Source organism: Candidatus Viridilinea mediisalina (genome assembly GCF_002532535.1).
Lineage (GTDB): Bacteria > Chloroflexota > Chloroflexia > Chloroflexales > Chloroflexaceae > Viridilinea > Viridilinea mediisalina.
On record NZ_NQWI01000032.1, the window covers coordinates 1 to 47,499 of the forward strand.

The following is a 47,499-nucleotide window of genomic DNA, read 5'->3' on the forward strand; positions in this document are numbered from 1 at the left end:
GTTTTCGGGGAGGGCTTCGCCCTCCCCGAACCCCCCCCTTTTACGATTCTTTATCTGAAGGACTATAGCATACCAGTTGCCCCGGCAATTGCCCTCAGTCTGCCGGATGATGCGCTATGGTTCGGACGGCTTAGGATGTTCTTGAAGCGTATGCAACCGCCACAAGGGCCAAGCCCCAGACCAACGTGATCACCTGAATGCCTGCTGGGGTGCCCCAGAGTACGATTTGTAGACCAATCCATAAGACCAGCACGATCCCCTGGGTTAGGGCAGCACGCCACGCCCAGGCTCTATGTTGCCAAGTAGCATAAGCAATACCAAGTGGAATCACCCCCATCACGACGACCAGGAAGAGGCCCGGGAGGACAAAGGTACGCAATGGCAGATACTCCAACATGGCTAAGGAGAGACCCATAGCCGCGCCGCTGGGGTCGGCGAGCAGCATGGCACCACCAGCGAGGCCGTTCAGTCCAAGCAGGATGAGCAAGACGCGCAGCACAGAACGCCAGATTGTTGGGTTCATGTCACACCTTATACCAGTTACGATTGTAGATTGTAGATTGCAGATTGCCGAACACGGCGTTCCAATGGGCGTTAGCGTTCTTGAACATGCCGCATGCCTAATGACATTCAAGCGCATTGAGACGCCATGTCCGGCTTTCAGCTATCGGCTATCGGATTTGATATTACAACCCAGTGCCCGCTTCAACCAACTGCTTCCAATGCTCAACAAAACGGGTCGCTGGGGCACCATCAACAATGTCGTGATCAAAGCTCACGGTGACGCTGAGGTATTCACGGATGGCGATCTGCCCGGCAACGACGCCCGGCTTGGTGGCGATGCCGCCCAGGGTGAATTGGAGGGTGTGGTTTGGTACGGGTAAGCCCCAGAAGCCGCCGTTGCCAAACATGCCCAGGCTCGAAAGTGCTACGGTGCCGAAGTAGTGTTTGATCAAGTGGGGGTTGCTGAAGAGTACAGCGTAGAAGATCCGGCGCACCACGCCGGGTAAGCGCACAAACCGGCGCAAAAATTGAGCCTCGTGGCTCTGCTCGGCGGATCCCTGGAAGTTGCGTAGCTCGTGGTGGAGCATAGCGACACTTTTGGTATTGACTGCCCGCAGAATGGCGGGGCGGATGCTGCGTCGCCCCGCTACCTCGACTTCGACGAGGGTGTTGACGTCTACTTCGTCAAAGATGATCAACTGGTTGCGCCAGTTGCGGTAGGCATGCATAGCCCGATGTGCGTTGAGCGCCTGGCCGAGGCAGGCCAAGATAAAGGCGGTAAACGAGAGCGCCGCCCCGGTCTGGGCCTGGTGGTTGCGTAACCGCTGACGTGCCTCGGTCACATCCACTTCGAGCAGGCCGTGAACAGTGTGTTTACGACGGCCCATGCGCCCACCATCAACCATAGGTAGGCGCATGCGCGGGTACGGAATTTGTTGGTGAGGGGCGGATTTGAAGGCAATCATCGTATTGAGACCTCTCTAAAATAGCTCAGAATTCGCGCCACCGCCCGGCCCACGCCATCGTCGCTACGCACACGCGCCCCCAGGGCTGCCGCACGTTCGCGCAAGCCCTGATCACCCACAGCCTGGTTGAGCGCGGCGGTGAGCGTGGTCGCATTTAGGCGCGCTTGGGGAATGGGCTTCGGCCCCACCCCCAGCGCTCTGATGCGCTCGCCCCAGAAGGGCTGATCAAAGTTGAAGGGGATGATCACGCTGGGCACCCCGGCGCGTACCCCCTCGGCGGTTGTGCCCGCACCCCCATGGTGTACCACCGCCGCCATGCGTGGAAAGAGCCAACTGTGCGGTACATCAGCAACCACACAGACGCTTGCGGGTACATGTGTGGGGCGTAATCCACCCCAGCCGGTGAGCATGACGCCGCGTTGGCCGCTGCGGGTCAATGCTTCCAGCGCCAGGGCGGCCAGGGCGGCGGGCCGTTGGCCCCCCATACTGCCGAAGCCAATGTAGATGGGCGGCGGGCCGTTGGCAAGGAAGGCCGCTAGTTCAGGGGGCGGTTGCCAAGTTGCTGGGGGCTGGGGCAGCCAAGCGCCCGTCACATGAATACCCGCAGGCCAATCAGCGGGGCGCGGGATGACATGGGGACTATAGGCACCCAGTAGCGGACGCGCACTCAGGCTGCGATAGAAGCCCGCCGCGTTGCTCGGCGGCAAGCCATGCTGCTGACGAAACGCGTTGATGAAGGGGCGATACCACTGCCAGAGCACCTGAAGCATCAGTACGCCGGTGAGCCGGTTGGCAACCGTGCCGAAGCTGCGTTGCAACGGCCAACCGGGGGCCGGGAACGCCCCCGTGGGCAAGAGAGGCGTCGGCTCAACCAGGATCAAGGGAATCTGACGCAGGCTTGCGAGCGTCTCCGCCAAGGGCGCAAAGACCGCAAGGCTGATCAGGAGATCAGTCTCGCCGCAGGCCGCCAGTGCATCAGCAGCCATCTGCTGCGCCACCGGCGCAAGCAACGCACGCATCGCCGCAATCGTCTGGAGCGGATGGCTAGCGCCACGCTCCATCAACGCCCGTCCGGTTGGACTCGCCATAATCTGTTGGACATCGCCCCGCAGCGGGTAGGCTTCCAACCCATGGGCTTGCACAAACGCCACAAAATCACGCGGTACAGCCAAACGCACGGCAACCCCCGCCGTGTGCAGGCCAAGCCCCAACTGGACACAAGGCTGAATATCGCCACGTGAGCCTGCCGCAAAGATGGTTGTACGCATGCTGGCAACTTCCTAGCACTATCCTGTGCAGCAGGTATGGTAACACTTTTTGTTAGGGATGGTTCATGAGTAGGAATGGCGCACTCGCTTGTTATAATGGTCAGCAATGAGGTACGATGCCCCCATCCCTTGAGTGCTTCCAGAACATGCACCCCTAGTTTCTCTCTTCCTAATTTTCTCTCTTCTGCAAGGTAACGCCTATGCGCTGGTTCAATGTAGCTGGCCCTTGTCGGCCTGAGATTCACTATATGCTGCCGCCACTGGCTCGCTTGCCCGAGCTGGATCGCTTAATTGCCCAACAGTCCTACTTTGTGCTGCACGCCCCGCGCCAGACCGGCAAGACAACTGCGATGCTGGCGTTGGCTCAGGCGTTGACGGCGAGCGGCCACTGGACGGCGATTATGCTCTCGGTTGAGGTGGGTGCCCCGTTTTCCGCCAGCCTAGAGCAGGCTGAAGCAGCGATTCTGGATGCTTGGCGTAGTACTATTCAACACCGCTTGCCGCCAGAGTTGCAACCACCACCCTGGCCCTCATCCTCCGCAGGTCATCAGATCAGGGCCGCCCTGCGAACCTGGGCGCAACATTCCCCACGCCCGCTGGTGATCTTGATTGATGAGATTGACTCGTTGCAGGATGCGACGCTGATCACCGTCTTACGCCAACTGCGCACAGGCTACCCCGACCGGCCCACCGGCTTTCCCCACGCCCTAGCCCTGATCGGCATGCGCGATGTGCGCGACTACAAGGTGGCATCGGGCGGCAGCACCCGCCTGGGCACCGCCAGCCCCTTTAACATCAAGACCCGTTCGTTGACGCTGGGCAATTTCACTGCCGAGGATGTTGCCCAACTCTACGAGCAGCATACCAGCGCGACGGGCCAGGTCTTTGAACCCGCAGCAAGCGCCCTAGCCTTCACGCTCACCCAAGGCCAGCCCTGGTTGGTCAATGCGCTGGCGAAAGTTGCGGTGGAAGAGCTCGCCCCCGACCCCGCAACACCCATCACGCCAGCCTTGATCACTGCGGCCAAAGATGTCCTAATCGAGCGCCAAGATACCCATTTGGACAGCCTAGCCGAGCGCTTGCGCGAGCCACGGGTGCGGGCGGTGGTGGAGCCGATACTGGCTGGTTCAATCTTGGGCAATCTGCCCCCCGATGATCTACGCTTTGTGCAAGACCTTGGGCTGATCAGGGTTGATCGGCAGCACGGCTTGCTGATTGCCAATCCGATCTACCACGAAGTCATCCCACGCGTCTTGGCAGGCACGACATTTGCCTCACTGCCCTACAGCGCCCCGACCTGGCTCACTGAAACGGGGGAACTCGATCCCCAGCGGCTGCTGGAGGCCTTCTTGTCCTTTTGGCGGCAGCATGGTGAACTGCTGTTGGGCAGCGCACCCTATGCCGAAATTGCCCCCCACCTCGTCCTCATGGCCTTCCTGCACCGGGTTGCCAATGGCGGCGGCAGTATCGAACGGGAATACGCGATCGGGCGTAGACGCATGGCTCTCTGCCTGCGCTACGGGAAGCTGTGCTTAGGCATGGAACTCAAGGTCTGGCGCGAAGGCCGCCCCGACCCGCTGGCCGAGGGTCTGGCCCAACTGGATGGCTACCTGGCCGGGTTGGGGCTCGCCACCGGCTGGCTCGTGATCTTCGACCAGCGCCCGGGGCTGCCGCCAATCGCCGAGCGCACCAGCGCCACCAGCGCCACCACGCCGGGCGGGCGGACGGTGACACTGGTGCGGGGGTGACGCGAGGACGCGAGAGGCGAGAACGAGAGGACGAGAGGACGCGAGAGGCGAGAACGAGAGGACGAGAGGACGAGAGAGGCGAGGACGAGAGGACGAGAGAGGCGAGGACGCGAGAGGCGAGGACGAGAGGACGCGAGAGGCGAGAACGAGAGGACGAGAAGCTCTCGCGTCCTCGCAACAGGCTCAACCACCGAGCCAGCGTCGCGGTGGCGCGGCAGTGCGGTGGCTGAGCCTGTCGAAGCCACCGCGAGGTCGCCTGCCAACCCAAGGCTCCTTCGCGCTAAGAAATGGTTTCAGAAACGGCCTTTCAGCTTTACCGTCGTAGTGCCGACGTTAGTCGGCATCCAATGGCAACCTACGACCTCAGCCGACTAATGTCGGCACTACCTACGGCACAAACAGGAACGTTTCACCGCCGCACGAGTGGCAGGTAGACCCGCTGCTCTGTTGAGTCGTGTGTAGCAGTTGGGGACGGCCCAGGGGTACTCGATGGCCCAGGGGTACTCGATGGCCCAGGGGTACTCGATGGCCCAGGGGTACTCGATGGCCCTGGCGTACTCGATGGCCCTGGCGTACTCGACGGCCCTGGCGTACTCGACGGCCCTGGCGTACTCGACGGCCCTGGCGTACTCGATGGCCCTGGCGTACTCGATGGGCGAGGGGTAACTGTTGCTGTGTGGGTTGCCGAGGGACTCGCTGTAGGTGTGGGGGTTGGCGGTGGGGCCAAGGGGTCGCTGGCAATCCGTTCGACGGCCCCAATGTCGCAGGCCGCACCCACGGGCCGCGCTTGGCCGCGCTGGTCGGTGGCCGGGCAGGTGTTGCCCGCTGCATTGAGCGCCGGGCTATCCTCGTAGGGCGGATGGGTCAACGTTGCTCCACCATAGTCACCAAGTGGGGCGAGGCGCGGATCCAGGGGCGCTTGGCGCGTGCCGCCTTGATCGCCGGTGGCGTCAAAGCCACATGTCTCGTCACCAATCACGTTGTAGCCGCCAGAACTGAGGTTGCCCGGTCGGGTGGCGACATCACTAGGGAACGCACATTCACGGTTACCGTTAGCAGCAATAATGTTGCCCGTTGCGGTAACACTGGCGCCAGACCAGTAGATGCCCCCGCCAAAGCGGGCGTTGTTGTTGGTCAGGGTATTGAAGGCGAAGCGCAATGCATGTGGCGTGGTACTCGAGATTTGAACTGCTGCACCAAAGTCGGCCTGATTGCCACTAAAGGTGACCTGCTCGATGACGCTCTGGGAGGTTGCATTATTCGTGAGGAAAGAGAGACCACCACCACCACCACCACTCGTATTATTGACCAGCGCACTACGCTCAATCCGCAGGTACGCCAATGGATTGGATGAGAAGGTGGAGAAGTAGACCCCACCGCCACGCTCCTCAGCCGTATTGTCGCGCATAACGCTGTCTACAAGCTCCAATGAACCAAGGGGATCATAATCAAAGAAGCGAAATGAGAGACGACTGCCCACGCCGCCGCCATTGACGCCCGCACGGTTGTTGTGGATCAGGCTCCGTTCGATCCGCATCTGTCCATCGTTGTGAAGACCGCCCCCGGTTCCTTCGGCGCGATTGTTTTCCACCACCACATCAATCAGGGTCACATTGCCAAACTGGTTTGAGAGCGCACCACCATTCTCTGGCGTGGCCCCATTCCGCAGCGTCAGATTGCGGAGCGTCACACTTGTTTCACGGGTGACGCGGATGATCTGATCGATCGCCCCACCATCAATGATCGTCTGCCCTGGCCCGGCCCCTTCAATCGTGAGGGTGTCGTTAATCACCAGTGGCCCGGCCCCGCTCAGGCTGAGTTGGTAGACCCCGGCGTCCAGTTCGAGGATGTTGGCTCCTGGCAGTTCATTGGTCAAGGCGACCGCCTCGCGCAGGGCACAATCTTCAACCGTGCAGGTACTGTTATCATCGCTGGTCTTGGTGACAATTGAACCTGCCGTGCTAAAAGTGGGCGACAGGTCGAGGAAGATGTTGTTGGTACACTTGACGCGCAAGTTGGCGGCGAGCAGAGCGCGGTTGGGCAAGGTCACGTTGGCACTGCCGCTATTGGGCGTGCTGGCGAGCAGGGTGGTGTAGCTGGCCCCCGCATCCTCGGTCAGATCGATCTGGACATTGGCGCAACTAATCGGTGCCAGGTCGGTGTTAGCAACATCCCACTGCAGCGGGATCTGGGCGCCTTGGGCGAAGCGTTCGCCACCGGCAATACTCGTGATCTGGAACGGGCCAGCAGCGGCCACGACCGCCAGGGTCGTCGTATCGAAGGCGAAGGCCCCCGCACCGGGGCGGTTATCGCGGGCGGTGAAGCGAAAGGTGAGCGTGCGATTCGTCGTTGGCAGCACCTCACCCACCGAATCCTCACGGGTCACAATATTGAGATAGCGCGGGAAGAGCCGGTTCGGGCTGGCGCTCGGCGGAGAGGAACGAAACAACGGACGTGCCCCGTCATCGCTCAGCGGCGGCGAGGCTGGCCCTAGGTCGTACTGTTCCCAGGTGAAAGTAAGCGGGTCGCCATCAGGATCACTGGCCGTGCCAAGCAGCTCGAAGGGCGTGCGCGCCGGGATCGTATAGCTGGGGCCAGCATTGACCACGGGCGGGCTGTTGCCGGTGGGTATGCTGGTGCCGCCACAAGGTAACACCGAAGGCTGCACCAAGAAGCTCTGCATTTGCAACAAACTATACAGATGAAAATAGAGATCAGCTTGATCCTGCACGTTCTCAGGTGCACAAACACCAGGATAGGCCATAATGGTGGAGCCGCTCCCAGGTTCATAGGCTGAATCGTCGGCTCGATTCGGCCCAAAAACACCAAACTCTTGACCACAAATCCCGCTTGAACTGTTGAATGTATGGCTTGCACCAAACTGATGCCCGATCTCATGAGCAAATATTTTCAATAGATTGGCTGTTGTTGGTTGGCTCAAACCGCTGTTGGCGATAGCCTTTTGATGCTGTGGGCCACTGCAATGAAGGCCGAAGCCAACTCCGCCGCTCTCGGTGGTAAGCAGATGACCAATGTCGAAATTGGCTGGCCCAATCCGATTCAGCGTCTCTGTATTGTTGAGTGTGCCTAATAGAAGCCGATCATCGCCATCAGGATCATTGGGGTAGGGATCGGTCTCCGGATCAAGAAAGAAGAGTTGGTCGGTATTGGCGACGAGCGTAAAGCGCACCGCCATGTCACGCTCGAAGATCGCATTGGTCGCATTGACGAGCGCGACCACTTCGGCCATGACACTCGCGGTCGTTCCGCCGTGGAACTGGGCATACTCGCCGGTGGTAGCAATCGCCAAGCGAAAGTCGCGGCGCATGCTGCCATTACTGCCACTCTGGGCGCTGGTCATGGCTGGTGCGTGATCGTGATCGAGATCAGGTTTAGGGAGAAATTCGATCTGCGGTAGATCACTGGACGCAAAGGCGATATGCAGAGTGCGATCCGACACCCCATACGGCGTAACATAGCTGCTCGTCGTCGGCCCAATGATAATGGCGTGGTAGCCTTGCTGCGTACGGGCGAGGCGGGCGATCACGCTGGGCGCATCCTGTTGCTGCCCGAGGTAGGTGCGGATCTGGGGGTAGCGCGCCGCGAGGCCCGGTTCCATAATTGGACTATGCACGAAGGCAAAGGCGGCCATACTGCCATCGGGCAGAGGCAGATCGAGCAGCACCGCCTGCTGCCATGCCTGCGGACTCTGCTCATCGGGCGCGGCAGCCAAGGCCGCATCAAGCTCTGCCTCCACCGCCTGGATCGTTAGGTAGTGGCGGGGCTGCTCACGCGGTGCCTCCAGCGCCGGGTGGAGCATATCGCTGTTGGGCCACTGCCAGAACGATGAGTCAATCGGCGCGGGCGCCGCAGTAAGCGGCGTGGGCGGTGCGTGCCGCGACAAACCAAGCGCGAGCATGGTGAACGTGGCCACAACAAGGCCATAGAGCAGCAGACGAGGAAGCATGTGGGTTCCTTTACTATACAAGCACACCCGAAAGAAATCCGCCTATTAGTAAGTAGCCAAAAGCCCCCTTTTGCGCTTGTGCAAAAGGGGCTTTTTGGATGACAATGTTGTCATCTAGGGCGCGGCGGGTGCATGTGGGGGCCAAGTGCCCTTTGGTGCATGTCAATTGGTATAATGATTGGGCTTAGTAGGGTAACGTGGCTACAAACCCTCCATGGGGAGTTCATATGGCCTATAGCAATTTTACCTTCGCCGATCTGACCCAACGCTTCCAACTTAGCATTGAAGAGCAGCATGATCTCTTCTCAGATACGCCGAGTGTTCCGATCAGTGCCTGGCTGCACGAAACGCTCCAAGAAACGCTGGCGCTGGCGCTGGCGATTAACACCGAGAAGGTGCGTTCCGAGTTGCTGATTGCGCCGATTCTGGTTGAATTACGCAAACAGACCGGGCGAACAACTAGTCTTTTCTCAGGGGTTGATTTTTCGGTTGATCAGAGCCAAGGTCTCAATGGAATTTGTGACTATATTATTGCTCAATCACCGCAGCAATTTTTTATTAGCGCACCGATCCTTATGATCTTTGAAGCTAAGAATGAGAATATCAAAGGCGGGTTTCCTCAGTGTATTGCCGCAATGGTTGCTGCACAACGTTTTAATGAACGTGAACAATATCAAATCCCAATGATATATGGCGTTGTCACCACAGGGACAAACTGGCGTTTTTTGCAGCTCGAAACGCATATCGTGCGCATTGATAATCGTGAATACTATATTGATAATATCGAAAAGATTATGGGTATTTTGACCTCTATCACCGGGGTACCAAAGTAATACCAAAGCCGATAGCCGATAGCCGATAGCCGGACATGGCGTCTCAATGCGCTTGAATGTTATTAGGCATGCGGACTGTTCAATGGTAATTGGTATAATTGGTATAAACACTCATGAACCAAAACATCCTCTGCCCGGCCTGCCACCAACTCAATGCGCCGCAGACGCGCTATTGTCGGATGTGCAGCCATGATCTGATCCTCAACAACTTGGGGCCGCGCTACTTCCTCACCCGTCTGATCAAGCTCAGGGGGCAGGGTGCAATCTTCGAGGGGCGCGATGAGGCTGGGCGGGTCTATCTGATCAAGGAGTTGCTTGATCGCTTTCATAATGCCAATGAACGCGCTGAGGCGTTGGCACGCTTTCAGGCCGAGGCGGACATGCTGCGCCGCTTGAATCATCCCCAGATTCCGCGCTTCCATGCTGCGTTTGATGATCAGGGCCGTTACTATCTGGTGATGGATTTCATCAAGGGTGAGGCTCTCGCCGAGCTTGTGGCGCGCGAGGGGCCACTGCCTGAGGCGCAGGTGCTCGCGTGGGCCACACAGTTGTGCGCTGTCCTCGCGTATCTGCACGACCAAGGGCTGATCTATGGCGCTATGCGGCCTGCGAATGTGCTGCTTGAAGCGGCGAGTGATCGGCTGAACTTGATTGATTTTAGCCTTGCGACGGTGTTGCAGCCCAATGTGCGTAGTTCGCAGCGTGGCACGCCGGGCTATGCAGCGCCGGAACAGCATCAGGGCTTGGCGACGCAGCAGTCCGATATCTACGCCCTGGGCGCAACGCTGCACCACCTGCTCAGCGGACGCCCACCTGAGACGGCGTCCTTTTCCTTTGCGCCGTTACGCACCCTTGTGCCGACAGTTTCCCCACAGACCGAGGCGCTAGTGGCGCGGGCGCTGGAGCTACAGCAGGCTCAGCGCTTCCAGAGTAGCGCCGAGTTGCGGGCCGCCTTGGTAGCCGCGCAAGCCACACGAGCACAAACTGATCCAGTGCCCGCGCCCGTCGCAGCCTCTCAACCCATACCAACACCCGCGCCCGTCGCACCACCGCAACTCCCACCCGCGCCCACCCCCATGCCCAAGGGGGTGGTGTGGACGCTGACGATTAGCTTGTTCTTACTCTTCGCGCTCTTCCTTCATGTCCTATCCGATGCTCTTCTAGACCCCATTCCCCGACCGCCTGCCCGACCGACGGCTACGCCAGCGCCGACCTTCACCCCTGATGCGCGCCCCAGTGAGCTGCGAACCATCGTGTACACCTTGGAAATCTCATTCGATGCTGATCACGAACTCAGTTGGCCCCAAATTCGTGGGCGTTTTGTGGCTCTGTTTTGGACTACGGTACGCTCAGACTATGCCTGCTGTGCTCCGAGTATCCCCGAGACCCCCACGTTTTTGCAAGAGCCAGAACTGATTGACGGGCCTGAGGCTCAGCGCGTCTACCGTGCAACTGTTAGTACGCTCGTACTGCTACGCGGCGAAGACATCCCCAACCCAGACGAAATGCCGGTGAGTGCGCCACTAGGTGCAAACATCATGGGTGACTGGCTGCCTGAACTGGTGCATGTGCCTGCTGGCCCCTTCCTGATGGGCGGAAGCACTGATGATAGTGTCTCATTGGGCATTATTAACCTTAACGAGCCCCAACATACCCTGATCCTGCCCGACTATTGGATTGGCAAGACTTCCGTCACCAACGCGCAATTTCGCCTCTTTGTTGAAGGTGATGGCTACCAGAACCAGAGCTACTGGACAGCAGAGGGGTGGGCTTGGCGCGAGCAAGCAATGATCCACGAGCCAGCCTCTTGGCATGACGAGCGCCTCAACCGCGACGAGCAGCCGGTGGTTGGGGTGAGTTGGTATGAGGCGGTGGCCTATGTGCGCTGGCTGAGTGCAACAACTGGCCACACCTTTCGCCTACCCACAGAGCCCGAATGGGAAAAGGCGGCGCGCGGCCCCGATGGCCAGATCTACCCGTGGGGCAATCATTGGGATGCCAACCGCCTGAATCATGCGAACAATAATCACAACCACATCGGAACAACGTCGGTGTGGCACTTTCCTGGTGGTGCCAGCCCCTATGGCGCACTTGACATGCTTGGGAATGCGATCGAATGGTGTACGAGCAAATGGCACCAGCCTTACCCTTATGTACTTGTGCCTGAATGGACAGAGGAATATCTTGCGGGTGAGCAGCATCGGGTTGTACGCGGCGGCTCTTGGGGCCATCCCCAAGTGGTGATCTACGCAGCGAGCCGTTTTTCGGACAAGCCGAGCGAGCGAAGCAGAATCAATGGCTTGCGGGTTGTGAGTGATAGCAATTATCCTTGAGGGTACGCGAGGAAACGAGATAACCACCTATGAATCAAAACATCCTCTGCCCGGCCTGCCACCAACTCAATGCGCCGCAGACGCGCTTCTGTCGCTTGTGCAGCCATGATCTGATTCTCAACAACTTGGGGCCGCGCTACTTTCTCACCCGTCTGATCAAGCTCAGGGAGCAGGGCGCAATCTTCGAGGGGCGCGATGAGGCTGGGCGGGTCTATCTGATCAAGGAGTTGCTTGATCGCTTTCGTAATGCCAATGAACGCGCTGCGGCCTTGGCGCGCTTTCAGGCCGAAGTGGACATGCTGCGCCGCTTGAACCATCCCCAGATTCCGCGCTTCCATGCTTCGTTTGATGATCAGGGCCGCTACTATCTGGTGCTGGATTTCATCAAGGGTGAGGCTCTCGCCGAGCTTGTGGCGCGCGAGGGGCCACTGCCTGAGGCCCAAGTACTCGCGTGGGCTACACAGTTGTGCGCTGTCCTCGCGTATCTGCACGACCAAGAGCTGATCTACGGCGCTATGCAGCCTACGAATGTACTGCTGGAAGCGGCTACCGGCAACCTCAAGCTGATTGATTTTAGTCATGCTACCGTTTTTCAGCCGAATGTGCGGGTTTCGCAGCGCGGGACGCGGGGCTATATGCCGCCTGAACAGTATCGCGGCTTGACGACCAAGCAGTCCGATATCTACGCCCTGGGCGCAACCCTGCACCACCTGCTCAGCGGACGCCCGCCCGATCCGGCGTCCTTTGCTTTTGCCCCATTACGCACGCTTGTGCCGACAATCGCCCCGCAGAGCGAGGCGCTGGTGGCGCGGGCGCTGGAGCTGCAACAGGCTCAGCGCTTCCAGAGTATTGGGGAGCTGCGGGCTGCCTTGGTAGCTGCACAAGCCGCACGGGCGCAACCGGCACCGCCGCCCGCGCCCGTCGCATCAGCGCAACCGACACCAGCGCCTGCGCCCGTCGCACCACTGCCTGCGCCCATCTCACGACCGCCACCCGCACCACCGCCCCTGCATACCCCACCCTCCACAAAGACCTTCTATGTTACCGTTCGGGTAGTGTCGTTGCTTGCTGTCTGCATGTTCGCCTTCTTGATCGCCTTCCCTGAACGGTTCTTTACCTACAACCCCCCGTCGCCCCCGCTGCCACGAACCGCCACCCCGCTGCCGGGACCTGATACGCGCCCAATCGTCATGCACACCATCTCGTATGATCTCATACTCTCGGTTGATCCAACGTTACTCCCCTATGAAACCCTTCACGAGCGTTTTGAACTGGCTTTTGCGGCAAGAGTACGCGTAGACTATGCTTGTTGTGATCCACCTATGTTTGTTCAGCCCGTTTTTACGCAAGGCCCAATCGTGTTCAGTGCCGCTGATGAGATCACCCTCTACATCGCTACCCTCGAAGCCACAGTGCCGTTGCGCGGCGAGAACATTCCAACACCTCCGTAGTTTCGCCTTTCTTTGTAGGAACGTTCCTCCAATCTGCAATCTGCAATCTACAATCTGCAATCTACAATCTGCAATCTACAATCTGCAATCTACAATCTACAATCTGCAATCTACAATCTGAAATGGTATGAACCAAGCCATCCTTTGCCCAGCGTGCTACCAGTCCAATCCGCCCCAGACGCGCTTCTGTCGCTTGTGCAGCCATGATCTGATTCTCAATAACTTGGGGCCGCGCTACTTCCTCACCCGTCTGATCAAAGTCGGGAGCCTGGGTGCGATCTTCGAGGGGCGCGATGAGGCTGGGCAGGTCTATCTGATCAAGGAGTTGCTTGATCGCTTTAACAATCCCAATGAACGCGCTGAGGCGTTGGCACGCTTCCAGGCCGAGGCGGACATGGTGCGCCGCTTGAACCATCCCCAGATTCCGCGCTTCTATGCTGCGTTCGTTGACCAGGGCCGCCACTATGCGGTGATGGAATTCATCAATGGGGCGACGCTCGCCGAGCTTGTGGCGCGCGAGGGGCCACTGCCCGAGGCGCAGGTGCTCGCGTGGGCTACACAGTTGTGTACTGTACTCGAGTATCTGCACGACCAAGAGTTGATCTACGGTAATATGCAGCCTGCGAATGTGCTGCTTGAAGCGGTTAGCAGTAGACTCAAGCTGATTGATTTTAGCCTTGCGACGGTGTTTCAGCCGAATGTGCGTAGTTCGCAGCGTGGCACGCCGGGCTATGCAGCGCCGGAACAGCATCAGGGCTTGGCGACGCAGCAGTCCGATATCTACGCCCTGGGCGCAACGCTGCACTACCTGCTTAGCGGACGCACGCCCGATCCGGAGTCCTTTGCTTTTGCGCCGTTACGCACGCTCGTGCCGACGATCGCCCCGCAGACCGATGCGCTGGTGGCGCGGGCGCTGGAGGTGCAACAGGCCGATCGCTTCCAAAGTATTACCGAGCTGCGGACTGCCTTGGTAGCCGCACAAGCCGCACGAGTGCAAGCCGATTCAGCGCCCGCGCCCGTCGCAGCCCCTCAACCCATACCAACACCCGCGCCCGTCGCACCACCGCAACCCGCACCAGCGCCCACATCCCTCCCCAAGGGGGTGGAGCACATGCTGATGGCTGGCTTGATCTTTTTCATCGTATTCTTCTTTCATGCACTCTCCGAAGCGCTTCCATTCTCCCCGCCCTCACACTTTTTTCAACGGACGGCTACCCCGCCAGCGCCAACCTCCACCCCTGATCCGCGCCCCAGCGAGCTGCGAACCATCGTTTACACCTTGGAAATCTCGTTGGATGCTGATCACGAACTCAGTTGGTTCCAAATTCGTGGTCGTTTTGTGGCTCTGTTTTGGACTACGGTACGCTCAGACTATGCCTGCTGTGCTCCGAGTATGCCCGGAACCCCCACGTTTTTGCAAGAGCCAGAACAAATTGATGGGCCTGAGGATCAGAGTGTCTACCGTGCGACCCTTGGTACGCTCGTGCTGCTGCGCGGCGAAGATATCCCCAACCCAGACGAAGTGCCTGTGAATACGCCAAGTGCAAACATCATGGATGACTGACTACTTTACCGTCTTGAGGCATCCAGGGCATGCTGAAGCCTCAGTCCTATTTCCTATTTCCTATTTCCTATTTCCTATTTCCTATTTCCTATTTCCTATTTCCTGTATCCTATCTCCTTCCCTTAGGTTGCATGTGTTGCATTGGAAAGGCTGTTCTCATGGCGCTCCATCGTTCGTCCCGTTCGCGCCCATTGGTGGTGGTATTACGTCTTTTCTTGATCGTTACCCTGCTGGCGCCGCACCTGTTGCTCACCTTGAGTATAGCCAATGCAGCAACCCATCCCGCCTCGGTACAGGCCGAATTGGCGGGTTTGCGCCAGGCATCTGACGAAGATACCGAAACATACTTGCAACGGGTCGCAATGGCCCAGCCGGAGCTGTTCCAACAAGCGGCGATGGCAGCCTTGCAAGATGCCCTCAATGGGGCGTTGCCGCAGCAACCGGGCGAGCAGGCCATCGAGTACCAGATCGCGTTTTACATTGACCAGGCCATCCAAGCGGCGATGCAGCCTAGCACAACATGGGCGCCGCCCGCGCATTCGCCCTTTTCCAGCGATAGTACGCTTGGAGCAGACGGCAGCGCACAACGAGCCGTGGGCCACCGAGGAGCAACCTGATGCCCTGATGGACGAGCCGTGGATCACCGAGGAGCAACCTGATGCCCTGATGGACGAGCCGTGGATCACCGAGGAGCAGCTTGATGCCCTGATAAACGAGGCGTGGATCACCGAGGAGCAGATCGCCCAAGGGGCATTTGAGGGGCAAACGGCAGCGCACGACGAGGAGCAGATCCTCGTGCCCAATGCCGTGGCTATACCTCAAAGCTCGTGGCAGGCCGATTTGCCACTGAGTGCGACTGCACCGGCTACAGCCGTGTTTGCTAACGTCATCAACTACACGGTGCTCATTACCAATGCCGGGCCAGCCAACGCCAACAATGTGCGCGTGGTGCAGAACCTGCCCGCCAACGGGCTATTTGAAGGTTCGATAGCAGGTTGCTCGGTAGAACATAAGACCTTGACCTGCAACATAGGCACGCTCAATGCCAATGCGACACGCACCCTGAACCTCCCTGTGCGGATGAAGGGCCATGATGTTGTCACCAGTACGCTCACGGTGGAAGATACTGGCTTGACGGATGATACCAACAAGCAGAACAACACGGCCCGTGTGGCGACAACGGTCTCGTCTCCGAACCGAGCAACATACACCTTTCACAATGTTGTCATTGCTGCGAACAGCTTTATCACGGAGACCAACCGGGTCACGGCTGAGGGCGCAGTCTTTTTAGCCATGAAGGGCGATTCTGACCCGCCCGATTTTTTCATCAAGCTTGGGCCAAACGACGCGATTTTTTGGGACTGGGTTATAGGTGCTACGACCACTATCACGGCTGAGGGCTCCACTGTGGGGCATATCACGGCTGATACTGATTTGTTTAAGGGTAACTTTACGATCGCGAGCGATGACGATGCACCGGTCATCACTCCAGTTATCAGCCCTTCTGTTGAAATTCTTTATGAAACGTTTGGCGCATTTAATGTCGTTAATGACACCCGGGAACTGACCAACGTCGAGTTGGAGAACGGAACCGCAACCGTCTCGGCTACGGTCAAGCTGAACCAGCCGGGTATTACGAACACCAACCAACTGGTACAAGGCACGATCAAACCTGGCCCGATTGCCGAAGGTATCATTAAGAAATTCCGCATCGCTATTGGGCCAGTAGAGATAACCGCGAATAATAGCAGGATCAAAAACGATAGCATTGTCGTTGAAAGTGCGGAAATACGCCTTCCCAACAGCTTAGGTGGGTTAACAGGTATCATCTCCAAGATCATAATCACGAAGGATAGCATTAACTTTGGAGGTGCCGGGGTTAAAATACCCTTCCCTGATATTACTATCTACAGTAGTGTTACGCCTGCCGCTGACTCTGCCGCTGGCTCTGCTGCGTCCCAACGCAGAATTAACATCCAAAGCATCATTGTCAAGGATGTTTCTATCTCCAGAGACGGGCTGCGCATCGGTGGCGTTGGCGGTAAATTGCGTATCCGCGACATTAAGTTTGGAAATGCCCTGACCCTGTCCAATTTGGCTGCTACCCTCAAGGTATCGGGGCGTGGCGGTGTCTCGTTCCATGAGTTTGGTTTGGAAGGGGATTTGCGGATCAATTTGGATGCCGTGAGCAAACCGATCACCTTTACGGCCACAATAGACCGATCAGGTAATCTCACAGGCACCATCGAAAAGATCGAATTGACCATCGCGCAGACCAAATTGGAGCTGAACGATGTCACGCTGAGCAGCAATGGGCTTGAGTCGGACAGGGCTAAACTGACCTTGCCCCCCATTCTGGGGAAGGTTGAGGTTAACGTCTCCAAGGTGGTCATCAACAGCCAGGGCATCTCCTTTGGCGATGCGAACGTCAAACTTCCCGTCAAGTTCACGCTTGGTGACCCTGATGGTAGAACCAATCTAACGGTTGATGGGCATCTGGGATTGGGCGTGACCGAAGATAAAAAGCTGATCTTCCGTGCCGAAGGCAAAGTCACGCTGAAAGTTGCCAACCAAACCATAGAGACCAAGGGCAAGCTTGCTTGGGATCGCAGTGATGGCGTGCGAGGGGAGCTGGAAGAGTTTGCCTTAACCATTGCCGGTCTGAAATTGGCGGTGAAGCAGGCCCGCATTGAAAACTCGGTGTGGAAGGCTCAATCGGCCACATTAGAAATTCCCAAAGCGTGGGGCGGTCTTTCGGCCACCATTTACCATGTGGAAGCAGGTAATGGGCGGTTTAGTATCGGCGGAGGCGAGTTTCAGTTACCCGAAATTAGCGTGGGTGATGTGAAGCTGAGCTTGAAAGGTAAGCTGAAACAGGAAGGCAGAGGGTATGTCATTGCTGCCGGCGGCTCGTTGAAGCTGCCCAACCTTGGTGGTGCGGGCTGTAGTGGGCTGGGCGTTGACGTGGAGATCTATGCTGGGCCAAGTGGTCAGATCGTGATGCAGATTGAGCCACGCGATGAGACCATGACCACCTCGGCGGTGCAACTGCGCGAAATCGCGGTTAGCGCCCGTTGTACCATCCCCGTGGGCAAAAGCGGTTTCAACCTGACCGAAGTGAGCGGTCGGATTAGCCTGCAGAACAATACGACGAAGATTGAACTGCGGGCCAAAATGGAGAGCATCGTAACCGTAGGATCGCTGAATGCGCTTACGGCTGACGGCAATCTGGGCATCGAATTTGCGCGTAACCCCAGTAAGTTCGAGATCAACATTGGCGCAGCCATGAAGGTGTTCTCTATGTTCCAGGCGGCTGAGGCGCGAGCCACGATGCGCTTTACCTCAGGCGCGGATGTGCCCTTCATCTTCAGGGCGGAGATGAACATCAATGCGCTGATTATGCGAGGCAATGCACACCTGACCGCGTGGACAGATAAGGGCGATTTTAATCTGGTTGGCCGTATCCATGGCCAGATTGGGGCGGATCGCGGTGCCTTGCTCTCACATTGTGTTCGTATGCCCCATGTTGTGGGTTGGAGCCGGAGAGATCCGCGGATCGAGATGCGCCAAACCTGCCTCAATATCCCGCCTGACAGGTGGTATATCGCAGCCAATATGGAGTTTGGTAAATTCAGGAGCGGCGATAATACCAATGAATGGGGGCTAAAAGCCGAAATTGAGGTCGCGGGCAAACGCTTTGGCGTCTATGTGAACCCAGAGGGCTCGCTCTCGGTGACCAATGTCAATCGGTTCCAGCTCATCGATGCACCTACCCTGCGTCGCGCCGATCTGTTGCACCAACAACTCAACAACGGCGTGCTCATGCGGGCTGCCCTCAGCGAAGAAGAGCTGCTGTTGGCCGATACGCTCCACTTTGCCTCTACTGGTGAGGTCTACATTGATATTGTGGACTTGCAAGAAGCGAGCGATTTGACCCTCTTGCTCTTGCGTAGTCCCTTGGATGCTGATGTCCAAGTGACCCTCGTCCGCCCCGATGGGTACGAAATCACCCCAGCCAACTTGCCGAGCAATGCTACATGGACGGAGAGCAGACTGTTCCCCAACGATACGGGCGAGGTTGTGATCGATCCGGCTACCCAGATTGACCTCTCCATCAAAGATGCGGAGCACGGGCCTTGGCGTGCTAAGCTCAGCCGACAGCCTAATTTCGAGTTTTTGGTGGATATCATCGGTCTGAGCCGTGGCCCTGCCGTCAGTGATTTGTTCATCGCTGAGCATGACTTTGACGCAGAGACCATGACCCTAGAGTGGGTGCAAACGGAGGGGTTGACCAGCACGGTGACGATTTACGCCACCCAAAACCCGATTACGACGACGGCCAGCTTTACCAGAACCGATCAGGTTCAGGGTGCGAATGGCCTGATGAGCACTGAAGTCATCACCGAAGACTTGGGCGTTGTGACCAACTTTGACGGGATTCCAATAGCGGTCTTTGAGAATGTGGCCTGTCTGAACGATCCCAAGTGCAGCCCTCCGCCAGCTTCCCGTCAATTGCAGCCAGCAGCCACAACTGATGCGGTGCATGTTCGCCAGGAAGTGAATGTGCGTAGCCTGCGCTCAGGCGTGTATCGGCTCTGGATAGAGGTGGATGATGGCACAGGCCATCCTTCGCGCACCTATTTCCCCGGTACCGCTACGGTTGGTCGCTTCGCTGATCCCGATGCGCCCGACACATGGACCTCGAATGTCAAAGCTGAGCCCACCTTTGGTACGTTGAACCTCAGTTGGGACGCCCATCCCAACCCTGATGTGTATTGGTATGAGGTGGAACTGAATAGCAGGAGCATGGGTAGTGAAGATATCTACCGCATCGCGGTAGGTGATGCGCTGGCGGAAACGATAGAGGGCTTGCCCGCTAACCAGAAATATAGCGTCAAGATCTGGACGTATGACACCGCTTCCAGCATCCACCAGGTCTCGGAAGTGATCACGGTGACCATCCCACCTGCACCCTATACGTTCACCGCCGCCCCTGAAGCGATTTCGGTCATCGCTGGAGAAGCGGTCACGACCTCGCTGACCCTTACCTCAGATGTGCATCCCTACCCCGAAAAGGTTGTCCTGTTCATTGATGAGGAGCCGTTCAATATTGACATTGATCTGGCTACGAATGTCGTTAGCCCCACGCTGAATGGGACTCCGATAGCTGTGACGATTGAGGTAGACCGCGCTGTGCCCAGTGGAACCTACACAGCCACCTTAGCGGCTGTCTCCTCTAGTGGTGAAGAGATGCTGCACCTGCCTATCCACGTTCAACAGGGGCAAGTCCAACTCAGCAGTAGCCAACCCAGCCTTACGCTCAACGCCAACGGATCGGTCAGTGTTCAACTGAGCACGAGCTACGACGTGGGCAGTGGGGAACAGGGATACCTCGAATTGATTGACTTCCCGGATGGGCTCGCTTGGGACTTCAGCACCTCGTTGGTTGAGCCTGGTGAGCCGGTCACACTGACCTTGAGCGATACGCAGTTCCTAGAACACGGCTCGCATCTACTCAGCATTTGGGTTGATGATTGGTACAGCGAGTCGATCCTGGAACTACCGCTCATCGTTGACAAGTCGGGCATTGCCCTCACGGGCGAGCGTACGAACCGGACGGCCCTGCAAGGGCAAACGGTGACCTATACCACCTTCTTGCAAACGACCGCTTGGCCGCATGAGGTGGTGATCGCATTCGATCCTGACTCGCTGATCGGGCGCTTCACTGCTGAGGTGACCAGCGCTCCGCTCAGTATGAATGTGCAAGCTATCTCTGTCGCAGGGCCAGCCATGGTTACCGCCGTGGTTACGATCCAAGAGGATACCCCCGTTGGGGTCTATGAGTTGATCCTGCAAGGCACGAGCAATGGGGTGACAACCACGCTGCCCCTCTATTTGACCGTGTTTGATGATGCGACGTATGGGGATGTGAATATCACCCGTACCCCCATCGAATACGCGATCGCAGGCATGCCCTACAGCTATACGCTGACGGTGCAAAACGCAGGGCCAAGCGCATCCACCAACGTGTCGCTCACCGAACAGGTTGAAGCGCAATACCTGACCCTGGTAGATGGTGATGGCTGTACATACGATGCGGGCAATGGTCTCCTCACCTGTTCGTTGGGCACTATTGATCCGCTCCAGGAGGTTGCCCGCACCATAACATGGGAACTGGCTGAAGATACGCCCGACTGGTACGACCTGACCCACGTCGCTCGCGTGGGGGCCAGCAACGAAGTCTCGACCTACGACAACACGGCTTTTGCTGAAGCCTTTACCGAACGGTTGTCTGATCTGAGCATTGATCTCGTATCCAGCCCGGTCATAGCAGGACTACCCTTCAGCTACACGGTCACCATTGTGAACAATGGCCCTTCGTATGACGAAAACGCCGTGGTGGAACTCTACCTGCCGTGGTGGGAAGCATGGATCGAAGTTGCCCCCGAGGAGTGTGACTACGACAACGATGGCCTGCTGATCTGTGAATTGGGCGAGATGGCGCCTGGTGACCAATTCAGCTTTGATTTGGATGCCTATGTGGACGAGAGTACGTCTGGCATGCTCTCGACCCTTATTCTGGCCTATGGGGAATCGATTGATTGGGATTTTGAGAACAACTACCTGTTCCTCGATGCGCCTGTGACCAGTGTCTCCGAGCTTGCGTTGGAGATCATCCCCGACCGCACTGAGGTTGACGAAGGGGAGACGGTTGTGTACACCATCCTGCTCACCAACAATGGGCCATCGTTAGCCGACACTATTGAGATGACCATTGAGTATCCCGATCTCGCGGATATTGTGGATATCCAGGTCAACGATATGATCTATCGTGGGCAAAATCTGTCCCTCTGGGCCAATGAGACGCTGACGGTCACGGTGGCCATGCGCTTCATGGATGATGATGGTGGTATCCCGTTTGAGGTAGCGGTGTCTGCTAAGGCTGATAATGCACCTAAAGTAAAAGAGGAGAACACGTCTGTTCGCGTAGCCAATACTCCCCCGGTCATCACCATCCCAGACGTGATTGAGATCGAGGAAGGTAGCTACGGCATTCTGACCGCCAATGTGGTAGATGCTGGCGGCAGATTCGACCCGTTGACCATCACCTGGGACTTGAACAACAACGGCCAGTTCACCGATGGCTATGGGGCAACCGCGCTCTTCGATGCCTTCGATCTCTCTGGCCCCACCACTCGCACCGTGCGTGTCCGGGCCGAAGATGACGACGGCGGCGTAACAGAGCGGCAAGTCACCATCCAGATCACCAACGTCGCACCGATGGTCTTTGCTGGCTTATTCCAGCGTCTGCCTTACGACGCCACCTTCACGCTCAATCCCGCCTTCTTTGACCAAGGGCCCAGTGATACCCACACCGCCCGTGTGGAATGGGGTGATGGCACGATCTCCAACATCAACCTCCCTGCCGGAGCAGACGAGTTTACCGTTCAGCACACATACAACCAAGTCGGCAACTTCGAGGCCAATGTATGTGTGAAGGATAACAGCGGAGCCGAGGGATGTGAGCGGGTGAAGTTGTACGCCGCTTGTCAGGAGCATGGCTTGCGTGTGGATGCTCGACGACAAGGGAACAACGTCGTGCTGCACTTGCACAACGCCTCAGGCACTGTGACCATTCCTGCCGGCCTGCCCCTGACGTTGTACAATCACGACACCAAGCTACACACCCTAACGCTTGAGGAAAGCTTGGCCATTGGTCAAAGGCAAACGCTCACCTACGCATGGCCCAACGGCTTCCCCGCAGGCTTCTGGCTGGGGGTCGCCGTAGACGAGGACGCTGCGGGGAACAAAACCACACCACTCTGCTCAGGCTTGGTACGCACAAGCAGCGTGCCCGCTTTCACCGTCTACCTACCACTCGTTGCTCAGTCAGCCAGAGCTACCGGCCCCGCCCATAGCAACACGGTCTATCTGCCCTTGATTGCTCGGTAGGGCGTGTTACCATATCACACGACTCCGAGGAGCGCGAGCCAAAGGCTCGCGCTCCTTCTCCAATCTCCAATCGGAAATAGTATGAACCAAGCCATCCTTTGCCCGGCGTGCTATCAGTCCAATGCGCCCCAGACGCGCTATTGTCGCTTGTGCAGCCATGATCTGATCCTTACTAACGTAGGGCAGCGTTACTTCCTCACCCGTCTGATCAAGGTCGGGCGCCTGGGTGCGATCTTCGAGGGGCACGATGAGTCTGGGCGGGTCTACCTGATCAAGGAGTTGCTTGATCGCTTTAGCAATCCCAATGAACGCGCCGAGGCGTTGGCTCACTTTCAGTCCGAGGCGGAGATCTTGGGCCGCTTGAACCATCCCCAGATTCCGCGCTTCTATGCTACATTTGTGAATCAGGGTCGCCACTATTCGGTGCTTGATTTCATCAATGGGGCGACGCTTGCCGAGCTTGTGGCGCGCGAGGGGCCGCTGCCCGAGGCGCAGGTACTCGCGTGGGCCACGCAGTTATGCACTGTGCTAGAGTATCTACACGACCAAGAGCTGATCTACGGCGATATGCAGCCTGCGAATGTACTGCTTGAAGAGGCTACCGGCAACCTCAAGCTGATTGATTTTAGTCATGCTACCGTTTTTCAGCCGAATATGCGGGTTTCGCAGCGCGGGACGCGGGGCTATATGCCGCCTGAACAGTATCGCGGCTTGACGACCAAGCAGTCCGATATCTACGCCCTGGGCGCAACGCTACACCACCTGCTCAGCGGACGCACACCCGATCCGGCGTCCTTTTCCTTTGCGCCGTTACGCGCCCTCGTGCCGACGATCACCCCGCAAAGCGAGGCGCTGGTGGCGCGAGCGCTGGATGTGCAGCAGGCCAATCGCTTCCAAAGTATTGCCGAGCTGCGGACTGCGCTGGTGGCTGCACAAGCCGCACGAGCACAAGCCGATCTCATGCCCACGCCCGTCGCAGCAGTACAACCCGCACCACTGCATGCGCCCCAACCAGAGCCCGAGTCCGGTCCCCCACCTGTGGCCATGTTCTTCATGAGCCTTCAGTTGCTAATATTTTGCGCATTCGTCCTCATGGCCTTTTTCTCTGTAGTAACCGATGCATGTACCTATGCCCTTGAGCCTCCCCCTCCTACTCTGGTTGCAACGATCAACCCGCAAACGCTCCCAGTCGTATCGCGCAGCATCTCGTATACCTTAGAAGTCTCGTTTGATGATCGGATGAATTTAACTGATCGTCAATTTAAGGAACGTTTTAACTACTATTTCATCAAGAATTTAGCAGAAGAATATGCCTGTTGCTCTCCAATGCTTACCAGTGGAATTGTATTTACAGAAGACCCAGAAATCATTGGAACATTTGGCAACATCAGCTTCTACCGTGCTACTATGGAAGCAACGGTACGCTTGCGTGGTGAGAATATTCCGTAATGATGATTGCTATGCAGTACATCCTACTTGTCACTCATCACTCGTCACTCATCACTCGTAACTGGTATCACCCCCTATTCCAGAGAGCATCCCATGCCCCCCTCTACTGCCGCTTTTGCCCTGCGCCTTGTGGCTGCGCTGCACGCTTGGCATGATCCCGTCCACGGCCCGGCGTTGGCCTATTTCGCAGGTGATCTGCGGCGCCACGGTGGCGATGAGGTGCGCCTGCGTGCTGCGCTGGTGCGTGATCATCTGCTGCAACAGGGCTTTGGCTATCCGCCTGAAGCCTTGGAATTGGAGGCAGCCGACCGCGCCGATCTGCTGCTCTATGCTCCTGGGCCTGAGCGCCGCCCGGTGGCGATTATCGAGACTAAACGCTCCGGTTTTGGCGATCTGTTGACGACGCGCCAGGCAAAGGGTGAGACGCCGCCGGAGCAGTTGGCGCGCTATGTGCAGTTGCGCGGTCTCTATTTGGGTGCGTTGACCAATGGGGTGCAGTGGTATTTTTTTGATCTTGCTACTAGTCTGCAACCCTGTGCGGCGCTCAATCTACTCGATCTGGCCCTGCTGCTCGATGGGGTTACCAATGAAGCTGATGCGGCTGCCGCCCTCGCCCAACGCCCGGAACTGGCCAATGCCCTAGTAGTTGCCCAGGCGCTGCTCGCTGCCGAGAAGTGGCAGGCGGTGGCCCACTATCAGCAGGAGTTGGCTGATAGCGCACTACCGTGGCATGAAATACATCAAGGAGACCCTACACATGCTTCCAGAAAACCCAGAGCCGAGTTTATTACGGCGTATCATTACCCGCGTTACAGGTATTGGCCGTATTCATCCGGTGGAAATCGAGCAGGATGCGGCGTGATTTGGCGAAGGTATTGGTTACGGTAAACCGAGTTGTACCTTGATCACCCGTTCCACCGCTTGAAGATCGGCTTTGGAAATCCGCCCCATTTTGTTCGTTAGGCGCTTTTTACTCACCGTGGTGAGTTGATCCGCCATGGCTTTATGTTGCACATGCTCGACCGTGACGTATGCCTCACTGGGGAAGAGGCGTTCGACATTACTCGTGAGGGGAACCACTTGGACGCGATTCAGCAGCCGGTTCGCGATATCGTTACTGACAATCACGGCCGGACGCTCTTTATGGATTTCGCCACCAACGGATGGGTCAAAATTGACCCACCAGACCTCACCGCGTTTCATGCGCGCTGTCTCCAATCAGTCCTTCGCTCCATGCCAACGCCTCGCCTTCCCGCGCCTCATCCGCAGCCATCGCCGCGTATCCCGCCTCAAGCTCGGTGGTCGTCACATGGGGCCGGACTAAATCTTCAATAAACCGGCTAATCTTGCGGCGCCCGATCACTGTATGGAGGCCCTCGTAGACGGCCTCATTCAACGTAATGGTGAGTTTCCGCTGCATATGTCCCTCCGTCCTTGTTTCTCTATACGTGTAGTATACGTATTATATCTAGTGCAAGCCGATGATGCAAGCTGGATCGTCGTACCTGCTCAGCATGGGCGCTTCGGGTTGCTGGCCGCCCAGCGCCGCCTGGGTGCAGGCATGAGTTGTCATGCGGCGGCGGCGGCATCGTTAGCCGGTGTGGCACGGCGCTGGTAGCCGCGTTTGGGTGCGGGACGTAGGCGCATCGCCTCATCCCAACGGTTGCTCTTCAACCACGCACGTACTACTGCGACCGCTTCAGCCCCGTCAGCATCCCAGATCATCCCAGCCAACGTGAGTCGTGCACTGACAATCTGCTTGCAACTGCTCTCAATCGTCCCGCTCCCCACCTGTAGGCCACGAGCGCGATAGTTGGCATAGGCCATCTTCCCTTGATGGTTGGTCATGTAGGTGATGGCATCGGTGACGCCCTCTCCCTTGGCACGATGCAACTCCAGGGCAGTGATGACCTCATGCACCCGACCATCCCAGAGGGCGTCCAGTCGTTGGCGCACCCACGGTACACGCAGATCACTCTGCTCACCAAAAATGGCCGCCGCCGCGGACCACACGTAGGAACTCGCATGATACCAATCAAGAATCAGGGTGGCGTGCGGGAAGTGTTCTTCGGCAAAGCGCCACATCCATAACCTCGCCTTTCTCGCCGAAGGGGGCTGGCTCATCCTGCTCACCACCAGCGCCGTTGAGAGCGAAGGCTACGCGGCACAACTACGCGCCGACCTGCTCAATTTCTGGGTTGAGCAGGTGGACTTCTTCCCCAAGCTGCAACTCTTCGGCAAATATGTGGGGGTGACCAACACCATCTTTCAGGTACAGAAGCGGCCTGAACCGAACCCGAACGTGCGGCGGCGGCTACATCGCAGCGTCACCCTCGACGCCTACGAAGAGCGCCCAATCGCGCAGACCCAAGGGCCAGAGGTACTCTTCCGCATCAACTACCGCCCACCACCAGCGGGGGTGACCACCTGCTGCATTCCGCTCTGCGCGATTGCCTATATTGGCACCGGCTGCCACAAGAAGAGCGCGGCGTACAAAAGGTGCGCCAACACTCAATGCTCCTCGCGGGCTACCAGGAGCTCGACCGCATCGCCCAAGCCTTCGATCTGCGCTATGTCCTCGCCGTGATCAACAGCCGCTACATGCGCGACTACCTACTAGCCAATCAGGCCCAGGGCACCCGCGAAGTCTGAAAAGCCGGGGGGCACACGCTGGAGTGCCGACTTTAGCCGGCTAAAGTCGGCACTCCAACGCCAACCCATAGAATTTTCAGACAGCCTCTGAGGATCTTCTCTCTCTAAATGCATGTATTATAATCAGTACCCCGAAGGTTGCAAAGATGCCACCTACACATGCGAATATAAAAGAGCCTGTTCGTTGTGAACGAATGAATTGTTCCTGTGTACCAGCAAAGATAACGTGGGCATTCACAGTTCGTTCATTGCCACTTTGCACAATATTCCCAATTGCTGTCACGGTACGGCCATGAACAATCCCAGAGTAGCGCAGTTCTCCTGGTCTGTTCCGCGACGTTGAGGGAGATGTGACATGTGATCCATTGAGGCGGTAGTCCTGATTACTAATCTGGATCACGCCCCCAGCCTCTAGCCGTAGCGGTTGGGTGGTGGTGCCCAAACGCCTCCAGGTGAGATCGTCATCACCATCATGCTCAAGTCGTTCTTCTCGATAGGCCACAAAGTTGCGATACAGCGTTGGGTTATCAGCGCTAATCACACCCTCAACGAGTACCTCTTGACCATGATCTGCTTGAGCGACGGCTGAGGCGGACAAGGGATCGAGTTGTGCAATGCGATCGGCCTGTTGCTGCGTTTCACGGGCAACAAAAAAGCCTCCGCCGACACCCATAACCACAAAGACAAGTCCAAAGAGGATAGTAAAAATTCTGTTACCAATGGTCATTGTTGCGTGTTGCCTTTCTCTATATCATACCAATTACCATTGAACAGGCCGTGTGCCTCATGACATTCAAGCGCATTGAGACGCCATGTCCGGCTATCGGCTATCGGCTTTGGTATTACGCACCAACGCCTCTTGCAGGCTTGCCACGGTACGGAGCACCTGAAGATCAACGCCAAGGCCAACGAGGGCTTGGGCCACTTCGGGGCGGATGCCGGCAAGGGTGACGCTGGCGCCCATGAGGCGTGTGGCGTTGGCTACACGCAGCAGCGCCCCTGCAACGTGGGTGTCTACCACCGCAACGCCAGTGACATCAAGGATCACGCTGCGGACAACCCGCTGCTCAACGCGGCTCAACACCGAATGTAGGATCTGTTCGGCGCGAGCGCTGTCAATATTGCCCACCAGCGGCACAACGAGCGTATCTTCATGGATGGGCAACACCGGAACAGAGAGTTCGGCCACGATACGGTTGAGATCCTGCTGCGCTTGGAGGCTGGTTTGCAGTGCGTCAGCGGCGGCCTGCTGTTCGGCAGCAAGCTGTTCGAGCGCAGCGGTACGTTCTGCAACGCGGCTTTCGAGCGTACTGTTGCTCATCGCCAAAGCTTGATTGGCCGCCTCCGCTTCGCGGCGGGCCGCCTGTACGGCCTCCAAGGCCTGACGAATACTCCGCGCACCGACCGAGGCAATCACGGTGGTCATAAGCAGCAGAATCGTAATACTCGTTAGATTGCGCGTCATCTCAACGCTCGCACGTATCTCTGGCGGCACATTGCCCATGACAAGAGCCAAGCCAATGAGGTTCAGCAAGAAGACGAGCCAGATTTGCAGTGCAGAAAGCATGACTCCAGCCAACAGCAGGCCCAGCACCAGGTAGAAGGGCGAGGTTGAGCGCACGTTAAGTTCAATGCCGCTGGCGGTTGCGATCAGCACTGCGGCCTGGGCCATTCCAACGACGAGCCATGCCCCAGGTGCCACCATGCCCTTGCGCCCCAGCAGCGCCGCAACCAAGAAGATGACCATGGTCACAACGAGGAGCGGGATCAATTGACCCGCTTGTTCGTGTGGAATGACAATGGGGATGTAGAGCAGCGCAAGGGCTGCCAGTGCCAGCGCCAGCGTAATCAGATTGCGTCCGCGCCGTTCAATCTCGGCATCGGAGGTCTCGACGCTGGTCAGCGCACGATAGGCGTTTGACAGGGTTTGTAGAGACATAGGAGTATAACCCATGTGTATGCATGAGGTTACAAAGACCTCTGCTTGCTTCGCAACATTCTTTTTCTTGGAGTATAGCAGGACGGTATTACCATTATTTTGGGTATTGCTTTTGTAAGGAGGATAGAAGCTTTCAGGTATAGCATGTAGCGTTTGCTGATGCTCACATTGGGGGAGCGCGAGGGAACCATGTTCCCGCGCATTGCCCCCTGTTCGGCGGGGGGGGCGGGAGAACATGGTTCCCCCGCATTGTCCCCTGTCCGGCGGGGTTGTAGGGCACCGCCCTACAGATCCCAGCTTCTACAAGGTCGCCCAAGCCGTTGTACTATAGAGCAGGCAGAAGCAGAGTCAAGAAAGGACTCCACAACATGCAAGCCATCTGGGACTGGGGCGTGGCGCTGATCATCATGATGCAGGCGGTGGGCGATGGGTTGGCCATCTTTTGGCGTGCGGTGAGCATCTTGGGCGATGAGGTCTTTTTCCTCCTCTTAATCCCATTTCTCTTCTGGTGTATCAGCCCACGGTTCAGCATCCGGGTGGGCTTGATTCTGCTGCTGGGCACGGCGCTCAACAGCTTCTTCAAATTGGCCATGGCGGGGCCACGCCCCTACTGGTACAGCGCCGAGGTGCGCGCCTTCACGGCGGAATCTTCATTTGGCCTACCTTCAGCCCATGCGCAAAACACGGTGGGCATCTGGGGCGCCCTCGCCTCGCTGATCGCCCGCCCATGGGCGTGGGGTGTTGCCTTGCTGCTCGCGTTCCTCGTAGGCATCTCACGCATGGCCTTGGGCGTCCACTTCCCCACCGACGTGCTGGTCGGCTGGCTCTTGGGCATCCTAACGCTCGCCGCCTACCTGCGCTGGAGCGACGCAATCTGGCGGTGGCTACAGGGCTTGAGCCTCAGCACGCAACTCGGTGCCACCTTCGGCTTTTCGCTGCTGCTCGTCGGCTGCGCCGCCCTACCGGCGCTGCTCAGCAGCCACGAACTGCCTGCGGTGTGGGTGGAACAGGCGGCCCTAGCCCAACCCGGTGAAGCAATTCACCCCTGGTCAACCGAGAACGCCGTAACCGTCGGCGGCACCTGGTTCGGCTTCACGGCAGGCCTCCTGCTGTTGATGCAGCAGGGCGGCTTTCACGCCAACGGCCCCTGGTGGCAACGCGCCGCCCGCTTCGCACTCGGGATCGTCGTAGTGGTCTTGCTCTGGGCGGGCCTCGGGGCCATCTTCCCCCGCGACGAGAGCCTCGTGGCCGGGCTGCTACGCTACCTGCGCTACACGCTCATCGGCCTCTGGATCGCCCTTGGCGCACCGCTGCTCTTTCGGCGGATGGGGTTGGCGTAGAAAACAGAGCGAGCATCTCAGGGTACTCGCTCTGTCAAAAACGAAAATTTCTCTTGCATAACCATTTTTCGCGCTGTATACTATAGAAAGGATTTTCCTGCGAGAAAAAATCTCTCCTGATACAGAAAGAGCAGCACAATGCTCATCCGCTTTGCGGTTACCAACCTACTATCCTTTAAAGAGCGGGTGGAGTTCACGATGATCGCGTCGTCTGAGCGCATCCACCCGCACCATGTCTACCGCACAGCATCGCGTAATCATCCAAATCTTGTGCGTGCAGCCGTTGTGTACGGAGCAAATTCCGCAGGGAAATCAAACTTTGTTCAGGCGATCAAAACATTACGCCAAATGGTGGTTAGAACATGGTCTCCAGAGACACTATTACCAATCAAAAGATTTAAATTGAATCCGTCTTATATTCAAATACCATCTGAATTTGAGATTGAGTTTCGCACGCAAGGAATAAACTATCTTTACTCGGTAAGTGCCACTCCTAACGTTATTCTACAAGAACGTTTAGCTACAACGACTAATTCCGGAGAAAAGCTTCTTTTCCATCGTACAACTGATTCTGATCGAAAGGTGTCAGTTGAATGGGGACGTAGTTTTGAACAAATTCCAAGCAAAGACAAGCAATTTTTAGATTTTGTCTGTCAAGGAACACGACCAAATCAACTGTTTTTACGCGAAAGTATTGAAAGAAACATGGACTATTTTCGTGATCCATATATGTGGTTTCGAAAATCATTATCCATTATTGAGCCAACCGCAACCTATCGCGCTCTTGAGTCTCGTTTAGAGACAGATGAGGCATTTAGAAATTTCTTAGCACGAGTAATGAATGTTGCAGGAACCGGAATTACTGATATTCAGATGCATGATGTAGATATTCATGCAGTTGAAGATCTTCCACAGACGATTTTAGAAGAAATTCGTGAAAATATGACTTCAGATCGCAGCGTTTCATTGCGAAACAATCTTGGTCTGCGTCTCTTTATCACGCAAGGCGCTGATGAATTGCGCGCTGCGAAGCTTATGACTATTCATAGAGATCAAGAATCGGCTACTGAGGTGAGCTTTGATATCAACGAGGAGTCAGACGGCACACAACGTCTTTTTGATCTTGTTCCCATGCTATATGATCTCATGGCCGAAGATAAGCAAGAGAGTGTCTATATTGTCGACGAAATAGGAAGAAGTCTACATCCCCATCTAACCGGACTCATTTTTAATTTACATTTAGATGAGGCGTATCGTAATCAATCTAGTCAATTGATAGCAACAACCCATGAAACCAATCTCCTAGACCTATCTTCCCTACGTCGTGATGAGATCTGGTTTGTTGAAAAACGCAACGATGGCTCGTCCGATCTCTACTCGTTAGTTGATTTTCAGCCTCGTTATGATAAAGATGTGCAGCATGATTACCTTTTGGGGCGCTATGGAGGCATTCCCTTTATCGGCAATGTTCATCGTCTGCGACTGCCAACTTCGAAACACCAAGAAGTGTAGTTTTTTATGGAAATCTGACAATGTCTCAAAAAAGATTTGCACGACAAAGCAAGCCCCGTACACGTCGTAAAGTTTTTGTAATTGCTACAGAAGGTGAAGCAACAGAAAAAATCTATTTTGATGTTTTCAACAGTGATAAATTTCGCAGGGAAATCATCATAATCAGGCTCGTCTACCTAGCCCTTTACCATTGTCAGCAAAAGCATGTGAACATGAACTTAAGCGTATGCTTGGTCAATATGATAAGAGTGATTATAATATCGAGAAAGTGATATCTAAAATTGATCTAGCAATAGAACATGCTCAACGAATTGATACAAATCAGGAAGAACTCTGGCCCAAAAACAGTGGCTCTCAAGTCTACCGCCTCGTTGTAAAATTACTCGGGCGTGACCAAAATCGGTAATACCCCTCAAAACAGCCCCTCCGTCAATCCCGGCTCGAGTTCGTCAAGGATATAGTGGTTGGCGGTAGTGTCGAGGCGCTTGTGGCCCAGCGCCTTTTGCGCGTGGCGGATGTTGCGGGCGGCGAGTTGCGTGCCGACGAAGCGGCGCAGGTCGTGCGGTTTGATCTGCGGGATGCCGATGGCGTGGGCGTAGCGCTGCACGATGCGCCAGACGGTGGGGCTGCTCATGGGGCGTTTGGTGAGGCGCTGGCCCCGTCCGCCGAAGCTGGTGAAGATAGTCTTCGTCTCAAGGCCGCGCCGCTCGATCCATGCGGTGATGCGCTCGTAGGCTTCGCGGCTCAGCGGGGCTTCGCGCACCTGCTCATCGTTTTTGCCCTGGATGAGGACAACGTAGCTGCCCCCTTTGGCGACAAGCTGGGACGTGGTGAGACTCGCCGCCTCGGCGACGCGCATGCCGCTACTCGCCAGCGTCGTGAGCAGCGCGGCATCACGCAAGCCAAGCAGCGTCGTGCGGTCGGGCTGCTCACAGAGGCGGCGCATCTCGCTGGGGCTGATGCGCGTGCGGGCGCTCGGCTTGAGCCGATCCTTCAGCGCTTTGGCGCGTACCCCCGCGATCTGATCAAAGGCGCTGGCATTCTCATTGCTGGTATAACCTTGGCTCGCCGCCTCGCGTATGAGCCGCTTCACCGCCGCGAGGCGACGGTTGATCGTGCGCGGCGAGAGGGTGGTGGCATTAGCGAGGTGGGCGCGCCAACGGGCCAAGGTCGCCGGGTCGAGCGCCGCCTCACGCGTAGCGGCAAAGCGCAGATAGGCAGCCACATCGCGCCGGTAGCCCACAAGGGTGGCAGGGGCGAGTTGGCCAGCCAGAATCTCGACGGAGAAGTCGAGTGTCGCCGGGGCAAGATCGGTGACCATAGAATGTACCTCTCTCTCTTGTGCTTCGTGTTCGCGGCGCAGCCGCGAACACGAAGCACAAGAGAGAGTCTAAGGCGAAGCCTGCGCCGTAAAGCCTTGTTGCGCGGTGGCGGCTGCGCCGCCACCGCGCAACAATAGAGCGAAAGAAAATAGGCCTTTTCTTACGCTATTTATAGCACATATGCGCTAGGCTTGTCAAGCCCCCCGCCTAAAGTCTCATCCCCCCTTGGCCCAATGGACAACCCCGGCCTCACCAAATCTGCGCCCCCGCCATCCCCGCATGGCCCGATGGCAGGCCGCTCTTTTTTGGGTACCCTGAGGCTGTGAGTGGTAGCCTTTGTCTGCGGGGTTTAAGAGGCTGTCTGAAAAGTCCATGGGCTGGCGGTGGAGTGCCGGCTTTAGCCGGCTAAAGCCGGCACTCCACCGCGTGCTACGTAGTATGGTACGGCACTGACACTCTTTTCAGACAGCCTCTAAGGGCGGGCAGAACATGTATTCATTGCCGCAAAAGAACGCAAAGGAACGCAACAACACCGCGTTGCCTTCGCCCATCTCCCACAACGTGGGAGATGCTTGCCCGGTTGGTGAGCCTGTCGAACCAGAGCTTGCCGAAGGGGGTAGGGGGTGAGGGCCATCCAGGGCATCCCAAAGCCTTATCGGTCGCTACCGAAGCAAGCGTTCTGTCCGCCCTTAAAGGCCGGAGGGTGAGGGCCGTCCAAAGCCCCCCAAGAGCCTATCCATCCCCCCCACCCCCAACCAAGGAGGTATCCCATGACCTACCAAGATACGATTGTGACCCAGGGTTTGCATAAGACCTATGACGACCATGTGGCCCTCGCGGCGCTTGATCTGCATGTGCCACAGCATGCCATTTGTGGTTTTTTGGGGCCCAATGGGGCCGGGAAGACGACGACGATGAAGCTGTTGTTGGGCCTTATGCGCCCAAGTGGCGGCGGTGGCGCGGTCTTTGGCCACGATATTGTGCGCGAGAGTCTCGCTATTCGCGCACGGGTTGGCTATTTGCCCCAACAGCCCGCTTTCTACCCTGAGTTGACGGCGCGTGAGACGCTGCGTTTTACGGCGGGCTTTTTCTATCGCAGGCCAGCCACGCAGGTCGAGGCGCGGATCAGTGAACTGTTGCAACTCGTTGGCTTAGAAGCGCGCGCCGACCGGCCTGTGGGTGGCTTTTCGGGGGGTGAGCGTCAACGTCTGGGGCTGGCCCAGGCCCAGATCAATCAGCCCGATCTGCTCATCCTCAGATAGCCGCTGAGGATGGCGTACTGATTAGTGCCAGCGAGGCGCTTGAGTTTGGCCTCCAGATCTTCTTTGGCTTGAGCATGATCGCCCTGCCCATTGGCGCGATTGTGCTGCTTCAGGATGCGATCATTGAGGAGAAGCAGAACGGCATTGCCGAATGGATTCTCGCCAAACCTGTGGCGCGCCCCGCCTATGTCCTGGCTAAACTGTGGCCCAACATGCTCGCCATGGCCATCACCATGCTGCTCATCCCTGGCAGCATCGGTTTTATCATATTGCGCATCTTTGCCCCCGACGCCATCGCCCTCTCCGGCTTCCTCAGCGCCTACGGCATCGTGGCGCTCCATCTCTGCTTCTACATCAACCTCAGCCTCATGCTGGGCGTTCTGCTCAAAACCCGTGGCCCCCTGCTCAGCATCAGCCTCGGCTCGCTCCTCGGCGGCACCCTCGTACCGATAGCCGCCATTGTCCAATTCACCCCCTGGAAATTGAGCGAACTGGTCGTCCTGCCGGTGCTGGGTAGCGCCCTACCCGCCATCGCCTCCACCATGCTGATCAGCAGCGCACTGTGGAGCATCCTCTTCATTGGGGTTGCGCTCTGGCGCATAGGGCGCATCGAACTATAGAACATGCCTATTTCGTGAGATCAAAAATACCCCAATGCAAATAGCCCGCTTCACCACCAGTATACCAATGGCGCAACCCAGTGAGCATCTGGTCGAGGTAGGCGGGCGAGACCTCGCTCACAAGCTGTGCATAGCGAGCCTGCAGATCAGCATAGATACGGCGGTAGGTCGTGGCCAAATGGGCCGAATGGTCGTGAAAATGGCTTGTACGAAACCCCACCGTCTGAGCGGCCTGCAGATAGGCCGAGACCGAGCCGAGGCTTTTGAGATCAACACGGGCATAAATGGGCGCTAGTATCTCCTTCGGAGCATCATCAGCCTGCATCGGATCGGTAAAGATAAACCTGCCGCCCGGCTTGAGGACGCGGTACGCCTCGGCCAAAATCTGCTGATGGTTATCGCTATGGAGCATCGCATCCTGCGACCAGGCCAGATCAACGCTAGCCTCAGCCAACGGAATCGCCTCATAGCTCCCATCAAGCACATCAATCAGGTGATCGAGCCCCTGTTCATGGTTGATGCGGCGATTCAGCTCATTCTGGCGCTCACTAATATTCAGACAGATCGTCGCAGCGCCATAGGAACGGGCCAAAAAGCGTGCAGTACCGCCATAGCCCGAGCCGAGATCGATCACCCGCAGCTCAGGGCCAAGCGCATCAACCAACGCAGCCATCTGCTCAACCGTGCGGCGATTAGCGCGTTCAATCGGCTCATCGGGTGCCGCAAACATCCCAACATGCAAATCTTCAGTCCCACCCCACAGGGTCGCATAGAAACGGTCGGCATCATCACTATTGTAGTAGTCCTGGGCTTGGCGTGCGGCTTGCGAGTAGGTGTGTGTCATGAGCTACTTTCTCGGTTTCAACGTATACAGCTATTCATACTCTCCATTGTACGCCACCGTGCAAGCGCCAACGTTGCACGGTGGCATCAAGAAACCCGTCCTCAATTTGTCCCGCAGATTGTCCCGCTCAACGCGACCCAAAGGGAGCTTGGGTATGGTATGAGATAAAAGCAAGCGGGGATGGCCAGGCCATCCCCAAACGTACTGATTAGCCGAAGGTAAGGACGCAGATGCTCATGCCAAACCAGGTTCAGCGCCCGCCCCGCATGCTCTCAAGCGCACAGCCGATTCAGCAACTCTACATTCCCTCTGGGCGGCCACTCGTGATCTTGAATGGTTCAACCAATGGAAATTTACAGCCCTTGTATCAGCGGGTGCGGCCCTTGTTGCAAGAGGGATTAGCGGCTTGGGCGGCACGGCGCGGCGCAGTGGTCATTACTGGAGGCACCAACGCGGGCATCTTCGCAGTGCTAGGGCAGGGCTTTGCCCGCTACGGACGCCCAATGGCATGCATTGGGGTCGCGGTGGCGCAACTGGTACAACCACCCCCCGAAGGCGTGGCGCTCGAACCAAATCACACCCACATGCTGCTCACCGAAGGTCAGCACTGGGGGGCCGAGGTGTACGCAATGTACGCACTTGCCGCCGCCTATGGCCCCCCGGCCCACTCGCTCACCATTGTTGTCGGCGGTGGCCCCAACACACTGCGCGAGCTAGAGTATTGTGCCGCCCAAGGAGGGCGCATGCTCGTTGTCGAAGGGAGCGGCGGAGTAGCCGATGCGCTCCTCGACAGCCTCAGCGGCCAGCGTAGCGGCGAGGAACGGCTACAACGCCTCGCGCACACCGCCCAGATCTACCGCATCAACCTCCATGCCCCCCCGCACGTTCTCCAGGTACTCTTGGATGCCTTGATGCGCTAGTTATACCATTTACGATTGTAGATTGCAGATTGCAGATTGCAGATTGTAGATTGTAGATTGCAGATTGCAGATTGTCGAACAATGGCGTCCCAATGGGCTTTTGCGTTCTTGATAATGCGGCATGTTCAAGGGTATTGGTATTAGTTACTGGCGAAACCACCAATACGACAGCGTTAGTCCTCAAGCCTGTTCTCATTTGTACATACCCCTTGTATAATAGGGGCGACGACTGTCGTCACCATAGTATAGTAAGGAGAACCAAGGCCATGGCCACCCCACAGCCCCCGGAGAGTACGCCTACTGGGTTAACGCCAGAGTCCATCGCCAAGTCGGGTGAAGGTTTGATCCGCCTTTGGGTTGCAGCCTTCACACTGCCCTTCAGCGTTGCCAATGCGGTCGTTAGCACCCTGAGCAACGCGGTCAACCGGGCCACCTCGGCACTCGATGGCCAGCCCCTGGCTCCGAGCAACAACGAGTTCGTGCGGGCAACAGGCGATCTTGCCAATGCTACCGGAAAGCTCTATGTGAGTATCATCAACGCGGCTACCTCTGGCCTTCAGAATGTCTCGCGCCGCCTCGATGATATTGCGACTGAACAGAAGCCCAAGTAGGCTTGCGTGAGTTGTCTTCGTACAAACGAGCCCTGGTTGTGCAGGCGTATTGTCCTCACAGCCAGGGCTTATGCCATTTCAGATTTCAGATTTCAGATTTCAGATTTCAGATTTCAGATTTCAGATTGCCGAACATGGCGTCCCAATGGGCTTGAGTGTTCTTGATATTGACGGCGAACAATCTACAATCTACAATCTACAATCTACAATCTACAATCCCCCACATAGCCCCGCAGCAACCCCTCAACAGTAGCGGCAGCCTCCCATTGGGGCAGGTGACCAATGCCAGGCAGGATGTGGAGGTGCGCCTTGGGGAGATGCTGGGCCAGCCAGTGGGCTTGGAGGCTAGGCACGACCGGGTCGCGCTCGCCAGCAATAATGAGGACGGGACAGGCGATCTGGCCAATTTCGGCGCGAATATCGCATGTGCGGAGGGTCAGCAGCAGCGTGGCAAGGTTACGAAGCTGAGAGTGGGCATAGATAGGGTGCCAACGCCGCACTGCTGCTGCGGCTACCGGATTCTCCATGTAGGCACGCATATTGCCACTGTAGGCCGATGCAATGCCATATTGAATGAAGCGTAACGAGAGTTGCGTCAGCCGATAGTGCAGCCAGTAGAGCATGTAGCCCCCTGGTAGCGGTAAGAGGCGCTGGTAGAACCCAAGCGCCCCAGTGAGCGGCCCCCAGACGACGGGTGCCAAAGCGACAACCCGTTCCACTTGGGTAGGCAGGCGTGCGGCGGCAGCCAACGCAACCAAGCCGCCGGTCGAGTGGCCAATCAGCGTACACGGCTGATCGCCTACAATCGCCTCAAGCGCCCGCAACTCCAGATCAAGCACCTCCGCCTGGCTCAAGGCGCGGCACGTGGGCGGCATCACCGCCGGATAGTGCCCCGGCAGATCGAGGGTCACACAACGGCCCAAATGGCTCAAATAGGCCAACTCATGCGACCAGATCGCCCGATTGGCCGAATAGCCATGAATGAAAATAATACTCCGCGTACCAGTACTATGCTCCTCCCAAGTGAGCGTATGTCCGGCATGGTGAACGTAGTTGATCATAGTATAGAAGGCAGAAGGCGGAAGGCGGAAGGCGGAAGGCGGAAGGCGGAAGGCGGAAGGCGGAAGGCGGAAAAGAGGCACTAGCGCAATCTACAATCTGCAATCTACAATCTGCAATCTACAATCTGCAATCTACAATCTCCAATGGTATTACTCTGGCTCTGGCCGATGCAACAACGCCGCCCAGACCGCCGCCGCCCGCAGGTGGGCCTCGGTGTTGGCAAGGGGCTGTTGAGCGCGCCGCACACAACAAGGGATGCGCCGGCGCACAGGTATTGCCCGTGGGCCTGGAGTTGCAGTTGACGGTTGTGCTGTGGATGCCTGTGGCTCATCAGGTGGCATTAGTATACTCTCCTTTGCGTTCTTTTGTGGCAACGAGCAGGTTTTCTGTGCGCCCATGCCCCCCCTGACGCACCTATACTACTTTGATGCAGGCTACGCACTGCGGTTACAACGCGGCACCTGCACGCTGTTTGTGCCGCCATGGTGTCAAGGATGTTCTCATGCAACGCGAACAAACGACCTGCTAGGTGGGTGCCGTGCAGCCACCTAGCGTCGCCCCCAAGCCCCAACGGCGCACACCTGGCAGGTCTCATGGGCCGTTGGCCTCTCAGACCTGCCAGGTGCGGCGCGGTGGGCTCGTTATGTCCTCATGGTGACTGCACGCGCCCCACCTGGCAGGTCAGGTGTGCTGCTCTTGGTTCATTGGAGCGCGTCAAAAACCCCGTACATACCAAGCGGTGCGGCCTTGTCTCAATGAACCGCGTGAGAACGCGGTAGAGCAAAAAAATCTGTTAGCGCGAAGAAGCCTTGGGTTGGCAGACGACCTCGCGGTGGCTTCGACAAGCTCAGCCACCGCGCCGCCGCACCGCGTGGCTTCGACAGGCTCAGCCACCGTGATGAGCGAACGGCGCGGTGGCTTCGACAGGCTCAGCCACCGTGATGAGCGAACGGCGCGGTGGCTTCGACAGGCTCAGCCACCGTGATGAGCGAACGGCGCGGTGGCTTCGACAGGCTCAGCCAACGCGACGCGCTAACAAAAAATTCTGTTAGGGAAGCAGAAATTTTCAAGTATTCCAGCAGCCTGTTATGCTGAATAGTCCATGGGCGGGCACACGTTGGAGTGCCGACGTTAGTCGGCTGAGGTCTTGGGCAGCGATGGGAATCCGACTAACGTCGGAACTCCAACGGCATCTCAGGGTGACAAAGCAACGGGGCAATCAACAGCATTCGCTTCCCTAAGTGTCTCTTTACCTAATTCTAAATGATCGGGTTGCCCAATAATCAGTGACCCTCCAACCTCCTAATCCGAAAAATACATCAGCATCAAATAAAGGGTTGGCCTGCACTGAATCTTCCCAAAGCATAGAAACTTTAGAATTGATCTGCAATTCATCGCCCATACGTGTTTTTGATCCTGCTATAAATCTATTTCTTGCAGTATTTCTTAGATGATCTAAGATAAAACGTCTGTTCTTGAAATGATCAGCAGAAATTTTTCTGGTACCGCCCTTTCCATCTAACCAATATTGAAGATTATCTGCTGCAAGATTTGCACCAAATGAACGAGCATCTCGTATCATTTGTCTTACTTCATCTTCAGATATACTACAAGAAGTTGATTCATCATTATGCTGAATCAAATCTTGTTCCTTCTTATTGCATGAATATGTCCCTCTATTGTCTGTATTGCGAGCATTCATAAGATTCTTAATATACTCGATTGTATCAAAACTAAAATACCCATAGACATCCCACAGGTTCACGGGGTTGCCTTTGACGTAGCCGTAGCGGTGGAGGCTCTGCGGGTCGTTGGGGGTGCCGCGGTAGGGGTCGCGGGTGAGCCAGGTGGCGGTGACGGGGTCGTAGTCGCGGGCGTGGAAGTGGTGGAGGCCGGTGCTGGGGTCGTGTTCCTGGCCGGTGAAGAGGAAGTCAACGTGGGTGGTGGAGTCGAATTCGCGCTCGTCAGCGACGCCGTAGGGGTCGTAACGGTAGTTCTTGGCGGTCTGGCCGTTGTCGTGGGCGAGGGCGACGGTGCTGCCGAGGCCGTCTTGGGTGAGCCAGAGTTGTTGCCCCCGTTCGCTGCCGGTGTAGCGCGTCTGGGCGAGGATGTGGCCGCTCTGGGTGCGGTAGAGGTTGGTGTGTTGCCCGTTCCAGGTCTCGTGGTAGCTGATTGGGTCGAGGCCCGCGTAGGCGTAGGTGCGTGTCTTGCTGCCGCCTCCGCCGACTTTGTTGTCTACGCTTTTGGCGACGCGCCGCCCGATGCCGTCGTAGGCCATGGTGGTGATCTCGCCGGGGTTCCAGCGGTTGCTGCCGGTGATTTTGTATGCTTGGGCGGCGATGAGGCGGTTTTCGCTGTCGTAGGTGTAGCGCATGGCTTCGCGGGGAGCTTCGCGCTCGATGCGGTTGCCGTTGGCGTCGTAGCGGTAGTGGACGCTGTGACGCGCAAGGTTGTCCTCCATGCGTATGAGTTGGTCCGCAGCGTCGTAGTGGTAGCGCAGGTCGAAGGCGTCGAAGGGTTTGTTGGTGCGCGGATCGTCGTTGCCGGCCCAACTGGTGCGGTTGCCCGCTGCGTCGTAGCTGTAGCTCACTATGACGCCAACGCTGTCGCGCATTTCGATCAGGCGGTAGAGCCGGTCTTGGGTGTAGTGTTCGGTGACGGTGCGCGGCTGGCCGTCACGGTAGTCGAAGGTGGCTTCAGTGCGCTGGTTGGCGGCGTCGTAGCTGTAGCTGATGCCGATGAGTAGCCGCCCGTTCGGGCCGATTTTGCGCTTCTCGACGCTCAGAAGGTTGTTGGCCGCGTCGTAGCTCTGGGTGGTGAGGGTGTCTTTGTCGCCCCCTTCGAGGCGCACGACTTGGCCGATGCCGTTGTAGTGGTAGCTGGCGACGCTGCCCGCCGGGGTGGTGACTTCGTGGAGCCAGTTGTTGCGGTAGTAGCTCTTTTGCAGGATGCGCCCATCGGGGTAGGTGAGCGCTACTTCGTTGTTGGCGGCGTCGTAGTGGAAGGCGACGGTGCCGTAGCCGCTCGTTTCGCTCGTCTTGCGGTTGCGGGCGTCGTAGCTGAAGTCGGTGACGCCGCTGCTGTCGCGTAGTTGGATGAGGTTGCCGTTGCCGTCGTAGTAGCGCGCCACGCTGCTGCCGTCGCTGTAGGTGGCGCGCACCGGACGGCGATTCCGGTCGAAGCTGGTCGCGACGCGGTTGCCGTTCGGCTCGCGCCGTTCGATCTGGTTGCCTACTGCGTCAAAGGTGTAGAGCGTGATCTGGCCCAGCGGATCGGTTTCGCTCACCAGTTGGCCTAGTGCGTCGGGCGTGAAGCTGACTACGGCCCCCTTGGGATCGGTGATGCTGGTGCGGTTGCCCACGGCATCGTAGCTGTAGCGCGTGGTGACGTTGGTCTGGTTGTTGGGCAGTGAACTGGGGTTGTAGTTGAGAATTACGGCAACCAGTTGGCCGATGGCATCATACTCGTTGCGGGTGATGACGCCGAGTGCATCAATGCTCATCAGCGGGCGGCCTACCGCGTCGTAGCTGAAGCGCACGCTGTTGCCACGGGCGTCGGTGCTGCTGGTGCGCTGGTTGCGCTCGTCGTAACTATGGGTTGTCGTGTGACCATTGGCATCGGTGGTGGCTACTAGGTTGCCCACGGCGTCGTAGACAAAGGTGGTGGTGTGGCCCTCTGCGTCGGTGACGCTCACCTGGCGGCCTAGTGCATCGTAGGCGAAGAGGGTGGTGTGGCTGTTGCCGTCAACGAGGGCAATGCGATTGCCCACGGCGTCGTAGCTGATGCCCTGCACTAAACCGATGGCGTCGCGCTCTTCGATCATGCGTCCGAGCAGATCGTAGCGCATGGTAGTCGTGTTGCCGTTGGCGTCGGTTGTGGCGATCAGGTTGCCCATCTCGTCGTAGCGCGAACTGCGTGCAAAGCCTTCGGCATCGATCATGCGGATCACGCGCCCGAGCGCATCATACTCTTTGCTGATCACGCCACCATTCGCGTCAGTTGTGCTGATGCGCCGTCCGATCTCATCATAGCTGTGTTGCGTCGTGTAGCTGAGTGCGTTGGTGGTGGTGAGCAAGCGTCCGAGCAGATCGTAACTGTTGGTGGTCACCGCGCCGTTGGCGTCGGTGCTGGCAATCAGGTTGCCCAGCGCATCGTAGGTGAATTCGGTTACAAAGCCCAGGGCGTTGATCTGGCGCACCACGCGGTTGAGCGCATCAAACTCGGAGCGCGTCGTCGCGCCAAGCTGATCGGTCGTTTCGATCAGGTTGCCGTTGGCATCGTAGCGTGAAGCGACCACAAAGCCGAGTGCGTCGGTGACGAGCAGCGTGCGCCCAAGGGCGTCGTAGGCGGTGGTGGTGCTATTGCCGTTCGCGTCGGTGACGACAACGCGGCGACCCGCGAGGTCGTAGCTGGTGCTGGTAACCCCGCCTAGCGCATCGGTTACCGTGAGCGGGCGGCGCATCGCGTCGTAGGTGGTGGTGGTGGCGAAACCGAGTGCATCGGTGACGACGATGGTGTTGCCGAGGGCGTCATAGGCCATGCCGGAGCGGTTGCCCAATGCATCCACGCGCTCGATCAGGCGCCCCGCCGCATCGTAGCTGCTGCGCGTGATCGCGCCGCGCGCATCGGTCGTGGCCACCACGCGGCCCAAGGCGTCATACTCGGTGCGCGTTACGAAGCCAAGAGCATCGGTCGTGGCCACCACGCGCCCGAGTAGATCATACTCCCAGCGGGTGGTGTAGCCGAGCGCATTGGTCTCACTGCTGCGCTGGCCCGCCGCATCATACGTGGTCATGCTGGTATGACCGAGGGCATCAACCACCTGCACAATCCGGTTCAGATCATCATAGATGTAGCTTGTCGTTGCGCCATTGGGCGCGATCATCTGTACCCGATTGCCGGCTGCATCGTAGCTATGTTCGGTCACGCCGCCAAGCGCATCAATGCGGCGCACCTCGCGGTTGAGCGCATCATATTCAATCTGCGTCGTGAAGCCGCGCGCATCGGTAATTGCCACCTGGTTGCCATTCGCATCATAGACGTAGCGCGTCACCGCGCCAGTGGGATCGGTCGCCGCAACAATGCGGTAGAGCGCATCCAGCTCCCAGGTACGCTGATAGCCCAAGGGGTCAACTTCAGCGATCTTGTGGCCCAAACCGTTGTAGCTAATCGAACGCACGCCACCATCGGGCGTCGTGGTAGTGACAAGGTGGCCCAGGGCGTTGTAGGTGTAGCTAGTTGTATGCCCGAGCGCATCGGTGACTGATGTGCGGCCATTATCGGCATTGTAGGTGTAGCTGCGGGCGTGACCAAGCTGATCAATCTCGCGCAGCAGATTGCCATTGGCGTCATACTCCCACTGTTTCACACCACCAAGCGCGTCAGTCTCACGGATCTTGCGGCCAAAGGCATCATATTCATAGGTTGTCGTATGGCCCAGCGCATCGGTCTGCGCGCTCAGGTTGCCATTGGCATCATAGGTGTAGCGCGTCACATCGCCACGCGGCCCAATCACCTCAAGCAACTGGCCCTGCGCGTTGTAGCGCATGGTTACGCGATTGCCCAGCGCATCAATCGTCGCGCTACGTCGCCCCTCGGCATCATACTCATAGCGCGTCGTGCGGCCCAACGGATTAGTCTCACTCGTCACATTGCGCTGCGCGTCGTAGCTCCATGTCCACGCATGGCCCAGTGCATCAACCTTCCTGACCCGATTGCCATCCGCATACTCATAGGTCGTCGTATGACCATTGCGGTCGGTATGGCTCGTGAGCTGGTTGTCGTCATTGTAGGTAAAGTGTTCACTTTGGCCGAGCGCATCAATCTGCTCAACGAGGCGCCCATCCTCATCATAGCGGTGGGTGATCGCATTGCCGTAGGTATCAAGCACCGTGGTGGTCTGCTGATCATCATCATAGCTAAATTCATTGATGAAATTCTCACCCACGCGCTGATAGAGTACGCGGCCCTGCTCGTCGTAGTGCTGCTCTTGGACAAAATCAACACCATCAGGCGTTGTGAGCTTGGTCAGACCATGCTCAGGATCGTACTCATAGCTCACCGTACCGCCCTGAGCATCCTGCACCTCAAGCAAGCGCCCATCGGCATCATAGCTATAGGTGATACTCACGCCATCTGGCCCATCAAGGCGCGTAATACGCCCCTCGCCGTCGCTCGTCAAATTCACAACACGCCCGCTGGCGCTAGTGATCTGGCTCGCATGGTCGCCACTGTAGCTCAAGACAAGTGCATTACCGCTGAGATCCTCAACCTGCATCAAGCGCCCATCAGCCGCAAAATGGTAGCGCGTCTGGTCGGTGGTGGTGAGCAGAAAACCGCTACCCTCACGGGTAAGTGTATCGAAGCTATAGGGCGCTTGGCCAAAAGCATCACCCTCAGCGGGAAAGAGCGCCGTGCGGCCATCGGCATAGCGCAGCAGCGCGCCGGGCATCAACTCATTATCGAAGACAGTAAGCTGCATATCGAGCAACGTACTCCAGCCCATGCCAAAGCGCCCCACAAGCTGATTCTGAGAATTGTAGAAGCGCGAGATCTCAAGATCGGGGCCAGTCTCTTGCAACTTCAGATCGCTATAGTCATAGACAAAATTGCCAATCAGCGTACTGACTGGGTCTTCGCTATAGCCCACCCAAGGCACATAGCCAAAGACACCGCTATAGACCATGATGAACTGAAATTCGCCACGAGCGGGCCAGCGCCCCACATTCCCCGCCGGGTCACTCGCGGTAATGTAGAGCTGATAGCGGCCAGGTGCTAGGCGGGGGATCAGGATGCCGTAACGATCACCAAGAATATGGCTAAGTGGGAAGGGCCGGTCGTTGATGAAAAGGGTTGCTTCAGCCACCGCCGTATCATCGGTAATTGTCGTAAGCAGCGCCAAGTTCCCGAAGCCATTGGTGGTAATCAACGGCTCAGCAATCACCGGCGGCGTCGTATCACGCGGCGGATTATAGCCACCACCCCAACTGGCACCATCGGTGCAAGCGGTACTCACCGAGGTATTGAGATTGACCTGGAAGGGCTGGCGGGCTGTGCGGAGATCGAAGGGGGCAAAACCCATAAAGCCATCGTCGCTGCGGGTGGCCGCGACCGAAAAGGTAAACTCAGGCCGCTCGGCACTAAGCGGCTGCTCCATTTCATAGGAGAAGACAAAGGAGTCGCCATCACGCTCCATTGCCCGCTGTTGGGAGCTACCAGCAACATTGAGATCGAGCGTAGCCGCAGCAAACGAGCGCACCCCAGTAGGCGCACCGGGCGCAGCAATGCCACCCACGCGCACACGCAGCGTCGAGAAGCGCCTCGCCTCCTCATCGGGATCGGCATCCTGCGGCGGATTCGACAATACGCTCAGTCACCCAGCCGCTTACCTGGCAGACGAGGGGAAAGTGGTAGGCGGCAGTCCAGCGGTTCGCGCGCTTATCGAAGCCAATAAAGCCATGCTGAAAGAGTTGGATAGGCCGCGTCGTAAAGTTACGAGCGTGATCGTAATAGGTATCGGGGGCGGGGTCTTCAACAAAGGAGCTCTGTAGTGGCAACCCAAGCCAACCCTGCGGCCCCCCGCCGCTTCGTAGGCGTTCTTGTAGTTGGGGCCAAGGTAGAAACTACCAACAATGCGCGCCCCATGCTGGAAATTCTGACTAAGCAGGCCGCCCCAGGTGTAGGCTTCAGCCACCGGGCAGCCCAACGTCCGCCCAGTAGCCTGTGCCGCCTGATAGGTTGCCAGCAGCGCGGGATCAACAGGAGTATCACAATCAGGCGCAGCAGCCATGGTCATAAAGGCGGTAAAGTGATCCACCTGCGCCGTCACCACCTGCGCCTGGCTGTCAACCGTGGTGGCAAGGGGCGTCCATGTGGAATGTTCAGCATCACTGAAGTAGAGCCCCAGTTGCACATATTCGCCCTGCTGTGGCGCGGGGTAACTCACGCGCAGCGTCAGCGGCTGGGCGAAGCGGCGCACCGCTTGGCCCTGGGCATCGGTAGCCACCAGTTCAAACGCCTCACCCACACGCATGAAGCCGGGCAACGGTGCCATCCCTTCGACCCTGCGGTAGCGTAGCGTCGTCGGGCCAGCAACCGCCCCATCAGGCACCGTAAGCTCCAGCGTACCATCCGCCGAGCGCAAGGTACCGCCCTGCTCCGCCGTAACAAGCAGTTGGTCAGTGGTCGCTTCCGCCTCGCCACCTGGATCCGTCGGGCTGGCCGTGGGCACCCCTGCCCCTGCCGTCGGGCTGGCCGTGGGTGCCCCCGCCCCTGCCGTCGGGCTGGCCGTGGGTGCACCCACCCCTGCCGTCGGGCTGGCCGTGGGCGCACCCACCCCTGCCGTCGGGCTGGCCGTGGGCGCACCCACCCCTGCCGTCGGGCTGGCCGTGGGCGCACCCACCCCTGCCGTCGGGCTGGCTACTGCATCCTGGGGACTAGGTGTAGGCAGGGCGTGTACTGATCGCTGTGCCTCCGGGACAACAACCAACGGAATATAGACCGTAACGCCTGCATCTGCACGCTGTTGTGCTGCCGCAGTAGTTAGGAGTACTCACAGCCTGAGCCACCGCAAGCTGCGGGCTAGGCAGCGTGGGGGTTGGCACAATTCTATTGGCGCGAACCTGAGCAGGCGCAGCACCAACCGACGAGGGTGTGGTGGGAGGAATAAGCCCAACAAAGAGCGCCAGCAGCGCAATAACGTGAATAACCACCTGCTGAGGGATTCGTCGCCGCATTGGAGTACTCCTGCAAATGAAGGCAGAGCCTAATCAAGTACTGGTGCTGCGCGGCAGCGACGTGAGAAGCAAGGGCGCATGCACACTTTCTGGTTTGTCGTATTACACCATATAGTTTCGCTCTCTGTGTCCCGCTGAGCGGGACAAACAGCGGGACAAAAGCGGGACACAGAGGGCTTTGCGAAGGCCCAGAGGGCGAATCTTTACAAGGACTTCTTCGCACTAACAAAACGCTCTAGCTAACAGCGAACCTCTTCCGCATAGCCCTGCGCCATCCAAACGCCATTGAGGACAACAAGGGACACGATGATGAGCCAAGCACCATGATGGTGTACCGCCAAGAACAAGCAGGCCGCCCCAAAGCTCAAGAGCAGCATCACTTTGATGAGGAACCCAATGAGCGACGGGCGAGCTTTGGGTGGATTGTATGGGGCCATAGCAACCTCCTTCCGTAGTCTTGAGTAACTAGACAGAAGGGGCTTACAGAAGGGGATGGGGCAGGTTCACCGCTAAGAAGCTGTCTGAAAAGCCGGGGGGCACACGTTGGAGTGCCGGCTTTAGCCGACTAATGGTCTTCCAGAAATTAATCCGCTATCCCAGTCCAACATACTGTAAAAGCTTTGGCGACCCGGTCGTGAAGGAGGC

At 57.6% G+C, this 47,499-nt stretch carries 34 protein-coding genes; 17 read left to right on the forward strand and 17 right to left on the reverse strand.

Features of this window, described 5'->3' with window-relative positions; all coding sequences use genetic code 11:
- Positions 1-130: 130 nt before the first annotated feature.
- From CJ255_RS09155 to CJ255_RS09165, 3 genes are all read right to left on the reverse strand, one after another.
- Entirely contained in the window at positions 131-523 is a 393-nt protein-coding gene (locus CJ255_RS09155) for a hypothetical protein (protein ID WP_097643801.1), read from the reverse strand.
- A gap of 163 nt (positions 524-686) precedes the next feature.
- Positions 687-1,391, reverse strand: a complete 705-nt coding sequence (locus tag CJ255_RS09160) for a 2-oxo acid dehydrogenase subunit E2 (RefSeq protein ID WP_165774634.1) — start codon at positions 1,389-1,391, stop codon at positions 687-689.
- A 74-nt stretch (positions 1,392-1,465) separates the two neighbouring features.
- Positions 1,466-2,737 carry a glycosyltransferase gene (locus CJ255_RS09165; RefSeq protein WP_097643803.1) on the reverse strand — a complete coding sequence of 424 codons (1,272 nt, stop codon included), beginning with the start codon at positions 2,735-2,737 and terminating at the stop codon, positions 1,466-1,468.
- Positions 2,738-2,937: 200 nt separating this feature from the next.
- On the opposite strand from CJ255_RS09165, the gene CJ255_RS09170 reads away from it, so the two are divergent.
- Entirely contained in the window at positions 2,938-4,485 is a 1,548-nt protein-coding gene (locus tag CJ255_RS09170) for an ATP-binding protein (protein WP_097643804.1), read from the forward strand.
- Positions 4,486-4,894: 409 nt separating this feature from the next.
- Here CJ255_RS09170 and CJ255_RS09175 read toward each other — a convergent pair whose 3' ends face one another.
- Positions 4,895-8,452 carry a reprolysin-like metallopeptidase gene (locus CJ255_RS09175; protein ID WP_097643805.1) on the reverse strand — a complete coding sequence of 1,186 codons (3,558 nt, stop codon included), beginning with the start codon at positions 8,450-8,452 and terminating at the stop codon, positions 4,895-4,897.
- Positions 8,453-8,679: 227 nt separating this feature from the next.
- Here CJ255_RS09175 and CJ255_RS09180 point away from each other — a divergent pair, with 227 nt between their 5' ends.
- The 8 genes from CJ255_RS09180 (at position 8,680) to CJ255_RS09210 (ending at position 24,923) form a co-directional block, all read left to right on the forward strand.
- Positions 8,680-9,285 carry a hypothetical protein gene (locus CJ255_RS09180; protein ID WP_097643806.1) on the forward strand — a complete coding sequence of 202 codons (606 nt, stop codon included), beginning with the start codon at positions 8,680-8,682 and terminating at the stop codon, positions 9,283-9,285.
- Positions 9,286-9,398: 113 nt separating this feature from the next.
- Positions 9,399-11,618 carry a bifunctional serine/threonine-protein kinase/formylglycine-generating enzyme family protein gene (locus tag CJ255_RS09185; protein ID WP_097643807.1) on the forward strand — a complete coding sequence of 740 codons (2,220 nt, stop codon included), beginning with the start codon at positions 9,399-9,401 and terminating at the stop codon, positions 11,616-11,618.
- Between the two features lie 29 nt (positions 11,619-11,647).
- Positions 11,648-13,069 carry a serine/threonine protein kinase gene (locus CJ255_RS09190; RefSeq protein ID WP_097643808.1) on the forward strand — a complete coding sequence of 474 codons (1,422 nt, stop codon included), beginning with the start codon at positions 11,648-11,650 and terminating at the stop codon, positions 13,067-13,069.
- A 127-nt stretch (positions 13,070-13,196) separates the two neighbouring features.
- On the forward strand, positions 13,197-14,633 hold the full coding sequence (locus tag CJ255_RS09195) for a serine/threonine protein kinase (protein WP_097643809.1): 1,437 nt from the start codon (positions 13,197-13,199) through the stop codon (positions 14,631-14,633).
- Positions 14,634-14,791: 158 nt separating this feature from the next.
- Positions 14,792-15,250, forward strand: a complete 459-nt coding sequence (locus CJ255_RS23485; RefSeq protein WP_165774635.1) for a hypothetical protein — start codon at positions 14,792-14,794, stop codon at positions 15,248-15,250.
- Entirely contained in the window at positions 15,198-22,586 is a 7,389-nt protein-coding gene (locus CJ255_RS09200; RefSeq protein WP_165774636.1) for a PKD domain-containing protein, read from the forward strand. The genes CJ255_RS23485 and CJ255_RS09200 overlap by 53 nt, the downstream gene beginning before the upstream one ends.
- Positions 22,587-22,667: 81 nt before the next feature.
- Complete coding sequence (locus CJ255_RS09205) at positions 22,668-24,035, forward strand: serine/threonine protein kinase (protein WP_097643811.1); 1,368 nt, start codon at positions 22,668-22,670, stop codon at positions 24,033-24,035.
- Positions 24,036-24,128: 93 nt separating this feature from the next.
- Positions 24,129-24,923, forward strand: coding sequence for a hypothetical protein (locus CJ255_RS09210; RefSeq protein WP_097643812.1), 795 nt, complete (start codon positions 24,129-24,131; stop codon positions 24,921-24,923).
- Here the strand turns inward: CJ255_RS09210 and CJ255_RS09215 are convergent.
- The 3 genes from CJ255_RS09215 to CJ255_RS09225 form a co-directional block, all read right to left on the reverse strand.
- Positions 24,915-25,238, reverse strand: a complete 324-nt coding sequence (locus CJ255_RS09215) for a type II toxin-antitoxin system PemK/MazF family toxin (RefSeq protein ID WP_097643813.1) — start codon at positions 25,236-25,238, stop codon at positions 24,915-24,917. The two genes, CJ255_RS09210 and CJ255_RS09215, sit on opposite strands and share 9 nt — an antisense overlap.
- Positions 25,225-25,455, reverse strand: a complete 231-nt coding sequence (locus CJ255_RS09220) for a DUF8778 family protein (RefSeq protein WP_097643814.1) — start codon at positions 25,453-25,455, stop codon at positions 25,225-25,227. Before CJ255_RS09220 ends, CJ255_RS09215 begins: the two co-directional genes overlap by 14 nt.
- A 149-nt stretch (positions 25,456-25,604) precedes the next feature.
- Positions 25,605-26,048, reverse strand: coding sequence for a hypothetical protein (locus CJ255_RS09225; protein WP_124681877.1), 444 nt, complete (start codon positions 26,046-26,048; stop codon positions 25,605-25,607).
- 34 nt (positions 26,049-26,082) lie between these two features.
- Between CJ255_RS09225 and CJ255_RS22670 the strand changes: the two genes are divergently transcribed.
- Positions 26,083-26,622 (forward strand): hypothetical protein, encoded by a 540-nt coding sequence (locus CJ255_RS22670; RefSeq protein ID WP_124681878.1) that lies wholly within the window; start codon positions 26,083-26,085, stop codon positions 26,620-26,622.
- 141 nt (positions 26,623-26,763) lie between these two features.
- Here CJ255_RS22670 and CJ255_RS09235 read toward each other — a convergent pair whose 3' ends face one another.
- Positions 26,764-27,414: a hypothetical protein gene (locus CJ255_RS09235; protein WP_097643817.1), complete on the reverse strand. Its 651-nt coding sequence runs from the start codon at positions 27,412-27,414 to the stop codon at positions 26,764-26,766.
- Positions 27,415-27,507: 93 nt separating this feature from the next.
- A complete protein-coding gene (locus CJ255_RS09240; RefSeq protein ID WP_165774637.1) occupies positions 27,508-28,626 on the reverse strand; it encodes an STAS domain-containing protein in 1,119 nt (372 codons plus the stop codon).
- 368 nt (positions 28,627-28,994) lie between these two features.
- Here CJ255_RS09240 and CJ255_RS24660 point away from each other — a divergent pair, with 368 nt between their 5' ends.
- Together CJ255_RS24660 and CJ255_RS09250 are read left to right on the forward strand one after the other, a co-directional pair.
- On the forward strand, positions 28,995-29,966 hold the full coding sequence (locus CJ255_RS24660; protein ID WP_097643819.1) for a phosphatase PAP2 family protein: 972 nt from the start codon (positions 28,995-28,997) through the stop codon (positions 29,964-29,966).
- Positions 29,967-30,104: 138 nt separating this feature from the next.
- Complete coding sequence (locus CJ255_RS09250; RefSeq protein ID WP_097643820.1) at positions 30,105-31,478, forward strand: AAA family ATPase; 1,374 nt, start codon at positions 30,105-30,107, stop codon at positions 31,476-31,478.
- A 412-nt stretch (positions 31,479-31,890) separates the two neighbouring features.
- On the opposite strand, the gene CJ255_RS09260 is transcribed toward CJ255_RS09250, so the two are convergent.
- Positions 31,891-32,799: a tyrosine-type recombinase/integrase gene (locus tag CJ255_RS09260; RefSeq protein WP_097643822.1), complete on the reverse strand. Its 909-nt coding sequence runs from the start codon at positions 32,797-32,799 to the stop codon at positions 31,891-31,893.
- Between the two features lie 771 nt (positions 32,800-33,570).
- Here CJ255_RS09260 and CJ255_RS09265 point away from each other — a divergent pair.
- Together CJ255_RS09265 and CJ255_RS09270 are read left to right on the forward strand one after the other, a co-directional pair.
- On the forward strand, positions 33,571-34,062 hold the full coding sequence (locus CJ255_RS09265; protein ID WP_097643823.1) for an ABC transporter ATP-binding protein: 492 nt from the start codon (positions 33,571-33,573) through the stop codon (positions 34,060-34,062).
- Between the two features lie 74 nt (positions 34,063-34,136).
- A complete protein-coding gene (locus CJ255_RS09270) occupies positions 34,137-34,682 on the forward strand; it encodes an ABC transporter permease subunit (protein ID WP_097643824.1) in 546 nt (181 codons plus the stop codon).
- A 7-nt stretch (positions 34,683-34,689) separates the two neighbouring features.
- Here CJ255_RS09270 and CJ255_RS09275 read toward each other — a convergent pair whose 3' ends face one another.
- Complete coding sequence (locus CJ255_RS09275) at positions 34,690-35,526, reverse strand: SAM-dependent methyltransferase (protein WP_097643825.1); 837 nt, start codon at positions 35,524-35,526, stop codon at positions 34,690-34,692.
- Between the two features lie 236 nt (positions 35,527-35,762).
- On the opposite strand from CJ255_RS09275, the gene CJ255_RS09280 reads away from it, so the two are divergent.
- Positions 35,763-36,446, forward strand: a complete 684-nt coding sequence (locus CJ255_RS09280; protein ID WP_124681879.1) for a hypothetical protein — start codon at positions 35,763-35,765, stop codon at positions 36,444-36,446.
- A gap of 266 nt (positions 36,447-36,712) precedes the next feature.
- Positions 36,713-37,057, forward strand: coding sequence for a hypothetical protein (locus CJ255_RS09285; protein ID WP_097643827.1), 345 nt, complete (start codon positions 36,713-36,715; stop codon positions 37,055-37,057).
- A 203-nt stretch (positions 37,058-37,260) separates the two neighbouring features.
- Here CJ255_RS09285 and CJ255_RS09290 read toward each other — a convergent pair whose 3' ends face one another.
- Positions 37,261-38,118: an alpha/beta fold hydrolase gene (locus CJ255_RS09290; RefSeq protein WP_097643828.1), complete on the reverse strand. Its 858-nt coding sequence runs from the start codon at positions 38,116-38,118 to the stop codon at positions 37,261-37,263.
- A 150-nt stretch (positions 38,119-38,268) separates the two neighbouring features.
- Positions 38,269-38,460: a hypothetical protein gene (locus tag CJ255_RS09295; RefSeq protein ID WP_097643829.1), complete on the reverse strand. Its 192-nt coding sequence runs from the start codon at positions 38,458-38,460 to the stop codon at positions 38,269-38,271.
- 473 nt (positions 38,461-38,933) lie between these two features.
- Here CJ255_RS09295 and CJ255_RS23490 point away from each other — a divergent pair, with 473 nt between their 5' ends.
- Positions 38,934-39,104, forward strand: a complete 171-nt coding sequence (locus CJ255_RS23490; protein ID WP_165774638.1) for a hypothetical protein — start codon at positions 38,934-38,936, stop codon at positions 39,102-39,104.
- Positions 39,105-39,368: 264 nt separating this feature from the next.
- Here the strand turns inward: CJ255_RS23490 and CJ255_RS09300 are convergent, their stop codons facing one another.
- The 4 genes from CJ255_RS09300 to CJ255_RS09310 all read right to left on the reverse strand — a co-directional run bounded on the left by CJ255_RS09300 (position 39,369) and on the right by CJ255_RS09310 (position 47,291).
- A complete protein-coding gene (locus CJ255_RS09300) occupies positions 39,369-45,482 on the reverse strand; it encodes a DUF6531 domain-containing protein (protein WP_097643830.1) in 6,114 nt (2,037 codons plus the stop codon).
- 21 nt (positions 45,483-45,503) lie between these two features.
- The gene (locus CJ255_RS23495) at positions 45,504-46,607 is read right to left on the reverse strand and encodes a hypothetical protein (protein WP_165774639.1); all 1,104 of its coding nucleotides are present in this window, start codon (positions 46,605-46,607) and stop codon (positions 45,504-45,506) included.
- The gene (locus CJ255_RS22685; protein ID WP_124681882.1) at positions 46,555-46,854 is read right to left on the reverse strand and encodes a hypothetical protein; all 300 of its coding nucleotides are present in this window, start codon (positions 46,852-46,854) and stop codon (positions 46,555-46,557) included. Before CJ255_RS22685 ends, CJ255_RS23495 begins: the two co-directional genes overlap by 53 nt.
- A 239-nt stretch (positions 46,855-47,093) precedes the next feature.
- Complete coding sequence (locus CJ255_RS09310) at positions 47,094-47,291, reverse strand: hypothetical protein (protein ID WP_097643832.1); 198 nt, start codon at positions 47,289-47,291, stop codon at positions 47,094-47,096.
- Positions 47,292-47,499: the final 208 nt, after the last annotated feature.

What these genes read in the sequence shown, in the direction of transcription:
- CJ255_RS09155 (WP_097643801.1), bottom strand. Translation starts at nt 523, where the DNA reads ATGAACCCAACAATCTGGCGTTCTGTGCTGCGCGTCTTGCTCATCCTG.
- CJ255_RS09160 (WP_165774634.1), bottom strand. Translation starts at nt 1,391, where the DNA reads ATGGGCCGTCGTAAACACACTGTTCACGGCCTGCTCGAAGTGGATGTG.
- CJ255_RS09165 (WP_097643803.1), bottom strand. Translation starts at nt 2,737, where the DNA reads ATGCGTACAACCATCTTTGCGGCAGGCTCACGTGGCGATATTCAGCCT.
- CJ255_RS09170 (WP_097643804.1), top strand. Translation starts at nt 2,938, where the DNA reads ATGCGCTGGTTCAATGTAGCTGGCCCTTGTCGGCCTGAGATTCACTAT.
- CJ255_RS09175 (WP_097643805.1), bottom strand. Translation starts at nt 8,452, where the DNA reads ATGCTTCCTCGTCTGCTGCTCTATGGCCTTGTTGTGGCCACGTTCACC.
- CJ255_RS09180 (WP_097643806.1), top strand. Translation starts at nt 8,680, where the DNA reads ATGGCCTATAGCAATTTTACCTTCGCCGATCTGACCCAACGCTTCCAA.
- CJ255_RS09185 (WP_097643807.1), top strand. Translation starts at nt 9,399, where the DNA reads ATGAACCAAAACATCCTCTGCCCGGCCTGCCACCAACTCAATGCGCCG.
- CJ255_RS09190 (WP_097643808.1), top strand. Translation starts at nt 11,648, where the DNA reads ATGAATCAAAACATCCTCTGCCCGGCCTGCCACCAACTCAATGCGCCG.
- CJ255_RS09195 (WP_097643809.1), top strand. Translation starts at nt 13,197, where the DNA reads ATGAACCAAGCCATCCTTTGCCCAGCGTGCTACCAGTCCAATCCGCCC.
- CJ255_RS23485 (WP_165774635.1), top strand. Translation starts at nt 14,792, where the DNA reads ATGGCGCTCCATCGTTCGTCCCGTTCGCGCCCATTGGTGGTGGTATTA.
- CJ255_RS09205 (WP_097643811.1), top strand. Translation starts at nt 22,668, where the DNA reads ATGAACCAAGCCATCCTTTGCCCGGCGTGCTATCAGTCCAATGCGCCC.
- CJ255_RS09210 (WP_097643812.1), top strand. Translation starts at nt 24,129, where the DNA reads ATGCCCCCCTCTACTGCCGCTTTTGCCCTGCGCCTTGTGGCTGCGCTG.
- CJ255_RS09215 (WP_097643813.1), bottom strand. Translation starts at nt 25,238, where the DNA reads ATGAAACGCGGTGAGGTCTGGTGGGTCAATTTTGACCCATCCGTTGGT.
- CJ255_RS09220 (WP_097643814.1), bottom strand. Translation starts at nt 25,455, where the DNA reads ATGCAGCGGAAACTCACCATTACGTTGAATGAGGCCGTCTACGAGGGC.
- CJ255_RS09235 (WP_097643817.1), bottom strand. Translation starts at nt 27,414, where the DNA reads ATGACCATTGGTAACAGAATTTTTACTATCCTCTTTGGACTTGTCTTT.
- CJ255_RS09240 (WP_165774637.1), bottom strand. Translation starts at nt 28,626, where the DNA reads ATGTCTCTACAAACCCTGTCAAACGCCTATCGTGCGCTGACCAGCGTC.
- CJ255_RS24660 (WP_097643819.1), top strand. Translation starts at nt 28,995, where the DNA reads ATGCAAGCCATCTGGGACTGGGGCGTGGCGCTGATCATCATGATGCAG.
- CJ255_RS09250 (WP_097643820.1), top strand. Translation starts at nt 30,105, where the DNA reads ATGCTCATCCGCTTTGCGGTTACCAACCTACTATCCTTTAAAGAGCGG.
- CJ255_RS09260 (WP_097643822.1), bottom strand. Translation starts at nt 32,799, where the DNA reads ATGGTCACCGATCTTGCCCCGGCGACACTCGACTTCTCCGTCGAGATT.
- CJ255_RS09265 (WP_097643823.1), top strand. Translation starts at nt 33,571, where the DNA reads ATGACCTACCAAGATACGATTGTGACCCAGGGTTTGCATAAGACCTAT.
- CJ255_RS09270 (WP_097643824.1), top strand. Translation starts at nt 34,137, where the DNA reads ATGATCGCCCTGCCCATTGGCGCGATTGTGCTGCTTCAGGATGCGATC.
- CJ255_RS09275 (WP_097643825.1), bottom strand. Translation starts at nt 35,526, where the DNA reads ATGACACACACCTACTCGCAAGCCGCACGCCAAGCCCAGGACTACTAC.
- CJ255_RS09280 (WP_124681879.1), top strand. Translation starts at nt 35,763, where the DNA reads ATGCCAAACCAGGTTCAGCGCCCGCCCCGCATGCTCTCAAGCGCACAG.
- CJ255_RS09285 (WP_097643827.1), top strand. Translation starts at nt 36,713, where the DNA reads ATGGCCACCCCACAGCCCCCGGAGAGTACGCCTACTGGGTTAACGCCA.
- CJ255_RS09290 (WP_097643828.1), bottom strand. Translation starts at nt 38,118, where the DNA reads ATGATCAACTACGTTCACCATGCCGGACATACGCTCACTTGGGAGGAG.
- CJ255_RS09295 (WP_097643829.1), bottom strand. Translation starts at nt 38,460, where the DNA reads ATGCCACCTGATGAGCCACAGGCATCCACAGCACAACCGTCAACTGCA.
- CJ255_RS22685 (WP_124681882.1), bottom strand. Translation starts at nt 46,854, where the DNA reads ATGCGGCGACGAATCCCTCAGCAGGTGGTTATTCACGTTATTGCGCTG.
- CJ255_RS09310 (WP_097643832.1), bottom strand. Translation starts at nt 47,291, where the DNA reads ATGGCCCCATACAATCCACCCAAAGCTCGCCCGTCGCTCATTGGGTTC.